Genomic DNA, 57,671 nt, shown 5'->3' on the forward strand with positions numbered 1-57,671 from the left:
CGAGCGCAAGGATCCGCTTCCGGATGCCGAGGAGTGGGCCAAGCGCACGGACAAACTCGACAAGCTCGAGAGATAGGCATCCCGGTCCGCGCGACGCTTTCGGAACCGTCGGATGAAGTTCGGACAGCGGCAAAGGGTGGGCTCGAACGACGGTCCGGAGCCTTTTCGCACTTACACCGATGCACTAACATGGCGCACACATGAATACAAGAAGGGGCGTGACATGCTGGTAAGCGAAATTCTCGCAATCAAGGGCAAGGTTCTCTACACGGTCGGGCCTGCCAAGAGTATGGGCGAAGCCGTTGCCATCATGACCGAGCAGGACGTCGGATCGCTGGTCGTGTTCTCGCAGGGGCAGATGATCGGCATGCTCACGTTCCGCGAGGTGCTGCGCGCAGTCCACAAGGGCGGGGCAGCGTGGTCGGAAATGACCGTGGAAGAAGCGATGTTGTCCGGACCGCTGTCCGCATCACCGAACATGGAAATGGACGAGTTGCGGCGGCAGATGGTCGATCATCACCAGCGCTATCTGCCAGTGATGGATGGACATACGCTGCTCGGCGTCGTGTCTTTTCATGACGTCGCGAAGGCCGTGCTCGAAGAGCAGAGTTTCGAGAACCGCATGCTGAAGAATTACATTCGCAACTGGCCCCTCGAGGCGGGCGAAACCGAAGAACAGTAAGCGACAGACCACGTTGTTCTTTCATTTTCCGCCACCGGCCGGGAAGAAAGCTCGGGAACAAGAGCGCCATCCGAATCGCCGGCGGAACGAGCAGGTTGGAAGCCGGCGGCTAGCTTCTGCCGTCGTGATGCACGAGGAGTCGTAGCCGGAGGCGCATCGGCGGCGTTTTCCAACGCGAGGACATCGTGGACAAGATCTGGCTTCAGAGCTATCCGCGCGGTATACCGGCCGACATCGATGTAAACGAATTCGGCTCGCTTGGCGACCTGTTCACGCGGAGCGTGAAGCGGTTCGGAGACCGGACGGCCTACATCAACATGGGCAAGGCGCTTACGTATTCGGACGTCGACCGCCTGTCCGCGGCGTTTGCCGGCTTCCTGCAGGGCGTACTCAAGCTCCCGAAAGGCGCCCGCGTCGCATTGATGATGCCGAACGTCCTGCAGTACCCGATCGCGATGTTCGGCGCGCTCAGGGTCGGCTACACCGTCGTCAACGTCAATCCGCTTTATACCGCGCGTGAACTCGAGCACCAGCTCCGGGATTCGGGCGCTAATACGGTCGTCGTCGTCGAAAACTTCGCCAGCACGCTCGAGCAGGTGTTGGCGAAGGTCGACGTTCGAAACGTGATCGTAACGAGCCTCGGCGAAATGCTCGGATTTCCGAAAAGCCTGCTCGTCGATTTCGTGGTTCGCCGGATCAGGAAGCTGGTGCCGAACTGGAAAATTCCCGGGTATATCGGTTTTTCGACCGCGCTGTCGCAAGGAGCGGCTGTCCCCCTCAAAGCGGTTGAGGTGACTCACGACGACATCGCTTATCTGCAATATACCGGCGGCACCACGGGCGTGGCCAAGGGTGCTGTCCTCACCCATCGCAATATCATCGCGAACCTTCAACAAGCGCATGCGTGGATCAAGCCCTTCCTGAAGGACGAGGAGCTCATCATCACCGCGTTGCCGCTCTATCACATCTTTTCGCTGACCGCTAATTGCCTGACGTTTTTCAAGATCGGCGCGACGAACGTTCTCATCACGAACCCCCGCGACATTCCGGGTTTCGTGAAAGAGCTGGGAAAGTACAGATTCACCGCGATTACGGGCGTCAATACGCTGTTCAATGCGCTATTGAACAACCCGGACTTCGCACGGCTCGATTTCTCACGGCTTCACATTACCCTCGGCGGAGGCATGGCCGTGCAGCAGGCGGTCGCGGAGCGGTGGCGCCAGGTTACCGGGAAGTCGCTCGTCGAAGCGTACGGCCTGACCGAAACTTCGCCCGCCGTGACGATCAACCCGCTCGATCTGCCGGCCTTCAATCACTCGATCGGCTTGCCGGTGCCGTCGACGGACATCAGCATCCGCGGCGACGGAAGCGAGGTCCTTCCGGGGCAGCCCGGCGAATTGTGCGTTCGTGGCCCCCAAGTGATGCGCGAATACTGGAACCGGCCGGACGACACCGCGAACGCATTCACGCCCGACGGCTTCCTGCGCACGGGCGACATCGCGACTATCGACGAGAAGGGTTATCTCAGAATCGTCGATCGCAAGAAGGACATGATCCTCGTCTCCGGCTTCAATGTATTCCCGAACGAAGTGGAGGACGTGATCGCGAGCCATCCGGGTGTGCTCGAGGTCGCGGCGATCGGGGTGCCCTACGAGCGTACGGGCGAGACGGTCAAGGTCTTCGTCGTGAGAAGAGACCCGTCGTTGACGAAGGAGCAGGTGATCGCTCATTGCCGGACGAATCTGTCGGCATACAAGGTGCCGCACTTCGTCGAATTTCGTGATGAATTGCCGAAGACGAACGTCGGCAAGATTCTTCGACGCGCGCTGCGGGACGGCCAGGCCTGATCGTGGAACCCGCTTGTCTTCCGTTCCGGGCCGTAGTTAGAATGCAGCACGTTACCTCGTGCGTGATGCAATGAAGCGTCTTCCCCTTTCCCTCGTCGTAGTGCTGTCGGTACGCGTAGTTGTAGGCGTAGGCAGGCGCGCGTCTTAGGGCAAGGACACAGGGCAACACCGAATCCAACCCCCGCCGGCGCGAGTCCGGCGGGGGTTTTGTTTTTTGTGCCGCCGGTTCTTGCTCCGAATGTGATCGAAAGGAGAAAGAAATGACGCAGATGACCGGCGCCGAACTGATTCTGCGCTTACTCGAACGACAAGGCGTGCGCACCGTCAGCGGCATCCCGGGCGGAGCGATCCTGCCGTTCTACGATGCGCTGGGCGCCCGCCCGCCGATCCGGCATGTGTCATGAGCCACATCTGCAATCTTTTCGCGCGGCGCGCGTTCAACGTCGAGGGGATCCTGTGCATGGCGATCCCCGATACGAGCCGCAGCCGGATCTGGCTGCTCGTGTTCGAGGATCAGCGCCTGGAACAAATGGTGCTGCAGCTCGAAAAGCTCGTCGATGTGCGGTCCGTTCGGCGTCATGGCGCTGAGCATGAGGTATTCGAACGCCTGGAGAAATTCTTCCGCTAATCGGGACGTGACGGGGGCATTGGCGGAAATGGCGCCGGAAGGAGCGGTTCCCCGCTGTGTTAGACTTCCGGCCTTCTCCTGTCTCCGTTTTCAGTCGAGATTCCGATGTCGGGCAATACGTTAGGCAAGCTCTTCTGCGTCTCCTCCTTCGGTGAATCTCACGGACCGGCGATCGGATGCGTCGTCGACGGGTGTCCGCCGGGGCTTGCGATTTCGGCTGCCGAAATCCAGGTCGAACTCGACCGGCGCAAGCCGGGCACGTCGCGGCATGTAACGCAGCGGCGCGAACCCGACGAAGTCGAGATCCTGTCCGGGGTTTTCGAAGGCGTGACGACGGGCACGCCGATCGCGCTGCTGATCCGCAACCAGGACCAGCGCTCGCGCGATTACGGAAACATCGCGGAAACCTTCCGCCCTGGCCATGCGGATTATGCGTACTGGCAGAAGTACGGCATCCGGGATCATCGTGGCGGGGGTCGCTCCTCGGCGCGCGAAACGGCGGTGCGGGTCGCAGCGGGCGCGATTGCACGGAAATGGCTGCACCGGCAGCACGGCATCGTCATTCGGGGTTTCATGTCGCAGCTCGGGCCGATCGAGATCCCCTTTGTCGACTGGGACGAGGTGGACCGCAATCCGTTCTTCGCGCCGAACGCCGGCATTGTTCCCGAGCTCGAGACCTACATGGACGAGCTGCGCAAGTCGGGCGATTCGGTCGGGGCCCGGGTGGACGTGGTTGCGACCGGGGTTCCGGTCGGCTGGGGCGAACCGGTGTACGACCGGCTGGACGCCGACATCGCCTACGCGATGATGGGTATCAACGCGGTGAAAGGCGTCGAGATCGGCGCCGGGTTCGAGAGCGTCGCGCAGCGCGGGACCGAACACTCGGACGAGATGACGCCAGCGGGATTTCTTTCGAACAATGCGGGCGGTGTGCTCGGCGGTATCTCGACCGGTCAGGACGTGCTCGTGAGTCTCGCAATCAAGCCGACGTCGAGCATCCGCCTTGACCGGCGTTCGATCGACAAGGAGGGCGAAGCGGCGGTGGTGAATACCCAAGGCCGCCATGACCCTTGCGTCGGCATCCGCGCGACCCCGATCGCGGAGGCGATGCTCGCGCTGATCCTGATGGATCATGCGTTGCGCCATCGCGCGCAGTGTGGCGACGTGGACTGTCCGACGCCGAAGATCGCGAGGCTTGCCCCGGAAGGCCTGCAGCGGGTTCCCGCGCCGAAACGCTCGGCGTCGTGAAGCTGCTTCGGCGTCCTTGCCGGCAGCGCGGCCCCGCGGGGCGCGCATAGGGCCCGGAATGTGCTCGGCTTCCCGTATTGGCGCCTGTCCGCCTATTACTTCTTCTATTTCGGCTTCGTCGGCGCGTTCTCGCCGTACTTCACCCTCTACCTTCAGGCGATTGACCTCACTGCCACCGACATCGCGATCCTGATGTCGCTGATGCAGGTCATGCGCGTCGTCGCGCCGAACATGTGGGGCTGGCTCGCGGAACATTTCGGACGCCGGCTCTTGATCATCCGTCTGTCGGCGATCGCGAGCCTCGCGGGCTTCGCGGTGTTCTTCGTCACGACCGAATTCGCCGGGCTGTTCGTCGCGATGGCGGCGATGGCGTTCTTCTGGAGCGCCGCGCTCCCGCTTGCCGAAAGCCTTACGTTCGCGCACCTCGATAGCGATGCGAGCCGCTACGGCAGCGTCCGCGTGTGGGGTTCGATCGGCTTCATCGTCGCGGTTCTCGCGATCGGCTACCTGCTCGATTTCATGCCGATCGACACGGTGCTGTGGATCAACATGCTGGTGTTCGTCGGTATCGCGATCTGCGCGTTCGCCTTGCCGGAGGCGGCGAGGCCGCCCCTGCATCGGGAGGGGGCGAGCATGCGGGAGACGCTGCGGCGTCCGGAAGTGCGGGCGCTCCTCGGCGCGTGCTTCTTCATGTCGGCGGCGCACGGCGCGCTTTACGTGTTCTATTCGATCTTTCTGGTCGATCACGGTTACGACAAGTCCTTCGTCGGCTGGATGTGGACGCTCGGCGTGCTCGCGGAAATCGCCGTGTTCATGCTGATGCCGCGTCTGATGCGGCGGTTTTCGATGCGCGGCATCCTGATTCTCGCGTTCGCCTGCGCGGCGTTGCGCTTCGCGCTGATCGGCTGGGGCGTCGACTCCCTGACGCTGCTCGTGATCGCTCAGCTGATGCACGGTGCGACTTTCGGCGCCTACCACGCCGCCGCGATCGCCGCGGTGAATCAGTGGTTCCCCGGCAAGCTCCAGTCGCGGGGACAGGCGCTTTACGGGAGTCTGTCGTTCGGCGCCGGCGGGATGTTGGGTGGGCTGTTGAGCGGATTCACGTGGGAGACGATCGGTCCGGCCTGGACCTATACTCTCGGCTCGGCTTTCGCGCTCGGCGGACTGGTCTGGCTGGTCCGCGGGTGGCGGCCGGAACTTGCAGCGAACGGGGGAAGGGCAGCGTGAGAAATCGTTGGAGACGAAATGCGGCCGCGCTGATCGTGGCGCTCGCCGTCGTCGGATGCCAGACCGTGCAGACCACGCGCGGCGGAGCGGTCGGTGTCGATCGTGGGCAGATGATGATGGTCTCGGCGGCGGAGATCGAGCAGGCCTCCAGCAAGCAGTACCACGAGGTGCTGGCCGACGCGCGCGCGAAGAATCGGCTCAATCTCGATCCGGCCCAGCTCGCGCGCGTTCGCGCGATCTCGAACCGGCTGATCCCGCAAGCGACGACGTTCCGCCCGGACGCCGGCGGCTGGCAATGGGAAGTCAACGTCCTCGAATCGGACGAGCTCAATGCGTGGTGCATGGCCGGGGGCAAGATGGCGATCTACTCGGGGCTGATCGAGCAACTGAAACTGACCGATGACGAGGTCGCCGCGGTGATGGGCCACGAGATCGCGCACGCGTTGCGGGAACATGTGCGCGAGCAGGTCTCGAAGTCGATGGCGACCGGGCTCGGCCTGTCGGTCGCCGGGGCCTTGCTCGGCGTGGGCCAGGCAGGGCAGGAGCTAATGAATATGGTCGGCAAGGTCACGTTCGAGTTGCCGAATTCCCGGCTGCATGAGGTCGAGGCCGACCGGATCGGCGTCGAACTGGCAGCGCGGGCGGGCTACGACCCGCGAGCCGCAGTCGGCCTGTGGGACAAGATGGCGGCACGGGCCGACGGCGCGCCGCCGCAGTGGCTGTCGACGCACCCCGCGCATGCGAATCGCCAGAAGGATCTCGCCGAATACGCCGCCCGCGTAATGCCGCTCTACGAAGCCGCCCGGCGCTGACGGATCCCGCGCCGCTCGTGCTATTCAGGCTGCGCCCCCTGTGAAATAATCGATCTCTTTTCTTTCCGCGGAATCTCTTGGATGGAAGCCAAAACGCTGTACGAAAAGCTCTGGTCCAGTCATGTCGTGCGCCAGGAGGCCGACGGCACGGCGCTCATCTACATCGATCGCCATCTGATCCATGAAGTGACCAGCCCGCAGGCGTTCGAGGGGCTGAAGCTGTCCGGACGCAAGCCGTGGCGGGTGAGTTCGATCGTCGCGACCGCCGATCACAATACGCCGACCGACCACTGGGAGCGCGGCATTCTCGATCCGGTTTCGCGCCAGCAGGTCGAGACGCTGGACACGAACATCCGCGAAGTCGGCGCGCTCGCGTACTTTCCGTTCAAGGATGCCCGCCAGGGCATCGTCCACGTGATCGGGCCGGAGAACGGCGCGACCTTGCCCGGAATGACTGTTGTCTGCGGCGACTCGCACACCTCGACGCACGGTGCGTTCGCGTGCCTCGCCCACGGGATCGGCACATCGGAAGTCGAGCACGTGCTCGCGACCCAATGCCTGCTGCAGAAGCCCTCGAAGACGATGCTCGTGAAAGTCGACGGCGACCTCGGCCGCGGCGTCTCGGCGAAGGACATCGCGCTCGCGATCATCGGCCGCATCGGCACCGCCGGCGGCACCGGTTATGCGATCGAGTTCGGCGGCAGCGCGATCCGCCCGCTGTCGATGGAAGGCCGCATGACGATCTGCAACATGGCGATCGAGGCGGGTGCCCGCGCGGGTCTGGTCGCCGTCGACGAAACTACGATCGAGTACCTGCGCGACAAGCCGCTCGCCCCGAAAGGCGACGCGTGGGAAAAGGCGGTCGCGTACTGGCGTACGCTGAAAACCGACGAAGGCGCGAAATTCGACAAGGTCGTCGAACTCGACGCCGCGGCGATCGAACCGCAGGTGACGTGGGGCACGTCGCCCGAGATGGTCGACACCATATCCGGGTGTGTCCCGGACCCCGCCGACATGGCCGACCCGGTGAGGCGCGAGGGCGTCGAGCGGGCGCTGAAGTACATGGGCCTCACGCCGAACACGCCGATCAACGAGATTCCGGTCGACCAGGTGTTCATCGGATCCTGTACGAATTCGCGCATCGAGGACCTGCGGGAAGCCGCGGCCATCGCGAAGGGGCGAAGGAAGGCCGCGAGCGTCAAGCGCGTGCTCGTCGTTCCCGGTTCGGGACTCGTCAAGCGCCAGGCCGAGGCCGAGGGGCTGCACGAGATCTTTCTGGCGGCGGGCTTCGAGTGGCGCGAGCCGGGCTGTTCGATGTGTCTCGCGATGAACGCCGACCGGCTCGAGCCGGGCGAGCACTGCGCGTCCACGTCGAATCGCAATTTCGAAGGGCGGCAAGGCGCTGGCGGGCGCACTCACCTCGTCAGTCCGGCGATGGCCGCGGCGGCCGCCGTGGCCGGGCACTTCGTCGACGTGCGCCAATTCGGCTGATCTGTGCCGGGGCGGCCCGAAGTGCCGCGCCGAGCGTGTGGATATTGAGAAAGGGTGGCGTCGTCGCCATCGGAGGTAGTGAAACGTGAATCCCTTTACCGTCCTCAACGGCCTGGTCGCTCCGCTCGACCGCGCGAACGTCGACACCGACGCAATCATCCCGAAGCAGTTCCTGAAGTCGATCAAGCGCAGCGGCTTCGGACCGAATCTGTTCGACGAGTGGCGCTACCTTGATCTGGGGGAGCCCGGGAAGGACAACACGAACCGGCCGCCGAACCCCGACTTCGTGCTCAACCGGCCGCGCTACGAAGGCGCGCAGATCCTGCTGACACGTGACAACTTCGGTTGCGGCAGCTCGCGCGAGCACGCACCGTGGGCGCTCGAGGACTACGGCTTCCGCGTCCTGATCGGGACGAGCTTTGCCGACATCTTCTTCAACAACTGCTTCAAGAACGGCCTGCTGCCGATCGTGCTCGGCGCCGAGCAGGTCGACGAACTCTTCCGGCAGTGCGTCGCGAACGACGGCTTCCGGCTGAAGGCGGACCTCGCGGCCCAGACGATCACGACGCCGGACGGAAAGACGATCGGATTTGACGTCGATCCGTTCCGCAAGGAATGCCTGCTGAACGGCTGGGACGACATCGGGCTGACCTTGCGGCACGCCGACGAGATCCGCGCGTTCGAAGCGAAGCGCCGCACCGAACACCCCTATTACTTCGCCTGAAGGCGAGGCTCCAACAGAGGATTGCTGATGAAGATTTGTGTTCTGCCGGGCGACGGCATCGGTCCGGAAATCATGGCCGAGGCCGTGCGCGTGCTCCGCGCGCTGGACCTGAAGTTCGAGATGGAAGAGGCGCTGCTCGGCGGTGCCGCGGTCGATGCCACCGGCGACCCTTACCCGGAAGCGACGCGCAAGCTCGCCCGCGAGGCGGACGCGGTGCTGCTCGGCGCGGTCGGTGGGCCGAAATGGGACGTACTGCCGCGCGAGCAGCGCCCGGAGCGCGGTCTTCTCGGCATCCGCAAGGACCTCGGCCTGTTCGCGAATCTGCGCCCCGCGATCCTGTACCCGGAACTCGCGAACGCCTCGACGCTGAAGCCCGAGATCGTCGCGGGGCTCGACATCCTGATCGTGCGTGAGCTTACCGGCGACATCTACTTCGGCCAGCCGCGCGGCATCGAAACGCGCAACGGCGAGCGCTTCGGCTTCAACACGATGCACTACACGGAGTCGGAAATCCGTCGCATCGGACGCGTCGCATTCGAGGCCGCGAGGAAGCGCGCCCAGCGCCTGTGCTCGGTCGACAAGATGAACGTGCTGGAGACGACGCAATTGTGGCGCGATGTGATGATCGAACTCGCGGGCGAGTACCCCGACGTCGAGTTGAGTCACATGCTGGTCGACAACGCCGCGATGCAGCTCGTGCGCGCGCCGAAGCAATTCGACGTGATGGTCACCGGCAACATGTTCGGCGACATCCTGTCCGACGAGGCCTCGATGCTGACGGGTTCGATCGGCATGCTGCCGTCCGCGTCGCTCGACGCCGACAACAAGGGTCTCTACGAGCCTTCGCACGGTTCGGCGCCCGACATCGCGGGCAAGGGCGTCGCGAATCCGCTTGCGACGATCCTCTCGGCGGCAATGATGTTGCGCTACACGTTCGGTCGCGAGGACGCCGCGACGCGTGTCGAGAACGCGGTCAAGACGGTACTCGCACAGGGCTTCCGCACCGGCGACATTTTCGAACCGGGTACGACGAAGGTCGGGACGAAGCAAATGGGCGATGCCGTGCTGGCAGCGCTCTGAGATTTTCGGTAATTCGAGGTAATCGCGATGAACAAGGTAGGTCTGGTCGGTTGGCGCGGGATGGTCGGTTCCGTGCTCATGCAGCGGATGGTCGAAGAGGGCGATTTCGCTCATATCGATCCGGTCTATTTCTCCACGTCGGCCGCCGGCGGCGCTGCGCCCGTATTCGGCGGCAAGGAAGCGTCGCTGCCGCTGCAGGACGCGATGAACATCGACATGCTGCGGCAAATGGACATCGTCATCACCTGCCAGGGCGGGGACTACACGAAGGCGGTGTATCCGAAGCTGCGCGCGACCGGGTGGACCGGCCACTGGATCGACGCCGCGAGCGCGCTGCGGATGGAAGACAACGCCGTGATCATTCTCGATCCGGTCAACATGCACGTCATCAAGGATGCGCTCGCGAAGGGCGGGCGCGACTGGATCGGCGGCAACTGCACGGTATCGCTGATGCTGATGGGCCTGGGCGGGCTCTTCAAGCACGGCCTGGTAGAGTGGATTTCGGCGATGACCTACCAGGCCGCGTCGGGGGCCGGTGCGCAGAACATGCGCGAATTGCTCTCGCAGATGGGCACGCTGCACGACGCGGTGAAGGCGGAACTCGCCGACCCGGCATCGGCGATTCTCGAAATTGACCGCAAGGTCGCCGAGACGATGCGGTCGGCCGCGTTCCCGACGAAGAACTTCCGCGGTGTGCCCCTCGCCGGCAGTCTGATCCCGTGGATCGACGTGCCGGTCGAGAACGGCCAGTCGAAGGAGGAATGGAAGGGCGGCGCCGAGTGCAACAAAATCCTCGGCAACGCGCCGTTCCGGACCGCGGGCAGCATCCCGATCGACGGACTGTGCGTCCGCATCGGCGCGATGCGCTGCCATTCTCAGGCGCTCACTATCAAGTTGCGCAAGGACGTGCCGTTAGACGAGGTCAGCGAGATCATCGGCACGGCGAACGACTGGGTCAAGGTCGTTCCGAACGAGCGTGAAATCACCGAGCGGGAGCTGACGCCGACGGCTGTGACCGGCACGCTGTCCGTTCCGGTCGGCCGCCTCCACAAGATGGCGATGGGCCCGGAATATCTCGGCGCCTTCACGGTCGGCGACCAGCTGCTGTGGGGCGCGGCCGAGCCGCTGAGGCGAATGCTGCGGATCTTGCTGTCGCAGTGATATCGGCCTTTGGGGAGCGTGTCGTCCGCTTCCCGCCGGGCGGTTTCGCACGGATTCGACTCGTCGGCTGCCGGCGGACGAGGAGTGCGGAACCGCTTCGGCGAAGAAAGAATTGCTGCGGGAATTGAAACAAGATGTTAGATTGCGGTGCCCGACGGATGCCCAGACAGCATCGGTTACGCCGTGTTCCACGCAGCCTGGCGCCCTCATCGAGGGGTGCGGATGATATGACAGCTATCAAGACCTCGCTCAAGGCTTCCCTGATCGCGACGGCGATCGCAACACTTCCCTTCAGTACCCATGCTGCGGGCCTCGGTGCCATTAGCGTTCTGAGCGGCCTCGGTCAGCCGCTCCGCGCCGAGATCGAACTGAACGCGACGCCCCAGGAACTGGAGTCGCTCAGTGCCCGGATTGCATCGACGGAAGCCTTTCGTCAGGCCAACCTTCCGTATTCACCCGTAATGGCTGCATTGCGGCTCGCCGTCGAAAAGCGCGGCGGCAGCGCTGTCGTGCGGATTTCCAGCGACCGTCCGCTGAACGATCCCTTCGTCGACCTGCTCCTCGAACTTGACTGGGCTTCGGGCCGCCTGATTCGCGAATATACGTTCCTGCTCGATCCGGTGCCGTTGAATGCACCGGTGCCCGTGGCTGCCCAGGTGGCGGCGCCTTCGGCGGCGCCCGCGGCATCAGGCCGCCCCAGGCCTTCGGTCGCGCCGTCGCCGCGGGCCGCGGCGCAATCGGCTCCCGATCGCTACGAGGTACGGCGTGGGGACACGCTGCACAGTGTCGCGGACGCACATCGGTCGCCGACCGCAAGCCTCGATCAGATGCTGATCGCGCTTTTCCGCGACAATCCGGATGCGTTCGACGGGGGCAATATCAACCGCCTGCGCGCGGGCGTGATCCTGAACGTCCCAGCCGAGCAGGAGGTCTTCGCGGTCGAGCCGGCGCAGGCGCGGCGCGAGGTCATCGCGCACTCGGCGGATTTCGAGGCGTATCGAAAACGCCTCGCAGGGGTCTCCGCCTCGCGGGCCGCAAGCGTCGACCCCGAATCCTCGCGAGCCGATGCCGGCACCATCGTTCCGAAGATCGACGAAGGCGCACGGTCGGGCGCGAATGGCGACAGGGTGGAGGTCTCGGCGGCGACAGACTCGCCGGCGCAGCCGACGACAGGCGACCGCGCCCGGCTGGCCCGTCTGCAGGCGTTGGAAGAGGAACTCGTCGCGCGCGACAAGGCGCTCGAGGAGGCGAATAACCGGCTCGCCGCACTCGAGGCGAGTATTCGCGAGATGCAGCAACTCCTCGAACTGCGCAATCAGGGGCTCGGACAGTTGCAGCAACAGGCCGCCCAAGCGACGGCCGCGGCGGGCGCGAATCCCCCCGCAAAGCCGGCGGAAGCGGGCGCGCCGAACGCAGAGGCCGAACGGCAGGCCGCGGGAACGCAGCCGGCCCCGAAAGCGGAAACTCCGACGGCGCCGACTCCTGCGCCGGTTCCGGTCGAGCAACCGGGTTTTTTCGACGAGTTGCTGCAGGATCCCAAGATGCTCGCCGGTGGAGGCGGGATTCTCGCCTTGCTCCTCGGCTACGTCGGGCTGAAGGCACGGGAGCGCCGCAAGGGCGCGATGGTCGCCGCGAACGGGCAGATGACGCGGGTGGACCTGCTGCCGGTCACGAATTCGGTGTTCGGCGCAACCGGTGGACAAAACGTCAATACCAGCGATACCAGCATCATCCACACCGATTTCAGCCAGTCGGGACTTTCGGCGATCGATGCTGACGAAGGCGTGGACCCGGTCGCCGAGGCCGACGTCTATATGGCGTACGGCCGCGACGCTCAGGCCGAGGAAATTCTCCTCGACGCGCTGAAGGCCGATTCGTCCCGTTCGGCGATCTTCCTCAAGTTGCTCGAGATTTACGCGCAGCGGAAGAACCTCAAGCAGTTCGAGGCGACGGCGTCGGATCTTTACGCGCGCACCGGCGGAGAGGGGAGCGACTGGCAAAAGGCCGCCGAAATGGGGCGCCGCATCGATCCCGCGAATCCCTTGTACGGGGCCTCGGTCGCGCGGGCGGCTGGCGCAGCGACTGAAACGGGCGCTTTGCGCCCGGAGCCCGGCAACCGTTCGCTTCAGGAAACTGTTGCCGGCCTGGCTGTGCTCGCGGCAGCGACTGCTGCGGACTCGGAAGCGGACGACACCAAGCTCGATAGCGTCCGTCCGGATCTGGATTTCACGTCCGCCGCCGATGCGTCCGCTGACGGGCAACCGAAGGACGGATTCGGCGCTCGCGAGGGCGGTTCTACCGCTTTGCAGATCGATTCGTTGGATATGCCGATGACGGACGGAACCGGGTTTTCGGATCCGGAGCCGGTCATCGAGGCTTTGCCGGAGATCGACGCGGCCGCGCTCGATTTCGACCTCGATGCAGGCCTCGGGCTCGACGTCGATTTCCCCGGCCTTGCGGACGCTCCGGACGCCACGTCCGAAACGGGCGCTCCGGTCCTGCAGGACGGCGTCGCGGATGGTCTCGAACTCGATCTCGACATCGCCGATGAGCCTGCTCCCGCGACGGTCGCATCGATGAATGAAACGATCATCGGAGACGGATCCGACTTTGTTCGTCCTGACCAAAGTCTGGAGTTCGATCTGAATGAGGAAATCTGCCAGGTGGAGTCTGAAAGCCCGCTCGCGGATTTCGATCTCGACGGCGCAGCTGCGACGGAAACGCTCGCGTCCGAGGAGCGCGACGGCGGCGTCGCCGATCTCGAGAAGACGACGTTCGACAGCAGCCTGCTCGATTTCGACTTCAATCTGGAAGACGCAACGCCGACGACCGCGGAGGAGCCAGCGGCGTTCGACCTCTCCCGCACCGCTCCCGACCTCGAGCCGGGCAGCGCCGACGAAGGCGGGCAAGCGGAGGCGCCGATCGAAGTCATGGATATCTCGACCGAGCTGCCGCGGGTTGCCGTCGAGGAGTTGAACGAGGACGCGCTGCAGGAAGTCGACACCAAACTCGAGCTCGCGCGTGCATACGATGAAATGGGTGACAAGGATGGGGCGCGCGAATTGATCGAGGAAGTGCTTCGGGAAGGCGCCCCGGATCAGCAAGCTGCCGGACGTCGGCTGCTGGAGCGCCTTGGCTAACGCTCGCGCCCGGTTTCACCGATCCGAAGGCCGCCCTGACAACGGGCGGCCTGTCGTTTTATGCACTCGGGATTTCTGATCCTCGCGTGGGGGATGTCGGTTCTCGGTCTGCAGGCGCTGTCCGGTCCGGCACTCGCGCTCGCGGTGCTCGGATGCGCGCTGGCGGCGCGTATTCTTGCGCCGTCGCGGACCCGGCGTCTGCTCAAGCGGGTGCGGTTCCTGCTGATTGCGATCGTGGTTTTCTTCGCTTGGTTCACCCCCGGCGAAGCGCTTCTGGTCGCTATCCCGGTGATCAGCCCGAGTAGCGAGGGGGTGATGTTCGCGATGCAGCACGCGGGTCGTTTGCTTGGTGTCGTATGTTGTGTCGCGATATTGCTCGAACGGCTGTCGGTGAGCCGTCTTGTGACGGGGCTGTACGCGCTGTTGCGGCCGTTCGAGGCCGTGGGGCTGCCTGCGCGGGGGCTCGCGGTGCGCCTGTTGCTCGTCATGCAGTACGTGGAGTCGGCGTCGCCTCGCGGCTGGCGCGACTGGCTCGACGATGAAAGCGACTCCGAACTGCAGACGATCCAGCTCGGACGAGAACGGCTGGGAATGATGGAGGCGGGGATCACGGTCGTCGGGATCGCTGTGCTGGTCGTACTGGGATTCGTGCGATGAGGATCGTTCTGGGGATCGAGTATGCCGGCAACGCGTTCGAGGGTTGGCAGAGCCAGGCGCACGGGCGCACGGTGCAGGATCATCTCGAAGCGGGCATCGCCCGGATCGCCGATCACCCGGTGCGCCTTCATTGCGCCGGCCGCACTGACACGGGCGTTCACGCGACCGCGCAGGTCGTTCATTTCGACACCGATTCGTGCAGGCCTCTGTCCGGCTGGGTGCGCGGGGTCAACAGCCGGCTGACGGTGCCCGTCGTCGTCCGCTGGGCACTCGAGGCGAACGACGGTTTCCACGCGAGGTTCTGTGCGGTTTCACGACGTTATCGCTACATCCTTCATAACGTGCCGGTCAAGCCGGCGCTGCTCGCCGGGCGCGTGGGCTGGTTTCATCCTCCTCTCGACGAGGTCGCAATGGCCGAGGCGGCGCGATGCCTTGAAGGGTGGCACGATTTTTCCGCCTTCCGTGCGGCCGGTTGCCAAGCGAAATCCCCGCTCAAGTTGATGCACGAGGCGCGCGTTCAGCGCGACGGGGACTACGTGGTCTTCGATTTCCACGCGAACGCGTTTCTTCACCATATGGTGCGCAACCTCGTCGGTGCCCTCGTCTACGTCGGAAAGGGCCGTTACCCTGTGGAATGGCTGGCCGAAGTGCTCGCAGCGCGCAATCGCAGCCTCGCGGGCCTAACCTTCCCCGCCGACGGGTTGTATCTGTGTGGCGTCGAGTACGGCCGGCACTGGTCGCTGCCGAGCGAAGGGCGTATCATTGCCGTTCCGCGTATTCCTTTCGTCTAGTGTCCCGCACTCGTGTCAAGATCTGCGGCCTGACGCGCCATGAGGACGTCGAGGCTGCGGTCGAGGCCGGCGCCGATGCCATCGGCCTCGTCTTCTATCCGCCCAGTCCCCGTTTCGTGTCATTCGAACTCGCCGCCGAGCTGGCTTCGCGGGTACCGCCGTTCGTCTCGACGGTCGGATTGTTCGTCAATCCGGATCCGGCGTTCGTATCCGAGGCGCTCGCGCGCGTCCCCCTCCAGTTTCTCCAGTTCCACGGCGACGAGAGCGAAGCGGATTGCGCCCGCTTCGGCCGCAACTGGATCAAGGCCGTGCGGATGCGGACGGGAATCGATCTGCTAGAATTCGCGGCTTGTCATCGCGCCGCCTCCGGGCTGCTGCTCGACGCCTTCGTCGAAGGCTATGGCGGTGGTGGCAAGCAGTTCGATTGGTCCCTGATTCCCGAGGGCGGGCTCGACACACCCCTGATCCTCTCCGGCGGACTCGACCCGGACAACGTTGCCGAGGCGGTACGCCGCGTGAGGCCGTGGGCGGTCGACGTGTCCAGTGGTGTGGAGTCGGGCAAGGGCATCAAGGACGCGGCGCGCATCGCCGCGTTCATCGCTGGAGTTCGACATGCAGATGGCTGAATCCCCTTACCATTTTCCCGACTCGAGCGGACATTTCGGTCCCTACGGGGGTGTTTTCGTTGCCGAGACGCTGATTCCGGCGCTCGCGGAGTTGCGTGCGGCCTACGAGGAATGCCGCAACGACGCGGCTTTCCGGGCCGAGTTCGAGTACGAGCTCAAGCATTACGTCGGGCGCCCCAGTCCGATCTATCACGCCCGGCGCTGGTCGGAACTTCTCGGCGGGGCGCAGATTTTCCTCAAGCGCGAAGATCTGAACCATACCGGCGCGCACAAGGTGAACAACTGCATCGGCCAGGCGCTCGTTGCCCGCCGAATGGGCAAGCCGCGCGTCATCGCCGAAACCGGCGCCGGCCAGCACGGTGTCGCCACGGCGACGGTCGCGGCGCGCTACGGCATGGAATGTGTCGTGTATATGGGGTCCGAGGACGTGCGGCGGCAGGCCGCCAACGTGTATCGGATGAAGCTGCTCGGCGCAACCGTCGTTCCCGTCGAATCCGGGTCGAAAACCCTGAAAGACGCGCTCAACGAGGCGATGCGCGACTGGGTCACGAACGTCCATGACACCTTCTACATCATCGGCACCGTGGCCGGCCCGCATCCATATCCGGTGATGGTGCGCGACTTCCAGGCCGTCATCGGGCAGGAATCCCTCATCCAGATGCCGGAGATGACCGGCCGCCAGCCGGATTACGTGATCGCCTGCGTGGGCGGCGGCTCCAACGCGATGGGCATTTTCCATCCCTACCTCGACGTGCCGGACGTCCGTCTCGTCGGAGTCGAGGCGGCGGGGTCGGGTCTCGAGACGGGGATGCATGCGGCCAGCCTCACCGCGGGCAGACCGGGTGTGCTGCATGGCAACCGGACTTATCTCCTGCAGGACGAGGACGGCCAGATTATCGAGACGCATTCGATCTCGGCGGGTCTCGACTATCCCGGTGTCGGGCCCGAGCATGCGTGGCTGAAGGATAGCGGCAAGGCGGAGTATGTCTGCGTCACCGACCTCGAGGCGTTGAAGGCGTTCCACGACCTGTGCCGGCTCGAAGGCATCATTCCGGCGCTCGAATCGTCCCATGCGCTCGCGCACGCGGCGCGGCTCGCGCCGACGTTGCCGAAAGACAAGATCCTGCTCGTCAATCTTTCCGGGCGCGGCGACAAGGACATGCACACCGTCGCCGAAAAGTCCGGCATCCAGTTCTGAGAGCCCAGCGGAACGAGCCCGTTCCGCGTTCCCTTACGGCGAATATGTCAAAAATCCAGTCTACTTTTCAGCGCCTGCAGGCTTCCGGGCGGCGGGCCCTGATTCCCTTCATCACTGCGGGCGATCCGTCGCCCGATCTGACGTTGCCATTGATGAACGCACTAGTCGAAGGCGGCGCCGACATCATCGAACTGGGTGTGCCGTTCTCCGACCCGATGGCCGATGGCCCGACGATCCAGCGCGCATCCGAGCGGGCGCTCGCGAACGGCATGAGCCTGCGCAAGGTGCTGCAGATCGTGCGCGAGTTCCGCGCCGGCAATGCCGACACGCCGGTCGTTCTGATGGGGTACGCGAATCCGGTCGAGGCGATGGGCGTTTCCGCTTTCATCGCGGCCGCGCGGGAAGCGGGCGTCGACGGCGTGTTGATCGTCGATTACCCGCCCGAGGAATGCGAGCAGTTCGCGGCGGTCGCGAAGAGCGCCGGTCTCGATCCCATCTTTCTGCTTGCGCCGACGTCAACCGAACAGCGGTTCGACGACGTCGCGGCGATCGGCAGCGGTTATATCTATTACGTCTCACTGAAGGGCGTCACCGGTGCCGCGACCCTCGATTTCGACGAGGTCGCGGCCCGCATTCCCCGGATCCGCGCGAAGGTCGGCATGCCGGTCGGCGTCGGTTTCGGCATTCGTGATGCGGCTTCGGCGCGGCGCATCGGCGAGGTTGCCGACGCGGTCGTGATCGGTAGCCGCATCATCGAGGAGATCGAGCGAAGCCCGCGCGATCGGGTGGCCGAAAATGTCAGAGCCTTCGTCGCGCAGGTCCGTTCGGCGCTCGACGAACTGCAGGGAGCGGTCAAATGAGCTGGCTTCAGAAACTGCTGCCGCCGAAGATCAAGCGCGCCGAGTCGGCGGCGAGGAAATCCATTCCCGAAGGGCTCTGGAGCAAGTGCGCTGCGTGCGAAGCGGTCCTCTATCGGTCGGACCTCGAAAGCAACCAGATGGTCTGCCCGAAGTGCGGCCATCATCAGCGCGTGCGAGCCCGTACGCGGCTGGACCTGCTGCTCGACGCCGAAGGTCGTTTCGAAATCGGCGCCGAGGTCGTGCCGGTCGATCCGTTGAAATTCAAGGACTCGCGCCGCTACACCGAGCGGCTGTCGGCGGCGAACGACGATACCGCGGAAGCGGACGCAATGGTGGTCATGCAGGGGGCGATCCTGACGGTCCCGGTCGTCGTCGCGTGTTTCGAGTTCGACTTTCTCGGCGGTTCGATGGGGTCGGTCGTCGGCGAGCGTTTCGTGCGCGGGGCGAAGGCGGCGCTCGATCAGCGTCTGCCGTTCATCTGCATCACCGCGACGGGCGGCGCGCGGATGCAGGAAGGCTTGTTTTCGCTGATGCAGATGGCGAAGACCACGGCTTCGATCACCCAGCTGTCGCAACGCAAGCTGCCGTTCATCACGCTGCTGACCGATCCGACAATGGGCGGCGTGTCCGCGAGCTTCGCGTTCATGGGTGACGTCGTCATCGCCGAGCCGGGCGCGCTGATCGGCTTCGCCGGGCCGCGCGTCATCGAGCAGACGGTGCGCGAGACGCTCCCCGAAGGCTTCCAGCGCTCGGAGTTCCTGCTCGAAAAGGGCGCGATCGACATGATCGTTGACCGGCGTGAGCTGCGCACCAAGCTCGCCGAGCTGCTCACTCTGCTGACTCGTCAGCCGGCGATCGGCGTCTGACCGGCTGCCGTGATGAGCTATCCGGAGACGCTGGACGGTTGGCTGGACCTGCTGGAGAGCCGAGGGGGGGCATCGATCCGCCTCGGTCTCGAGCGCGTCGCCGCCGTTCGGCAGGCACTGAATGCGTCCAGCGACGCGCTGATCATCACGGTGGGTGGAACCAACGGCAAAGGATCCACTTGCGCGATGCTCGAGGCGGTCCTGATTGCCGCGGGTTATCGGGTGGGCTGCTACACGTCGCCGCACCTGTTGCGCTACAACGAGCGGGTGCGGGTCGACGGCCGAGAACTCGACGATGCGGCCCTCGTCGCGGCGTTCTTCGCAGTCGAGCAAGCGCGCGGCGACGCCCCGCTGACGTACTTCGAACAGGGGACGCTCGCTGCCTGGCACGCGTTCTGTCGGCAGCCGCTCGATGTGATCATCCTCGAAGTCGGGCTCGGCGGACGTCTCGACGCGGTCAATGTCTTCGATGCCGACTGCGCGATCGTGACCAGCGTCGCGATGGATCACATGGATTATCTGGGCGGGACGCGCGAAGAAATCGCGTTCGAGAAGGCCGGAATCTTCCGCCCCGGCCGTCCGGCAATCTGCTCCGATCCGCTGGCGCCCCAGTCGCTCGTTGCGCACGCGCGGGAAATCGGTGCCGATCTCAAGCTCGTCGGCGAGGATTTCGGGTTTTCCGGCGACCGAACGCAGTGGGTGTGGTGGCATCGCAACGGAACGCGGCGCGGTGGCCTCGCCTATCCCGCGCTTCGCGGCGCGAATCAGCTGCTCAATGCTGCGGCGGTGCTGATGGCGCTCGAGTGCGTCCGCGATCGGCTTCCGGTGTCGATGCAGGCGGTACGCGAAGGAATGCTGCTCGTCGAATTGCCCGGCCGGTTCCAGGTCTTGCCGGGGCGGCCTTCCGTGGTTCTGGACGTCGCCCACAATCCCCAGGCGGCGGGTGTCCTTGCCGAGAACCTGTCGAACATGGGCTATTTCCCGGAGACCTGGGCGGTCCTCGGAATGCTGGCCGACAAGGAGGTGGAAGAGGTCTTCCGCCTGATTGCAGGCCGCGTCGACCACTGGTTCCTCGCCGGACTTCCCGGACCACGCGGGCTGTCCGCGCCTGCGCTCGCCGAGCGTCTGCGGAGCGCAGGCATGACCGGTGACGTGCAGTGTTTCGACGGTCCGACGGAGGCGTTCGCCGCGGCGCAAAAAAGCGCGGGCGAGGGTGATAGAATCGTCGCCTTCGGTTCATTCCTCACAGTGGCGGAAGTACTCCGCGCGGTTCGCTCCGCCCGCCGCTGAGGTTTTCGCGTGACGGAAAACGACAATCTCGAACTCAAGAAGCGGTCCCGGCGCAGGCTGGTCGGCGCCGCCGCGCTCGCGTTGCTCGCCGCGATCATTCTGCCGATGGTGATGGATCAGGAACCGGGCACGCCGGCTCAGGACATCCAGATCACGATTCCCGACCGGGAAGCCGACACTGCGCTCGCGCGACCGATCGCCAACCGCACGGCACCGGTATCCGCCCCGCAGATCGCTGCGCTGCCCGACGAGCAACCGGCATTGGCTGCGCCCGAAGCGGAAGTGCCGATTCCGCCGAGCGAAGACGATGTTCCGCCCCCCGCGCCGCGCGCCGCGGTGACATCGAAAGCTCCCGCAACCCCCGCAGCGGCGCCTGAACGCGCTCCGGTGCCCCCGACTCCCGTCGTCAAGGACGACGGCGGCCGCGCGATCGCACTGCTCGAGGGAAAAAGCCCGGGGGCCGCCAACGAATCCTTCGTCGTGCAGGTCGGCGCTTTCAGCGAGGCGAGCAAGGCGAACGCGATCGGCTCGGATCTGAAGAAGCGCGGATTTACGGCATACACCGAGAAGACTGGCACCGTCACACGTGTTCGCGTCGGCCCGTTCGCGAGCCGCGAGGACGCGGAAAAGATTGCGATCCGGTTGCGCGACAGTGGCATGAAGGGTGTCGTGGTACCGCGGTGAAGCAACACGTCCGGCATATTCGTGACCGCATTTGACTACGTTTTCCTCGGCGTGCTCGCGCTTTCCGCCGCCGTCGGCATGTGGCGGGGGTTGGTCAGCGAGGTGATCGCGATGCTGGCGTGGGTGCTGGCGGCGTTCGCGGCTTGGCGCTACTCGGGCGAGGTCGCTGATTTGCTCTCGGGCGTTATTTCGGAGCCGGCCTGGCGCCCGGTGGCCGGGTTCGCACTGATTTTCGTTGCAGTACTGTTGCTGGCGGCGCTGCTGCGCTTCCTGCTGCGGGAACTGTTGAAGGCTGTGGGACTCGGAGCAGCAGACCGCGTGTTCGGCGCCGTTTTCGGGCTCGCCCGCGGACTCGCGATCGCGTTCGCGGTTGTGCTCCTCGGAGGACTGGTGGGGCTGGCGCGCGAGCCGTGGTGGGCAAACGCGATCTTCTCGCCCCCATTGGAAACGGCGGTCATTTCCGCCAAACCCTGGCTCCCTGATGCGGTAGCCGCCCGGATTCGTTACAGATAGGTGCCATTCAATGTGCGGAATTCTTGGGGTCGTCGCGACCTCGCCGGTCAATCAGTTGCTCTATGACGGTCTTCAGGTGCTGCAGCACCGCGGGCAGGATGCTGCAGGGATCGCCACTTCGGAAGGTGGGCGATTTTTCATGCACAAGGGACCGGGACTCGTTCGCGATGTTTTCCGCACCCGCAACATGCGCAATCTGGTCGGCAACTGGGGCATCGGCCATGTGCGTTACCCGACCGCCGGGTCGGCGTGCAATCCGGCCGAAGCGCAGCCGTTTTACGTGAATTCCCCGTTCGGGCTGCTGCTCGCGCATAACGGCAATCTGACGAACTCGGACGAGCTCAAGCGCGAGATGTTCCTGTCCGATCTCCGCCACATCAACACCGGCTCGGATTCGGAAGTGCTCCTGAACGTGCTTGCCCACGAACTGCAGGCCGCAGCCAACGGGTTCAAGCTCGACGAGGAGGCGGTCTTTCGCGCCGTCGCGGGCGTTCATCGTCGCTGCAGGGGCGCATACGCGGCAGTGGTGATGATTGCGGGCTACGGCCTGCTCGCCTTCCGCGACCCCTTCGGTATCCGGCCGCTCGTGATCGGGCGCAACGACGGCGGCGAAGCGCAGGAGTGGCTCGTCGCGTCCGAGTCGGTGGCGATGGACGTGCTCGGATACCGCATGATGCGCGATGTCGCCCCCGGCGAGGCGATTCTGATCAAGATCGACGGAACGTTCCACAGCCGTCAGTGCGCGGAGACGACCGTCGAAGCGCCTTGCATGTTCGAGTTCGTCTATCTCGCCCGGCCGGATTCGATCATCGACGGCGTGTCGGTCTACGAGTCCCGCGTGAAGATGGGCGAATTTCTCGCGGACAAGCTCAGGCGCCTGCATCCACACGTGGAAGTGGACGTCGTGATCCCGATTCCGGACTCCAGCCGGCCTTCCGCGATGGAAATGGCGCACCGGCTCGGGCTGCCCTACCGCGAGGGTTTCGTGAAGAACCGGTATATCGGCCGGACTTTCATCATGCCTGGGCAGGCCGTGCGCCGTAAGTCGGTGCGGCAGAAACTTAACACGATTCCGCAGGAATTCAGGGGCAAGAAGGTCCTGCTCGTGGATGATTCGATCGTCCGTGGCACGACGAGCCGTGAGATCGTGACGATGGCTCGCGAGGCCGGGGCCGAGAAGGTTTATCTGGCGTCCGCCGCGCCGCCGGTACGCTACGCGAACGTCTACGGCATCGACATGCCGACGCGTGGCGAGCTGATCGCCGCGAACCGCGAGGAGGAAGAAATCTGCCGCGAGATCGGCGCCGACGGCTTGATCTACCAGGATCTCGCCGATCTGAAGGCCGCTGTCCGGGCGGTGAATCCGGCGATCAACTTCTTCGAAACCTCGTGCTTCGACGGTTGCTACGTGACCGGCGACATCACCGCGGAGTATCTCAGCGGCGTCGAAAACCAGCGCGGAGTGAGCAAGGGCTCGGGTGAGGACAGTGACGCGGGCCAACTCGATCTGAACCTGGTGGCGAGCCATGACAATTGAGCCGACGACGAATCCCACCGACGCTGCCCAGTTCGACACGCTCGCGGTCCGCGCGGGCACTGCGCGCAGCCAGTTCAACGAGCACAGCGAGGCGCTGTACCTGACCTCGAGCTTCGTGTTCGGGAGCGCGGCGCAAGCCGCAGCGCGATTCTCCGGCGAGGAGCCGGGGAACGTCTATTCGCGTTTCTCGAATCCGACGGTGACCGCGATGCAGGAACGGCTCGCGGCGCTCGAAGGCGCCGAAAGCTGCGTGGCGACCGCTTCGGGGATGTCGGCGATTCTGGCGCTCGCGATGTCGCTGCTGCAGGCGGGCGATCACGTGGTCGCGTCGATGGGCCTTTTCGGCGCGACCCAGCAGCTGTTCGGCAACATCCTGTCGAAATTCGGAATCGAAACCACCTTCGTGCCGGCGACGGATCCTGCGGCGTGGCGCAACGCGGTGAACGCGCGCACCCGCCTGTTCTTCGTGGAAACGCCTTCGAATCCGTTGATGGAAGTCATCGACATTGCGGCGGTCGCCGACATCGCGCACGCCGCCGGCGCGCTGCTCGCGGTCGACAACTGCTTCTGCACCCCCGTTTTGCAACGCCCGCTCGAACTCGGAGCGGACGTAATCGTGCATTCAGCGACGAAATACCTGGACGGCCAGGGTCGGGTGCTCGGCGGTGCGGTCGCCGGCAAAAAGGCGATCCTCGACGAGGTCTTCAAGTTCCTTCGCACCGCGGGACCGAGCATTTCGCCGTTCAACGCCTGGGTGATCCTGAAGGGACTCGAGACCTTGCGGATCCGCATGGAAGCGCAGTCGGCGAGCGCGCTGGAACTCGCGCGCTGGCTCGAACAGCAGCCGGGGGTCGAACGTGTGTATTACCCCGGGTTGGCGTCCCATCCGCAGCACGAGTTGGCAATGCGCCAACAGCGAGCCGGAGGCGCAATCGTCAGCTTCGCTGTGACTGGAGGGCGGGAAGCCGCGTGGAAGGTCGTCGACGCGACGCGGATGATCTCGATCACCGCGAACCTGGGGGATACGAAGACGACGATCACGCACCCGGCCTCGACAACGCACGGTCGCATCTCCGCGGAAGCCCGCGCCGCGGCCGGAATCGGGGAGGGGCTGCTGCGGGTCGCAGTGGGTCTGGAGGCGCTTTCGGATATCCGGGACGACCTCGCGCGCGGCTTCCTATAGTTGAGCGCGGCGGGACGGGCCAGTCAGTCCCCGTCGGGCGACGCGTAGCGGAGCATTTTTGTGCCGGACGCGTCCCAGCGGATGTAGGGCGCGTCGTTGTGCCAGTCTTCGAGGACCCAGCGTTCGCAATGGCGTCCATCGATGCGCAGCACGTGGTGTGCGGGACGGTGGGTATGCCCGTGCAGCAAGGCCGGGTAAGCGTGCTTGCGCAGGAGCGCTTCGACCGCCGACGGATTCACATCCATGATCTCGGTCGCTTTCACCTGCTTGGCGGCTTCGCTTTGCTGGCGAAGCTCTTCGATGATCTGCTTGCGTTCGGCAAGCGGCCGGTTCAGGAAGGCCGATTGCCAGGCGGGATCGCGGACTTGCTTCCGGTAGGCCTGATACGCCTGGTCGTCAGTGCACAGCGCGTCGCCGTGAGTCAGCAGAACACGTTGTCCGGCGATCTCGATCAGCGTCGGATCGGGGAGGAGTTCGATCTGTGCCGCGCGCGCAAACGCCTCCCCGAGCAGAAAGTCGCGGTTGCCCGCGAGAAAATAGACCGGTACTCCAGCCGCGGCAAGGTCCGCGAGCGCGTCCCGGACGGTCCGGTTGAGCGGCGCGTCGAGGTCGTCGTCGCCCGCCCAGTATTCGAACAGGTCACCGAGGATGTAGAGCGCCTCCGCAGACCGTGCGGGTCCCCGAAGGAAACTCAGAAAAACGCGCAGCGCCTGGGGCTGCGCCTCGCTCAAGTGCAGGTCGGAGATGAACAGGGCCGACGCCGGCCGATGTTTCCGCATTCGCGCCGGTCTGCGCTGCTCAGACGATCTCGGCGCGCTGGATAATGACGTCCTCGACCGGGACGTCCTGATGGAAGCCGCTCGAACCGGTCTTTACGGAACGGATCGTATTCACGATCTCCATTCCGTCAGTCACGCGGCCGAATACGCAGTAACCCCAGCCTTGGGTGTCGGGCGAGCGAAAATCGAGGAAATCGTTGTCGGCGACGTTGATGAAGAACTGAGCTGTCGCCGAGTGGGGCGCCTGGGTGCGCGCCATCGCGATCGTCCCGGTGACGTTCTTGAGCCCGTTGTCGGCTTCGTTCTGGATCGGATCCAGCGTCGGTTTTTGCCCCATGCCCGGCTCGAAGCCGCCGCCCTGGATCATGAAGCCCTTGATCACGCGATGAAAAAGCGTGTTGTCGTAGTGTCCCGAAGCGACGTACGCGAGAAAGTTCTTTACCGTTTCCGGAGCCTTCTCGGAATCCAGTTCGAGAGTGATCGTGCCGTGATTGGTGTGAAGCTTGACTGCCATGAGAGGCTCCTGTGGGTTATTTCCTGGCTTTTTCGTCTGCCGCCGCTTCGATGACCCGGACCGACTCGATCGTCACCGGTTGCTGGGGGACGTCGGGCATGCCCTTCGATACTCCGGTCTTGACGCGCCCGATCTTCTGGACGACGTCGAACCCCTGCTTGACCTTGCCGAAGACCGCATAACCCCATCCGTCGCGGGACGGATAGTCGAGGAAGCGGTTGTCGACGAGGTTGATGTAGAACTGCGAACTCGCCGAGTGCGGATCCGCGGTGCGCGCCATCGCGATCGCTCCGGCTTCGTTGCGCAACCCGTTGCGCGCTTCGTTCTCGATCGGTGCGCGCGTCGGCTTCTCGTTCATCGCACTGTCGAAACCGCCGCCCTGGATCATGAAACCGTCGATGACGCGATGGAACACGGTGCCGTCGTAGTGCCCGCTCTTTACGTATTCGAGGAAATTGGCGACCGACTTCGGTGCCTTGTCGGCGAACAGTTCGAGGACGACCGTTCCCTGGTTGGTGCGCATTTCAACGACCGGGTTTGCCGCTCCGGCCAACGTCGCCCACGCAAACAGGAACAGAGAGACGATAAGACGCTTCATGGTTCGGGTGTCCATTGTGACGAAAAGAAGAGGGGGTCAGGCCTTGCCTTCGTAAGCGATCTTCCAGCGGCCGCCTTCCTTGACCCAGTACTGGCGCTTGCGCATCTGATCCGAATGACCGTCGCTACGATAGTCCTGTTCGAACGTGACGACCACCAGATCGTCGCGGCCCGGGTTTCGGAACAGGCTCAATTTTTTGAGGCCGACCTTGATCCATTGCCGGTTCGCGCCGATGCGGCGCTTCTGCTCCGTCCACGCAGCGTAATCCTGACGGTCGCTGCGGAAATCCCGCGAATAGTGGGCGAGGTAACGTTCGACGTCGGTGCTCTCCCAGTCTCGGCGCCAGCGCTCGATCGCTTCCTTCAGCCCCTTGCGCTCGGCCTGCCAGTCGTCGAGCGACAGCCATTCGATCTCGTTGCTGATGATCACCGGCGTCAGCCCTGGCACAACGAAGGCCGCAAGCTGGTTGAAATCCTGGTTTGCAAGCGTCACGCACCCCTCGGACGACAAGGGTGGACGGGCATAGGTGTTGCTCGGCGTGCCGTGAAGCCAGATGCCGTGTCCGGTCCTGCCGAGTCGCTGGTCCCATTCGTTGGGGTAATTGATCGGAAACGCGCCGCTGCCGTACAGGTCGGGGAGCTTTGCCTTGTCGATATACGAGGTGACTTCGTACACCCCGAGAGGTGTGCGGTTGTCGCCTTCGACCTGCTTGTCGGCGCCTGCCTTGCCGTGGCTCACGTAATAGTCCGCAATGAAGCGCGGTTTACCGGCCTCGTTCTCGTACACGTAAAGCCGGGCGCGCTTCGTGTCGACGACGACGGCGTAACGCTGCTCGGGTCCCATCTGCAGCAGATAGCGCGGGATGTACCGTGTCGTCGTCGGGCGCTCGCGATAGGCGCGCAAGCGCGCGATCGCCTCGTCTCGCAGTTCGCGCACCTGATCCTTTGCGGCAGGGGCTCCGCCGAACTCGGGAAGCGGCCTTCCGCGTGCGAGGAGGAGGTCGCCCTGAATCAGGTGGGCGAGCCGGAAATTCGGATAGGCGCGCAGCAGCGCTTCAGTTCGTTCGAGGGCGGAATCGAGGCGGTTCGCCTCGATCTCGTCGAAGACGTATTCAAGCGACGCATCGGGACCCGCGTCCGAAATGCCACGATTGCCCGCCGGCATCCCGGTCGCAAATGAATGCGCGACCGCCGAAGCGGCGAGGCACAGGAGGACGAAAAATTTTCGTCCGGCACGCGGCCGGCTCATCCTCCAATCCGCTCCTCGCGAATCCGCCATTTGCCGTTCCGCTTCACGAGTTCGAGCGTCTTCATCGTCGAAGAATCGAAGCCTGCCGACTTGTAATGCTGGCGGAAGCGAACCGTCGCGACATCTCCTTCAACTTCCGTCTCCGGCTTCTCGATGTCCACCGAAATCTCGCCCGGCTTGCCGACGCGCTGCTGGCGCTCCTGCTCCCATTTCTTGCGGGAAACGCCGCCCGGCGTCTTGAAATCCTTGTCGTAGTACGACAGGTACGTCTGGATGTCCTTGCGCGACCAAGCCGCCGCCCACGCTTCGACCGCGTTCAATGCTTCACGTTGCCCCGCATCGCCGGCACGCGCGGCCGCTGCAGATTCAGAGGGCTGAGCGGCAGCGCTCGCCGCCTTGACAGCGGGTGCGCTTGCCGCGGTCGCCGCCGAGGACGATGCCGACGGGGGGGGCGCAGGTGAGGCCGTAGTCGGGACAGCTGCAGTCAAGGCCGCTGCAGCCGGCGCGGCAGGAGCCGATGCGGTCGCGCCCGTTTTCGGCGGGGTGGAAGCGGCCGCGGAAGGTCCCGGCGCGGTCGAGGACGCGGTCGGGGCGTTATCGCGCGGGACGCTGACCGACCGAGTCGTCGCGACTTGGGTACGAGCGCTCCCCTGGTAGGTGCCGGACATCATCTCGCGAATCAGTGCTAGCTTGGACTGCGCTCCCGCGTTCGCCGAATCGAGTTGCAACGCCTTGTCGTACGCCTGGCTCGCGAGCCGTGCATAGACGTCGCCGAGATTCTCGTGCGCCGTCGCGTAGCTGGGATGGGTCCGGATCGCCATTTCCAGTGCCGAACGGGCCTTGTCGTACTGCCGCTGCTGCGCGTACAGCACAGCGAGATTGTTATAGGGCTCAGGAAGTTCCGGGAAATCTTCGGTGAGCTTCTGGAACACGGCGATCGCCTCGTTCGCGCGGTTCAGCTCGGTGAGCGCGATACCCTTGAGGAATCTTGCCTGGGGATCCTTCGCATTGCCCGCGAGGAGACGGTCGGCCATTGCGAGCGCCTGCGGATGCTGCCCCTTGTTGACGAGCGCCTGGACTTCCGCGAGCGTGTCGGCCGCCAGAGCGAGAGGGCTCGCGAACCCGAGGATGAGGGCCATCGCGGCCAGTGCAGAATTGGGGCGGATCTTCATTGTGCTAAAATCACTCGGTTTTTCCGTCGAATCCATGCGGATCAACGCGTCATTCTACCAAATAACCCGAGTCGGATCGCAATCGGGCGCCGGGCGGAAACGAGAGCGGGAAGGTACTCCGCGCGGCGTTTTCGAACTCCCGTTTCGCCGCTGCCCGAACACTCCGGCCGCGGTAACGGTCTTGCGGAAGACAAGATGCTTCATATTCACAACTCCCTGACGCGAAAGAAAGAAGCCTTCGTTGCGATCGAGCCCGGCAACGTCCGGATGTACGTCTGCGGAATGACGGTCTACGACTTTTGTCACCTCGGACACGCCCGGGTGATGGTCGTCTTCGACATGGTCGCCCGCTGGCTTCGCGCGAGCGGGTACGCGCTGACCTACGTCCGCAACATCACCGATATCGATGACAAGATCATCAGGCGCGCGGGCGAGAACGGCGAGTCGATCCGGGCGCTGACCGATCGCTTCATCGCTGCGATGCACGAGGATGCGGACGCGCTCGGGGTGTTGCGGCCCGATCACGAGCCGCGAGCTACGGAATACGTGCCGCAAATGCAGTCGCTGATCGACCGTCTGCGCGAGAAGGGTCTCGCGTACGTCGCCGAGAATCGCGACGTCTGCTATTCGGTGCGGAAGTTCGACGGCTACGGCAAGCTGTCGGGAAAATCGATCGACGAGTTGCGCGCGGGCGAGCGAGTCGAAGTCGCCGGCGACAAGCAGGATCCGCTCGATTTCGTGCTGTGGAAGCACGCCCGCACCGAGGAACCCGACGAGGTCAAGTGGAATTCCCCGTGGGGAGCGGGGCGGCCCGGCTGGCACATCGAATGCTCCGCGATGAGTTCCGACCTGCTCGGCGAGCATTTCGACATCCATGGCGGCGGTCAGGATCTGCAGTTTCCGCATCACGAAAACGAGATCGCGCAGTCCGAAGGCGCTCACGGTCACGCGTTCGTGAACTACTGGATGCACAACGGCTTCGTCCGGGTCGCCGACGAGAAAATGTCGAAGTCGCTCGGCAATTTCTTCACGATCCGCGACGTGCTCGCTCGATACGATGCCGAGGTCGTCCGTTTCTTCATGCTGCGCGCGCACTATCGCAGTCCGTTGAACTACTCCGACGCGCACCTCGAAGACGCGCGCCAGTCGCTCACGCGGCTCTACACCGCGCTGCGCAATGTGCCCCCGCAGACCGTCGAAGTCGATTGGGACGGGCCGCATGCGGCGCGTTTCCGCGCGGCGATGGACGACGACTTCAATACGGCCGAAGCGGTCGCAGTGCTGTTCGATCTCGCGAACGAGGCCAATCGTGACGGCTCCTCGACGGCTGCCGGGCTGCTGCGGGCCTTGGGAAAAGTGCTGGGCCTGCTCGAACGCGACCCGGCGGCGTTCCTGCAGGCAGGCTCAGCGGACGACGCATCAAGGATCGAGGCGCTGATCGAGCAGCGTGCGGCCGCGAAGAAGTCGAAAGACTACGCCGAGGCCGACCGCATTCGTGCGGAATTGCTCGCGTCGGGCGTGGTGCTCGAAGACACGCCGCAGGGGACGGTCTGGCGGCGGGCCTGATCCGGCTGCAAGGATCGACGAAAAGGCCGCGTTTCCCGCGGGTTCGAGCTTCCCGAAGCGGCCGCCTCAGGCGGCCGTTTCGCCCGTCATGCGTTGAAGAAGTCCCGCACCTTGTCCATCCAGGACTTGGCTTTCGGATTGTGCCGGTCGACGTTGCTGCTCGACACTTCCTCGAATTCCCGCAGCAGTTCCTTCTGCCGCTCGGTGAGGTGCACCGGCGTCTCGACGACCACGTGACAGAGCAGGTCGCCGTGGGCCTGTGAACGGACGTTGCGGATTCCCTTCCCGCGCAGCCGGAATTGCTTGCCGCTCTGCGTTTCGGCCGGAATCTTGAGTCGGGCCATCCCTTCCAGCGTCGGGATCTCGATCTCGCCGCCCAGTGCGGCGGTGGTGAAGCTGATCGGCATCTCGCAATGCAGATCGTCGTGATCGCGCTGGAACACCGGATGGGGGCGGATGTGGATCTCGACATAGAGATCGCCCGCCGGGCCCCCATTGACCCCCGGCTCTCCGTGGCCGGCGTGGCGCAGGCGCATGCCTTCGTCGATGCCGGCCGGGATCTTCACCTCCAGCGTTTTCTGCTTCTTCACGCGCCCTGCGCCGCCGCAGTCGCGGCAGGGGTCCGGGACGATGCGCCCGGTGCCGTGGCACTTCGGGCAGACCTGCTGGATCGAGAAAAAACCTTGCTGGATGCGCACTTGGCCGGCGCCCCCGCAAGTCGGACATGACTTCGGCTGCGTGCCCGGCTTCGCGCCGCTGCCGTGACAGGTGTCGCACTCTTCGACGGTTGGGATGCGGATCGTCTTGTCCGCGCCGCGCGCCGCCTCTTCGAGCGAGATCTCGAGGTTATAGCGAAGATCGGCGCCGCGATAGACGTTCGAGCGTCCGCGTGCGCCCCCGCCGCCAAAAAGGTCGCCGAAGATGTCGGAGAATGCATCGGCGAAACCGTCGAAGCCTTGTCCACCGGGTCCGCCGGCCGACTGGTCGACGCCGGCGTGACCGTAGCGATCGTACGCGGCGCGCTTTTGCGCGTCCGACAGGATCTCGTAGGCCAGCTTCGCTTCCTTGAACTTCTCTTCGGCATCCTTGTTGTCCGGATTGCGATCCGGGTGATGCTTCATGGCAAGCTTGCGATAGGCCTTCTTGATGTCGTCGTCCGAGGCGTCGCGATTGACTCCCAGTACCTCGTAATAATCTCTTTTTGCCATCTTGATCCGCTCAGAACTGGTCAATAAATCTGCGGTAGGCGTCGACTGCCGCTTTGTTCATTCATCCGCTCCTTCCGCATCCGGCTCACGCCCGGCCTTGTGCGGCGCTCCATGGTCGGGGCGACGTCCTGGGATCGCAGCTTCGTCGTCGCGACGCGTCGCGCGAGCCCGCGCGTGACGCACTGTTTCGCCACTGGCCTCGACCTCGGAGCGCTCGGTTCCAGCTCATGCAAAAGGCCGAGCCGGCCGATGCGCAAGCACCGGCAGCAGCTCGGCCGACATCTCGCCGCTTGGCGAGCGATTATTTCTTGTCTTTGACTTCGGTGAACTCGGCGTCGACGACATCGGCGTCGGCCGCCTTCGATCCGCCCGCCGACGCGTCGCCCGCGCCCGCCGACGCACCGTCAGCCGCTCCCTGGCTCTGTGCGTACATCTGCTCACCGAGCTTCTGGCTGGCCGCTGCAAGCGCCTGCGTTTTCGCCTCGATCGTGTCCTTGTCGTTGCCCTTCAGCGCTTCCTCGGCGTCGGTGAGCGCCTGCTCGATCTTCGCCTTTTCGTCGGCGCCAATCTTGTCGCCGTATTCGGTCAGCGACTTCCTGACCGAATGCACCAGCGCGTCGCACTGGTTGCGCGCGTCGACGAGTTCGTGCGCCTTCTTGTCTTCCTCGGCGTGCGCCGCGGCGTCCTGCACCATGCGCTGGATTTCGTCCTCGGACAGACCCGAATTCGCCTGGATCTTGATCTTGTTTTCCTTGCCGGTCGCCTTGTCCTTCGCCGACACGTGCAGGATGCCGTTCGCGTCGATGTCGAACGTGACTTCGATCTGCGGCATGCCGCGCGGGGCCGGCGGAATGTCGGACAGGTTGAACTGGCCGAGGCTCTTGTTGCCGGACGCCATCTCGCGCTCGCCCTGCAGCACGTGGATCGTCACTGCGCTCTGGTTGTCGTCCGCGGTGGAGAAGACCTGGCTCGCCTTCGTCGGGACCGTCGTGTTCTTCTGGATCAGCTTCGTCATCACGCCGCCGAGCGTCTCGATGCCGAGCGACAGCGGGGTCACGTCGAGCAGCAGCACGTCCTTGACTTCGCCTTGCAGCACGCCGCCCTGAATCGACGCACCGACCGCGACCGCCTCGTCCGGGTTTACGTCACGACGGGCTTCCTTGCCGAAGAATTCCTTGACCTTCTCCTGCACCTTCGGCATCCGGGTCTGGCCGCCGACGAGGATCACGTCGTCGATGTCGGTGATCTTCAATCCGGCGTCCTTTAGCGCGACGCGACACGGCTCGATCGTGCGCTGGACGAGTTCTTCGACGAGCGATTCGAACTTCGCGCGCGTGATCTTCACCGCAAGGTGCTTCGGACCCGATGCGTCGGCGGTGATGTACGGCAGGTTCACTTCGGTCTGCTGGCTCGACGACAGCTCGATTTTCGCCTTCTCCGCCGCTTCCTTCAGGCGCTGCAGCGCGAGCACGTCCTTCTTGAGGTCGACGCCCTGTTCCTTCTTGAACTCGGTGACGATGTAGTCGATCAGGCGCTGGTCGAAGTCCTCGCCGCCGAGGAAGGTATCGCCGTTGGTCGCGAGCACTTCGAACTGGTGCTCGCCGTCGATGTCGGCGATCTCGATGATCGAGATGTCGAACGTGCCGCCACCGAGGTCATACACCGCGATCTTCGAGTCGCCCGGCTTCTTGTCCATGCCGAACGCGAGTGCCGCAGCGGTCGGTTCGTTGATGATGCGTTTGACCTCGAGGCCCGCGATGCGCCCCGCGTCCTTCGTCGCCTGGCGCTGGCTGTCGTTGAAGTACGCCGGCACGGTGATGACCGCTTCGGTGACTTCCTCGCCGAGGTAGTCCTCGGCGGTCTTCTTCATCTTGCGCAGCACTTCCGCCGATACCTGCGGCGGCGCGATCTTCTTGCCGCGGACTTCGACCCAGGCGTCGCTGTTGTCGGCCTTGACGATGCTGTAGGGCATCAGGTCGATGTCCTTCTGCACTTCCTTCTCTTCGAAGCGGCGGCCGATCAGGCGCTTGACCGCGAACAGCGTGTTCTTCGCGTTCGTGACCGCCTGGCGCTTCGCCGGTGCGCCGGTCAGGATCTCGCCGTCCTCGGCGTAGGCGACGACCGACGGGGTCGTGCGTGCGCCTTCGGAGTTCTCGATGACTTTCGGCTTGCCGCCTTCCATGACCGCGACGCAGCTATTCGTCGTGCCGAGGTCGATACCGATGATCTTGCCCATGTCAGTTCCTTTTCAAGTGCGGTGACGGGAGCGGGGGACGCTTCGCGCCGCCACCTTGCCCAAGTCTCACCATTGCGTTGTTCGATAAATGGGGTCGCGAGGCCCGGTTTCAAGTCTTGTCCGAGGACTCAGCTTTCCTTCGCCTTCGACACCATCACCATCGCAGGACGTATGACGCGTTCGTGCAGCAAGTAACCCTTCTGCAGCACGTTCACCACGTGGTTTGGTTCGCCTTCGGCCTCGATCGCGCCGATGGCCTGATGCTTGTTCGGATCGAATTTCCGGCCCGCGGGGTCTTCCTCGACGACGCCGGCGCTCTGGAAGGCGGAGGCGAGCTGCTTGAGCGTGAGTTCGACGCCTTCGCGCAAGCTTTCGATCGTCTGGTTCTGACTGGTGAGTGCGGCTTCGAGGCTGTCCTTGACCGGAAGCATCGCGCTGGCGAATTTCTCGGCTGCGAACTTGGTCGCCTTCGCGATATCTTCCTGGGCGCGGCGGCGGACATTTTCGGTATCGGCGCGCGCTCGCAGCCATGCGTCGTGATGTTCGGCAGCTTTCAATTCGGCCTGACGCAGGTTTTCCTCGAGTCCGGGGATCCGGTCCGCTTCCGCGCGGATCGGCTCGTCTTCGCGTTGCGGCTCGGCCGAGGTCGCGACCGACGGATTTTCGGGCAATTCGCCCCGAACTTCCGGGGACTGCTTGTTTTCCTGCATGGGTTGAAACTCCCGTTGTTCTTCGACGCACCCGAGATGGGGGCGCCGAAAGTGATTTCAAGGCCGGCCGGCGATTTTTTCCGGATTGCGGATTGGTCGAGCGCTGTGTCACGATCTGTCCGGAGCGACGGCTCGAAGCCAGCGGTGTTCCCGGCGGGAACGCAAATCGAGGATGAACGATATTCCACAGCGGATTGGCCAGTACGAGCTCGTAAGGGAAGTGGGACGGGGGGCCACGGCTGTCGTGTATCTGGCGCAGTCGCCCGATCGTGTGGAGCCGGTCGCAGTCAAGCTCGTCCGCTTCCACGACCGCGCGCGGGACGAGGCGAAGTGGAACCGTCGGCTGCTGAAGCTGCTGAAGGCCGAGAAGGCGGTCGCCGGGCGCCTCGATCATCCGAACATCATCCGCATTTTCGACGTGGGCGTGGAGCCGGAACAGGCTTACGTCGTGATGGAATATTTCCCCGGCGAGTCGCTCGAGCGCTTCTGCAGCTTCGAGCGGCTGCTGCCGATCCACCGCACGATAGGCATCGTCTTCAAGTGCTGCATGGCGCTCGATCATGCGTACCGCCAGGGGGTCGTCCACCGCGACATCAAGCCGGCGAACATCCTCGTCGACGAACACGACAACGTCCGGATCACCGACTTCGGGCTCGCACTGAACATCGACAAGCGCGTCGATACCGACTCGACCTTCATCATGGGCGTCGGATCGCCGGCTTACATGAGTCCCGAACAGATCAAGGGATATCCGCTCAACCAGAAGACGGATCTGTACTCGCTCGGAGTCGTGCTCTTCCACCTGTTGACCGGGCGGCTGCCGTTCCGCGCGGGCAATCCGGCGCAGCTGATCTACAAGATCATCAACGCCGATCCGCCGCTGGTTTCGCAACTGAATCCAGATGTCCCCGAGTCGATGGACGCCGTGATCCGCCGGGCGCTGGAGAAGGATCTTTACTCGCGCTACCGCAACGGCGCGGAGTTCGCGCAGGACTTGTCCGCGGTGCGCTACCGCATCGTCGACGACCGCTTCGTCCCCGCGGATACAACGCGTTTCACGACCCTGCGCAAGCTCGCGTTCTTCACCGAATTCGACGATATCGAGCTCTGGGAAGTGCTGCGGATCTCGAACTGGCGCAAGGTTGGCGAGCGCGTCGCGTTGATGCGCGAGCGCGATGCCGATCAGCGTTTCGGCGTCGTCATCGACGGGGAAGTCGAGGTCTCGGTCGACGGGCGGCGGGTGAGCCGCTTGGGCACCGGTGAGGTCTTCGGTGAGCTCGCGTGGCTCGACAGCGCGGACCACCGCCATCTGACGACCGTGATTTCAGTCTCGCCGACGACCTACCTCGAGATCAATCCGGCGGCCCTGGCGCTGGCGACCGACGAAGTGAGGGAACGATTCCGCAGCCTGATTGCGACGATCGTCGTGAAGCGGCTCGGGACGGCGACACGGGAAATCGCGAGAACCGGCGAGCCCGCTCTGGTTCCCGACTTCACGGCGACCAGCGGTCTGGATCTTCAGCTCGTCGAGGAGTGACCGGCCTGCGTACTTTTTCTCGGCAATGGCGTCACCGCCGGAGGTGATGCCTCAGTTCCTGCGCCGACCGGCGACAACGTGGATCTGCCGCTCGTCGCCTCCGGACAGTGCGATGCTGACGAACCACGTGAGCACGCTGTAGAGGAGCGCGCTCCAGAACGCCGTCCAGAAATCCGGAACATGAACACCGCTGACCAGCGCCGAGACGCCCCAGAACAGCAGAGCGTTGATCACGAGCGTGAATAGCCCGAGCGTGAGCAGCGTGATCGGGAGCGTGACGAAAATCAGGATCGGCCGGATCAGCGTGTTGATCAGCGCAAGCAGCAATGCGGTCACGAGCGCGGCGGCGTAGCTGTCCACGCGCAAGTCCGTGATCACTTCGGGGAGCAGCAGCAGCGCGACCGCATTCAGGAACCACTGCAGCGCGAGTTTGATCCGTGCGCTCATCTCAGTACCCCGCCCCGGTTGCCCGGCCTCGTTGCCCGACTGCTTCAAGTTTTTGTACCCCGGCCGGCGGAAACTCGAGCCAGTCCGGAATTCGGCTGCGCACGATCGCGGCGAGCGCGGAAATCCAGTCGTGGCGCTCGTTGAGGCAGGGAATGTAGCGGAAGGTCTTCCCCCCGGCTTCGATGAACGCCGCGCGGCATTCCATCGCGATCTCCTCCAGCGTCTCCAGGCAGTCCGCAGGAAAGCCGGGGCAAACGACATCGACGCGTTCCGTGCGGGACCGGCCGAGCGCTTCGAGCGTCGCCTGCGTGTAAGGCTTGAGCCACTCGGCCTTGCCGAAGCGGGACTGGAAGGTCAGTTGCCAGCGCTCCGGCGGCAGGTGCAGCCTTTCGGCGAGGAGGCGCGCGGTGGTCCGGCACTCGTCGTGATACGGGTCTCCGAGCCCCACGGAGCGGCTCGGGATGCCGTGGAAACTCATCACGAGCTTGTCCGGTTCGCCCGCCGCGATCCAGTGATCGCGAACGCTTTGCGCCAGCGCGTCGATGTACGCGGGGTGATCGTGGAAATCGCGGATGAAACGAATCTCCGGCAGATTGCGCCAATGCGTCAGGCAGGCGGCGACTTCGTCGATGACGCTCGCCGTCGTGCTCGCCGCGTATTGCGGATAAAGCGGTACGACGAGGATGCGCGAGCAAGCGTCCGCCTTCATCCGCCCGAGCACCCGCGGGATCGAGGGCGACCCGTAGCGCATCGCCCAGTCCACCTGCACGTCCCTCGCGCCGTCGTGACCGAGGCAGCCCGCGAGCAGCTTCGCCTGCCGCTCGGTGTGAACCTGCAGCGGCGAGCCGTCATCCATCCAGATGCTCGCGTATTTCTCGGCGGATTTCTTCGGCCGGATGTTCAGGATGATGCCATTGAGGATCGGCCACCAGGCGAGTTTCGGAATCTCGACGACGCGCGGGTCGGAAAGGAATTCCTTGAGGTAAGGTCGTACCGCGGCTGCGGTCGGTGCGGCCGGCGTGCCGAGGTTGACCAACAGGACGCCAGTGCGAGGCGCACCAGTCTCGCCGCGGGCAGGTTCGGGCCAATAACGGGCCATGCGGGTCCTTTGTGGGGCGGTGACGCGGTCAGTGGTTGCTCGACAGCGCGTTCGAAAGCAGGCGGGCGGTGATGTCGACGATCGGAATGACTCTGTCGTAGGCCATCCGCGTCGGTCCGATCACGCCGACGGAGCCGACGACCCTGCCGTTGACCTCGTAACCCGCAGTGATCACGCTGCAGCCGTCGAGCTGCGCGAGGCCGGATTCGTCGCCGATGAAGATCTGCACGCCTTGCGCGCGATTCGAAAGATCGAGCAACTGCATCAGCCCGGTCTTCTGTTCGAAGAGTTTGAACAGCTCCCGCAGTCGGGCCATGTTCGACGACAGATCCTCGACGTCGAGAAGGTTCGTTTCGCCGGACATCACGTAGCGGCTGCTGTCGTCCTGTTCCGCGGCATTGCCTGCCTCGACTGCGGCCGCCATCAGCTCGCTCATGTCGGTGCGCAGCTGCTTCAGCTCGGCCTGGATGCGCACGCGGATGTCGTCGAACCCGAGCCCCGCGAAGTGCTCGGTGAGGTAGCTAGCGGCTTCCGAGAGTTCGGTCGAAGTATAGGCGCGGCGCGTCGTGAGGATGCGGTTCTGCACGTCGCCGGCGGTCGTCACGATGATCAGCAGGATGCGATTCTCGGCCAGGCCGATGAATTCGATCTGGCGGATCTTTATGCTGTCCCGCCGCGGCGAAACGACGACGCCTGCGAACTGGGTGAGCTCGGAAAGCAGGTGCGACGCAGAGTTGAGAAGGCGCTGCGGCTGGTCGGCCTGGAGGTGCCCCTTCAGTTCGCGGACCCGAGCCTGTTCGAGCGGCTGCACCGTCAGCAGCGAGTCGACGAAGAAACGGTAGCCCAGTGCGGTCGGAATTCGTCCGGCCGACGTGTGCGGACTGGTGATGAATCCCATCTCCTCGAGATCGCTCATCACGTTGCGCACCGTCGCGGGCGATAGTTCGAGACCCGAATAGCGCGACAGCGCGCGGGAGCCGACCGGTTGACCCTCCACGATGTAACGTTCGATCAGGGTCTTGAGCAGAATCTGGGAGCGGGGGTCGAGCTGTTTCATGATCGGAGCGGACGGGAGACCCTATTCTAGCGTGTCAGCCAAGCTCTTAGGCGAATGTGGTTTAATCGCCGCCATGAGCAAGAGCTTTCGCACGATTGCGTTGATCGGCAAGTACCAGAGCCCCGACATGGCCGAGGCTGTGCTGCGCATTGCCGGCTTCCTCCGTGAGCATGGTCTCGTTGTGTGGATCGAGCAGGGGACGGCGAGTTCCATCGGAACTGCGGGTGATTTCGCCGTCGCGGGCTACGAGGAGATCGGCGTGGGCGCCGACCTCGCGGTCGTGCTCGGCGGTGACGGGACGATGCTGAACACGGCGCGACGCTTGTCGCAACACGAGGTGCCGCTCGTTGGTATCAACCAGGGGCGGCTCGGTTTTCTGACCGACATCTCGCGCAACGACGCCATCGCGAAGCTCGGCGAAATTCTCGACGGGCGCTACACTGAGGAGTCGCGCGCGATGCTCGACGCGGAAGTGCTGCGCGCCGGTCAAAGAGTTTTCCAGACGCTTGCGCTCAACGATGTCGTCGTCAACAAGGGCGACCTCGGACGCATGATCGAATTCGATCTGTCGATCGACGGCGAATACGTGTATACGCAGCGTTCCGATGGCATGATCCTCGCGACCCCGACCGGATCGACGGCCTACGCATTATCGGCGAACGGACCGATTCTGCATCCAACCGTCGGTGGCGTCGCACTGGTCCCGCTGTGCCCGCATGCGCTGACCGCCCGGCCGGTGACGCTTCCCGACACCTGCCGGATCGAGATCGTGCTGCTGCCGCCTCATGACGCGACGATCCATTTCGACGGCCAGACGCGCTTCGACGCACGCGCGGGCGACAGGGTCGTCGTGACGCGGTCCCCGAATGTCGTCCGGCTACTCCATCCAGAGGGCTACAGCTATTTCGCTATGCTGCGCCAGAAGATGCACTGGAGCGCGATTCCGCGTCTTCCCTGATCAACGTCCATTCAGATCCGCGACGCCATGATACGCCGCCTGACCATTCGGGATTTTGTGATCGTCGACCGCCTGGAACTCGAATTCGAAGGCGGGTTCGGCGCCCTGACCGGCGAGACCGGCGCCGGTAAATCGATCCTGCTCGACGCACTCGGCCTCGCGCTCGGCGGCCGCGCGGATTCGGGCGCTGTTCGCGCCGGGCGCGACAAGGCCGACATCGTCGCCGAGTTCGATCTTCCGGCAGCCGGGCCGCTCGAAGCCTGGCTTCTCGAGCACGAGTTGCCGGCCGACGAGGGCGTCGTGATCCTGCGCCGCGTCGTCGAGGCCGGCGGACGGTCCCGCGCCTGGCTCAATGGGGTACCGGTGACGCAGGCGCAGTTGCGCGAAGCCGGCGAGTGGCTCGCGGACATCCACGGACAGCATGCGCATCACGCGCTGCTGAGAGGCGACGCGCAGCGCGCGCTGGTGGACTTGCACGCGGGCGCTGGCGCGCTCGCCGCCGAAGTCGCCGCGCATTACCGACAGTGGCAGCATCTCGCGGACCTTCGGCGTGCCGCCGAGACCGATTCGGCGGCTTCCGAGCGCGAGCGGGAGTTGCTTGCGTGGCAGCTCCGCGAACTCGAGGAGCTGGCGTTCGCGCCGCAGGACTGGGTCGAACTCAACGTCGAGCATAGCCGACTTGCGCATGCGGCCGGCTTGATCGAAGGCGCGGACGAGGCGCTTGTCGCGCTCGGCGAAGCGGATCTTTCTGTCGGTTCGCAGCTGCGGCACATCAACGCCCGGATCGGCGAAATGACGCGGATAGACAGCACCGTCGGCGACGTCGGAGAGCTGCTTGCCGCCGCGGAAATCCAGGTGGACGAGGCGCTGCACGAGTTGCGGCGCTATCGCGAACGGCTCGACCTCGATCCGGGGCGCCTCGCGGAGATAGAACAGCGCATCGAGGCGGTGACGAGCCTCGCACGCAAGCATCGTGTCGCCGCGGAAGCCTTGCCCGACCTGCAAGCCGAGTGGGCGCAGAAACTCGACGATCTCGCGGCGCGCGCGGACCCCGCGCGTCTCGCGGAGCAGGAAAAGCGCGCGCGCGACGAATACGAGGCCACCGCTCGACGGCTGTCGGCAGCGCGAAAACCCGCTGCGAGCAAGCTGTCAGCGGAAGTCACCGGGGCTATGCAGACACTCGCGATGGCCGGAGGCAAGTTCGAAGTCGGCCTCGAGCCGGACGCGTCCGGGGGCATCCACGGCTTCGAGGTGGTCGAATTCCGCGTTGCCGCGAACCCCGACCAGCCGCTGCGCCCGCTGGCGAAGGTCGCCTCCGGGGGCGAGCTTTCCCGGATCGGGCTGGCGATCCAGGTTATGACAAGCCGGGACGCCGCGACGCCGACGCTGATCTTCGACGAAGTCGACGTGGGCATCGGCGGAGGCGTCGCCGAGATCGTCGGCAAGCTGCTGCACCGGCTGGGGTACGAGCGGCAGGTCCTGTGTGTCACCCACCTCCCGCAGGTCGCCGCATGCGCGGACTGGCAGTGGAATATCGCGAAGACGCAGCGCGGCGGACAAACGGTAAGCGAGGTCGTCGCGCTGGACGGGGACGCGCGGGTCGAGGAGATTGCGCGCATGCTGGGCGGCGTGAACATCACCGAGACGACACGTCGGCACGCGGCTGAAATGCTGGGAACCTGACGCCTCGGCGTGGAGCGTCCTGCCCCGGAAACGTGCGAAGGGGCAGGCGCACAGTGTGTAGCGGCGAGCCTATTCAGTCGTCAGTCGTCTTCTTCCAGCTTGCGGTTCGGGCAGTCCTTTCTCAGACAGTCCGCGTAGAGATAAAGGGCGTGTTCGCGGACGGCGAAGCCGCGCTCCTCGGCGATCCGGTTTTGGCGGCGCTCGATCTCGGCATCGAAGAACTCTTCGACCTGACCGCACTGGATGCAGACGAGGTGGTCATGATGGCCGCCCTTCTTGAGTTCGAAGACCGCTTTCCCCGACTCGAAATAGTGCCGCTCGAGCAGCCCCGCCTGCTCGAACTGGGTCAGCACGCGATAGACGGTCGCCAGCCCGATGTCCATTCCTTCGGCCATCAACAGGCGATAGACGTCCTCGGCCGTAAGGTGCCGCAGATCCGAGGTCTGAAAGAGGTCAAGTATTTTCAGGCGAGGATAGGTCGCCTTCAGACCGATATTTTTTAGGTTTTCGGAATTCTCTGACATGGTTGCCCCGCTGGGTGGCTCGGCGCCGCAACGCATTGCCGAGCCTGCCTATGATATATTTTTTCGCCTTGCCCGAGAGCGATTCGCTCTATGGCCTTACCGACCAAGAAACCCATTCATGCGTTCAATCATCCTCCCGGCGCTTGCCGTCGTCGTCGGCCTGCTGAGCGGCTGTTCGATCAATTCACTGACCGATCGCATCAATCCGTATCGAATCGATGTGCGCCAGGGCAACTACGTGGATCAGGAAATGGTTGCGCGCCTGAAAAAGGGCATGACAAGGGAGCAGGTTCGGTTCGCGCTCGGCACGCCTTTGATTGTCGACGCGTTCCACTCGGACCGCTGGGATTACGTCTACCGCTTTCACCCGGGGCGCGGCGAAATCGAGCAGCGGGTGCTGAGCGTGTTTTTCAACGGCGACCGGCTCGATCGGGTCGAAGGGGATGTCCAGGCCGGCGACGCCCAGGCGGCCACCTCGCAGGTCGAACGCAGTCGCGTCGTCGAAATCGCTGCGCCGCCGAAGGCCGACTGACGGGACCGGAGGCTGAGCGCTTAGACGCTCGTTGTTCGAACATGGAAACGACTCAATGACACCACTGCGTATCGCAATCGCCGGCGCCTCCGGGCGCATGGGCCGAATGCTCATCGAAGCGAGCCTGAAGGACCCCGGCGTGACGCTGGCAGCCGCGTTCGATCACCCGGGGACGCCGTTCATCGGGCGCGACGCGGGCGAGCTCGTCGGCGCGTCCTGCGGTGTAGCGATCGGTGACGACGCGCGCGCCGCGATTGCCGCCGCGGATTGCGTGATCGATTTCACGCGCCCCGAAGGAACGCTGGCGCACCTCGCGCTGGCGCGCGACCTGGGAAAATCGATAGTCATCGGCACCACCGGGTTCGCCGCGGCCGAGAAGGAGGCGATTGCTGCCGCCGCGAAGTCGATTCCCGTCGTGTTCGCGCCGAACATGGCGGTCGGCGTGAATGCGGTGTTCAAGTTGCTCGAGGTCGCGGCGCGCATACTCGATGAAGGTTACGACGTCGAGGTGATCGAGGCGCATCACCGGTTCAAGGTCGACGCGCCGTCGGGCACCGCGTTGCGCATGGGCGAAGTCGTCGCCCGCGAACTCGGGCGCGACCTCGATGACTGCGCGATTTACGGCCGGCAAGGCGTGACGGGCGAGCGCAAGCCCGAAACGATCGGCTTCTCGACGATCCGCGGGGGTGACGTCGTCGGCGACCACACGGTGCTTTTTGCGGGCATCGGCGAGCGTATCGAGATCACGCACAAGTCGGGCAGCCGCATGCCCTATGCCTCCGGCTCGTTGCGGGCGGCCCGTTTCCTGGCCGGCAAATCCAGCGGACTCTTCGACATGCAGGACGTGCTGGGACTGCGCTGACTACCCGTTTCCGGGGAGCGTCGTTGCCTCGAGGGGCGTGCGACGCTATAATCAGTGGCTTCTTGAAAGCGGGATTGGCCGGTCGGCTTGTCCCGTTTTTTTCACATTCGGGGAGGCATAAAAGCCTTTCCCCTGTCTTTCGGCTGAACTCAGGAGTTTGTCGTGACTGCTTCCCCGCCCGCCCTACTAGCACTTGCCGACGGGACGGTATTTTTCGGCAAGGGTGTCGGTGCGGCCGGCAGCACGGTCGGCGAGGTGGTGTTCAACACTTCGATGTCCGGATATCAGGAAATCCTTACCGACCCGAGCTACTGCCGCCAGATCGTAACGCTGACTTATCCGCACATCGGCAACACCGGCGTCAACCGCGAGGATGTCGAGGCGGGCCGGGTGCATGCCGCCGGACTCGTGATCCGCGACTTGCCGATCCTGCCGTCGAACTTCCGCATGGACCAGACGCTCGACGCGTATCTGAAGGCCGAGAACGTCGTCGCAATCGCGGGCCTCGATACGCGCAAACTCACCCGGGTGCTGCGCGAGAAGGGCGCGCAGGCCGGATGCGTCGTCACCGCGGCCGACGGCGCCGCGCTCGACGCGGAGTCCGCGATCGCCCGCGCACGCGAATTTTCCGGCCTTTCCGGAATGGATCTGGCGAAAGTTGTCAGCGTCGAGAAGCCTTACGAGTGGACTGAGGGCGAGTGGGCGCTCGGAAAGGGCTCCGCGACGCAGGCGGAGGCCAGGTTCCATGTCGTCGCCTACGACTACGGCGTCAAGCGCAACATCCTGCGCATGCTCGCGAGCCGCGGCTGCCGCCTGACGGTCGTCCCGGCGCAGACATCCGCGTCGGAGGCGCTAGCACTGAATCCGGACGGGATATTCCTGTCGAACGGCCCCGGCGACCCGGACGCCTGCGACTACGCGATCGCCGCGACGCGCGAGTTCCTAGCGCGCAAGATCCCGACGTTCGGCATTTGCCTCGGTCATCAACTGATGGCGCTCGCCGCCGGCGCGAAGACGATAAAGATGAAGTTCGGCCATCACGGCGCGAATCACCCGGTCAAGGACGTCGAATCCGGGCAGGTCCTGATCACCAGCCAGAACCACGGTTTCGCCGTCGATCCGGCGACGCTGCCGGCGAACGTCCGCACGACGCACGTGTCGCTGTTCGACGGCAGCCTGCAGGGCCTCGCATGGAATGATGCGCCGGCGTATTGCTTCCAGGGGCACCCGGAAGCGAGCCCGGGGCCGCACGACGTGTCCTACCTGTTCGATCGCTTCATCCGCTTGCTCGAAACGCGCACAAAGTAATTCGAGGCGGCAGCCCGCCCTGCCGCTCATCAACGCAATACCGAGGTTAGGCAATGCCTAAGCGCACAGACATACAGACCATACTCATCATCGGCGCCGGCCCGATCATCATCGGGCAGGCGTGCGAGTTCGACTACTCCGGCGCACAGGCTTGCAAGGCGCTGCGGGAGGAGGGCTACAAGGTCGTCCTCGTCAATTCGAACCCGGCGACGATCATGACGGACCCCGAAACGGCAGACGTCACGTATATCGAGCCCATCACGTGGCAGGTCGTCGAGAGCATCATCGAGAAGGAGCGGCCCGACGCGCTGCTGCCGACGATGGGCGGCCAGACTGCGTTGAACTGCGCGCTCGACCTCGCGAAGAACGGCGTGCTCGAGAAGTATGGCGTCGAGCTGATCGGCGCCTCGCGCGACGCGATCGACAAGGCCGAGGACCGCCTGAAGTTCAAGGACGCGATGACCAGGATCGGCCTCGGCTCGGCCCGTTCCGGCATCGCGCACAGCATGGAAGAAGCGCTGCAGGTGCAGGGTGGAATCGGCTTCCCGGTCATCATCCGCCCGTCCTTCACGCTGGGCGGCACCGGCGGCGGCATCGCGTACAACATGGAAGAGTTCGACGAGATCTGCAAGCGCGGTCTCGAGGCGAGCCCGACCAACGAGCTGCTCATCGAAGAATCGCTGATCGGCTGGAAGGAATACGAGATGGAAGTCGTCCGCGACCGCGCGGACAACTGCATCATCGTCTGCTCGATCGAAAACCTCGACCCGATGGGCGTGCATACCGGCGACTCGATCACCGTCGCGCCGGCGCAGACGCTCACCGACAAGGAATACCAGATCCTGCGCAACGCCTCGATCGCGGTCCTGCGCGAGATCGGCGTCGACACCGGCGGCTCGAACGTGCAGTTCGCGATCAACCCGAAGGACGGTCGCATGATCGTCATCGAGATGAACCCGCGCGTGTCGCGTTCGTCCGCGCTCGCGTCGAAGGCGACCGGCTTCCCGATCGCGAAGGTCGCCGCGAAGCTCGCGATCGGCTACACGCTCGACGAACTCAAGAACGATATCACCGGCGGCGCGACCCCGGCGTCGTTCGAGCCGTCGATCGACTACGTCGTCACGAAGATCCCGCGCTTCGCGTTCGAGAAGTTCCCGCAGGCGAATGACCGCCTGACGACGCAGATGAAGTCGGTCGGCGAAGTCATGGCGATGGGCCGCACGTTCCAGGAGTCGTTCCAGAAGGCGCTGCGCGGTCTCGAAGTCGGGGCGTATGGGCTCGACGAAGTCGAAGCCGACCGGGAGGACCTCGAACACGAACTCGCGAACCCGGGCGCGCAGCGGATCTGGCATGTCGGTCAGGCGTTCCGCGAGGGCTACACGCAGGAGCAGGTCTTCAACCTGACGAAGATCGACCCGTGGTTCCTCGCCCAGATCGAAGACATCGTGCTGACCGAGAAGGCGCTCGGCGGGCGCTCGCTGAAGGCGATCCCGGCCGGCGAGCTGCGCGAGTTGAAGCGCAAGGGTTTCTCCGACCGCCGGCTCGCGAAGCTGCTCGGCGTCGACGAAACGGCTGTCCGTCTGCACCGTCACGCGAACGGCGTGCGCCCCGTTTATAAGCGGGTCGATACCTGCGCGGCCGAGTTCTCGACCTCGACCGCATACATGTACTCATCATACGAAGACGAGTGCGAGGCGCAGCCGACGGACAAGAAGAAGATCATGGTGCTCGGCGGCGGGCCGAACCGGATCGGGCAGGGGATCGAGTTCGACTACTGCTGTGTCCATGCCGCGCTTGCGCTGCGTGAGGATGGCTATGAGACGATCATGGTCAACTGCAACCCCGAGACCGTCTCGACTGACTACGACACGTCCGATCGCCTGTACTTCGAGCCGATCACGCTCGAGGACATTCTCGAGATCGTGCACGTAGAGAAGCCGGTCGGCGTGATAGTGCAGTTCGGCGGACAGACGCCGCTCAAGCGCGCTCAGGCGCTCGAGGAGAACGGCGTGCCGATCATCGGCACGAGCCCCGACATGATCGACGCGGCCGAAGATCGCGAGCGCTTCCAGAAGCTGCTGAACGACCTCGGCCTGAAGCAGCCGCCGAACCGCACCGCGCGCACGCCGGAAGCGGCCGTTCGCCTCGCGGCCGAGATCGGCTATCCGCTCGTCGTGCGGCCGAGTTACGTGCTCGGTGGTCGCGCGATGGAGATCGTCCACGAGCAGAAGGATCTCGAGCGCTACATGCGCGAAGCGGTGAAGGTTTCGAACGAATCGCCGGTGCTGCTCGACCGTTTCCTCAACGACGCGACCGAAGTCGACGTCGATGCGCTGTCCGACGGCAAGCAGGTGATCATCGGCGGCATCATGGAGCACATCGAGCAGGCGGGTGTTCACTCCGGCGACTCCGCATGCTCGCTGCCGCCCTACACGCTGTCCGCGAAACTGCAGGACGAACTCCGCCGGCAAACCGAGGCGATGGCGCGCGCGCTCAACGTATGCGGCCTGATGAACGTCCAGTTCGCGATCCAGGGCGATGGCGACGAGGCCGCGGTGTACGTGCTCGAAGTGAATCCGCGCGCGTCGCGCACCGTGCCCTTCGTGTCGAAGGCCTGCGGGCTGCAGCTCGCGAAGATCGCGGCGCGCTGCATGGCGGGCCAGAGTCTCGTGAGCCAGGGCGTTACCGGGGAGGTCGTTCCGCCGTACTACTCGGTCAAGGAAGCGGTATTTCCGTTCGTGAAATTCCCGGGCGTCGATACGATTCTCGGGCCGGAAATGAAGTCGACGGGCGAAGTGATGGGCGTCGGCCGCAGCTTTGCGGAAGCCTTCGTCAAGTCGCAGCTCGCGGCCGGGGTGCGGCTGCCGCAGTCGGGGACGGCGTTCGTCAGCGTCAAGCCGTCCGACAAGGGCGTCGCGGTCGAGGTCGCGCGCGAATTGCATGAACTCGGTTTCGGTCTCGTCGCGACGCGCGGCACGGCGTCGGCGATTGACGCAGCGGGCCTTCCCGTGACCGTCGTCAACAAGGTCAATGAGGGCCGCCCGCACGTCGTCGACATGATCAAGAACAACGAAATCAGCCTCGTGATCAACACCGTCGAAGAAAAGCGCCAGGCGATCGTCGACTCGCGGTCGATCCGCACCAGCGCGCTCGCAGCGAAGCTCACGGTGTTCACGACGATCGAGGGCGCGCGCGCCGCGTGCATGGGCATGCGCCACCTCGAAGGGCTCCAAGTCTATGGGCTGCAATCGCTGCACGCCGAAGTGAAAAAACAATCATGAGCAAGACGCCTGTCACCGTTACCGGAGCGGAAAAGCTCCGCCAGGAACTGCACCGGCTCAAGACCGTCGACCGTCCGAACGTCATCGCCGCCATCGCGGAGGCGCGTTCGCACGGCGATCTTTCGGAAAATGCGGAATACGACGCGGCAAAGGAGCGCCAGGGCTTCATCGAGGGCCGGATCAAGGAGCTCGAGGGGAAGATCTCGAACGCCCAGGTCATCGATCCGAAGCTGCTCGACGCGGACGGCCGGTGTGTGTTCGGCGCGACCGTCGAACTCGAGGACATGGAATCGGGATTGACGGTGACGTACCAGATCGTCGGCGACGACGAGGCCGACGTGAAGGAAAACAAGATTTCGATCAGCTCCCCGATCGCCCGGGCGCTGATCGGCAAGTTCGCCGGCGACATCGCGGAAGTTCAGGCGCCGGGCGGGTTGAGGGAGTACGAGATCATCGACGTCCGTTACGTGTGAGTCCCATCGTTCCGAATTCCGTGGCGCTTTCCAATCGGGGCTGGTCGGCACCGTGAGTCGTCTTTCCGAGCAGTTCTTGCTCGTGCTGACGACGTTATGGATCGGGGCGATGTGGTCGATCGGCTACATCGTCGCGCCGACACTGTTCAGCATGCTCGGCGATCGGATGCTTGCCGGCAACGTCGCCGGACGCCTGTTTGCGATCGTCGGCTGGATCGGAATCGGCGCGTCCGTGTACGTCCTCGGTTTCCTCCTCATGCGCCAAGGTTGGCGGGCTTTTCGAAGCTGGATCTTCTGGCTCGTCGTGGTGATGCTGCTGACGACCCTCGCGAGCCAGTTCGGTATCCAGCCGCTGATGGCGCAGATGAAGGCGGACGCGTGGCCCCGTGAAGTGATGGACACCGTGATGCGGGGCCGCTTCGCGACGTGGCATGGCATTTCGAGCGTGCTCTATCTCGTCCAGAGCGCGCTCGGGTTACTTCTGATCCTCGGCACGCGGAAGTTGCTGGGCCGCTGACGAACCGTCCGTCAGCGGCGGTCAGTTTCCGCGAGCCGGTCCGGCTTTTTTCGTGGCGGCGCGCGTCCGCTTTGCCGCGAGACGCTTCTTGTCCGAGGCCGCCTTGATGAGCGCGGTACGACGCGCTGCGGCGGCGAAGGCCCGGGCGGATTTCGCTTTCGCGAGGCCCGTGGTGTTCGCGGCCGGGTTGGCCGATTTCGCCGGGGCCGTCTTTTCGGCTTCTTCGCGTCGCTCGCGCCACACGACGAGGATCGTGCCGATATGCTGAACCGGGGAGGCGCCGACGGCGTCGCAGAGGGCTTTCATCAGTTCTTCGCGGGCGTCGCGCTCCGCGCCATGGACTTTTATCTTGATCAGCTCGTGCGCCTGCAGGGAGCGGTCGATCTCGCCCATGACCGCCGGTGTCAGACCGTTTCCGGCGATGCTGACGACGGGATTCAGATGGTGGGCGCTCGCCCGCAATTCGCGCCGCCGGGCGGGGGTAAGCTCGCTCATTATTTTCTCAAATCTTTCAGGGGCATGGATTCTACTCCGATGAAGCGAACCAAGACCAGCAAGGCGTGGATGCAGGAGCACGTGAACGATCCCTACGTCCAGCGCGCGAAGAGCGAGGGCTATCGCTCGCGGGCCGCGTTCAAGCTCATGGAGATCGACGATCGCGACCGTCTGTTGCGGGCCGGGATGGTCGTCGTTGATCTCGGCGCGGCGCCGGGTTCGTGGTCGCAGGTCGCATTGCGGCGCGTAGGCGCGGCAGGCCGCGTGTTCGCGCTCGATCTTCTCGCGTTCGAGGCGCTGCCGGGGGTCGAATTCCTGCAAGGGGATTTTCAGGACGAAGCGGTGCTCAGGGAACTCGAGACACGGCTCGGCGACTTGCGCGCCGACGTCGTACTCTCGGACATGGCGCCGAACATGTCCGGGATCGATACGGTGGACCAGGCACGATCGATTTACCTCGGCGAACTCGCACTCGACTTTGCCGCACGGCATCTGAAGCCGGGCGGTTCGTTCCTCGTGAAGGTTTTCCAGGGCGACGGGTTCATGCAGTACCGGGGCGAAATCCAGAGGCATTTCAACTCGCTGCAGGTGCGCAAGCCGAAGGCCTCGCGCGATCGCAGCCCGGAAGTTTATCTGCTCGGATTAGGAAAGCGGGGGGACTGAGCGGACTCGAACGCCGGTTCGGCCTGCCTGAAACGGGAGATTCTTCCCGACGGACTTGAATAATCCACGGACGCCCCCAACTCCGCGGGGAGAACGAGCAGATCGGCCGCCGGCACCACGCCGTCGCCATTGCCCGGGACCATCGGGACGATTGGTTTACGCCGCGGAACGTTCGCCACTAGAATGGGTCAATCTGTCGCTGCCCCAGTTGGGCTTTCAAGGAAAGAAGTTGAATAATCTCTTCAAGAATCTCGCGATCTGGATGGTTATCGGCGTCGTGCTGATGACGGTATTCAACCAGTTCAACACGCGGCAGGTGTCGACCAACACGATGGAGTACTCCCAGTTTCTCGAGGAGGCCCGTGCCGGTCGCATCGCGAAGGCGACGATCGATGGGCGTCTCGTGCGTGCCACGACGCAGGAAGGGCGGCAGATCACCGTCTACACCCCCGGCGTGCAGGACATCTGGATGGTGTCTGACCTGATGCGCTCGGGTGTGGCGGTCAACGCGAGCAAGCCCGAGGAGGAGCAGTCCTTCCTGATGAGCATCTTCGTGTCGTGGTTCCCGATGCTGCTGCTGATCGGCGTCTGGGTGTTTTTCATGCGGCAGATGCAGGGCGGCGGCAGGGGCGGAGCGTTCTCGTTCGGCAAGTCGAAGGCGAGGATGCTCGACGAAAGTGCGAACTCGCTGTCGTTCGCCGACGTCGCCGGGTGCGACGAGGCGAAAGAGGAAGTTTCGGAGCTTGTCGACTTCCTGCGCGACCCGTCCAAGTTCCAGAAGCTCGGCGGACACATCCCGAAGGGCGTGTTGATGGTTGGTTCGCCGGGTACCGGCAAGACGTTGCTTGCAAAGGCGATAGCGGGCGAAGCGAAAGTACCGTTCTTCTCGATCTCCGGTTCGGACTTCGTCGAGATGTTCGTCGGTGTCGGTGCGGCCCGGGTCCGCGACATGTTCGAGCAGGCGAAGAAGCACGCGCCGTGCATCATTTTTATCGATGAGATCGATGCCGTGGGCCGCCAGCGCGGTGCCGGCATGGGCGGTGGTAACGACGAGCGGGAGCAGACGCTGAACCAGTTGCTCGTCGAGATGGATGGCTTCGAAGGTCAGACAGGCGTGATCGTCATCGCGGCGACGAACCGCCCGGACGTTCTCGATCCGGCGTTGCTGCGCCCGGGCCGCTTCGACCGTCAGGTGGTTGTCCCCTTGCCCGACATTCGGGGGCGCGAACAGATCCTGAAGGTGCATATGCGCAAGGTGCCGATTGCGCCCGACGTCGAGCCCGTCATCCTTGCACGCGGGACCCCGGGTTTTTCCGGCGCCGATCTCGCGAACCTCGTGAACGAGGCGGCGCTCTTTGCGGCCCGCGGTGGCAAGCGCCTGGTCGACATGGAAGACTTCGAGCGCGCCAAGGACAAGATCATGATGGGTTCCGAGCGGCGCTCGATGGTGATGCCTGAAGAGGAACGGCGGAACACCGCGTTCCACGAGTCGGGCCACGCGGTCGTCGCGAAGCTGCTCGATAAGACCGATCCGGTCCACAAGGTCACGATCATTCCGCGCGGGCGGGCGCTCGGCGTGACGATGCAGTTGCCCGAAACGGACCGCTACAGCCAGGATCGCGAACGTCTGCTGCAGACGATCGCGGTGCTCTTTGGCGGCCGGATCTGCGAAGAGTTGTTCATGGACCAGATGACGACCGGCGCGTCGAACGACTTCCAGCGGGCCACGGATCTTGCCCGCCGGATGGTGACGCAGTGGGGGATGTCGGATACGCTCGGCCCGATGGTGTATGGGGAAGAGGAAGGCGAGATCTTCCTCGGCCGCCAGGTGACCACCCATCGCAACGTGTCGGAGGCGACGATGCAGAAGGTTGACGCCGAGATTCGCCGCATCATCGATCAACAGTACGCGCTGGCGCGGCGGCTGATCGAGGAGAACCGCGACAAGATCGAGGCGATGACGAGTGCGCTGCTCGAGTGGGAAACGCTCGATGCGGAGCAGATCGACGACATCATGGCCGGCCGTCCTCCGCGTCCGCCGAAGCCGAGTTCGCAGCCGGCGCGCCGCGCGCCGAAGGACGACGCGCCGGGCGCAGCGCCTACGGCTCCGGCTCCCGCGGCCTGATCGAGGCCTATTGATCCGAGCTACGAAGGCCGGCGCAAGCCGGCCGTTTCTTTTCGGGGGTCGTATGCAGATGCTCAAGTGCGGTCGTTTCGAAATCGATCTCGCGCGTCCGCGGATCATGGCAATCATCAACGTGACGCCGGACTCCTTCTCCGGCGACGGGCTCGGACGCGACGTCGACGGCGCGCTGCGCCGCTGCGAGGCAGCCGTCGAAGCCGGTGCCGATTTCCTCGATCTCGGCGGAGAATCGACGCGTCCGGGTTCGCAATCCGTTTCCGAGGAGGAGGAACTCGACCGGGTCGTGCCGCTCGTCGAGCGGCTTGCCGATTGGCCGGTTCCGGTTTCGATCGACACGGTGAAGCCGGCCGTCATGCGCGCATCGCTCGCGGCCGGCGCGAGCCTGATCAACGACATCAACGGTTTCCGCGCGGCCGGCGCGGCCGACGCGCTTCGCGGCAGCGACGCGGCCGTGTGCGTGATGCACATGCAGGGTGAGCCGCGAAGCATGCAATCGAGCCCGCACTACGACGATGTCGTCGGCGAAGTACTCGATTTTCTGGCACAGAGAGTTCGCGAACTCGAAGAGCAGGGCATCGACAAAAGCCGCATCACGATCGACCCGGGGTTCGGGTTCGGCAAGACGCTCGAGCACAACCTCGCGATGTTTCGCGCGCTCGATCGTTTCGCCGCCACCGGGTGGCCGGTCCTCATCGGCGTTTCGCGCAAATCGATGTTGGGGGCGATCACCGGACGAGCGGTCGCCGAGCGGACACCCGCGAGCGTTGCCGCTGCATTGATGGCGGTCGAACGGGGCGCACGCATCGTACGCGTGCATGACGTCGCAGCGACGCGCGACGCTCTTTCGGTCTGGGAGGCCGTCGAGAACGTAACAGTGTCGAGCTGAAGGCCCGGAGGTCGAGCGCGGTAATGCCATAATTCGCCCATTTCGATTTTCGGGGAGAAAAATGGGACGGAAGTATTTCGGCACCGATGGCGTCCGGGGCAGGGTGGGCGACTCGACAATCACGCCGGATTTCGTCATGCGGCTCGGATTTGCCGCGGGCGTGACGCTCGTGTCACGCGGACAGTTGCCGCACGGCGACCGCCCGGCCGTGCTGATCGGCAAGGACACGCGCATTTCCGGGTACATGCTGGAAGCGGCGCTCGAAGCGGGTTTCGCCGCTGCAGGTGTCGACGTAATGCTCGCCGGTCCCGTTCCGACGCCGGCGGTCGCGTACCTTACCCGCGCGCTTCGTCTGCAGGCAGGCGTCGTGATCTCCGCCTCCCATAACCCTTATTACGACAACGGGATCAAGTTTTTCTCGGCAAGCGGTGCGAAGCTGCCCGACGCGATCGAGGAAGAGATCGAGACGCTCGTCGATCGCCCGATGACATGCGCCGAATCCGCTTCGCTCGGCAAGGCACGCCGCATCAACGACGCCGCGGGTCGGTACGTCGAGTTCTGCAAGAGCACGTTCCCGAACGACCTGGATTTGCGCGGCCTGCGAATTGCGCTGGACTGTGCGCATGGGGCGGCCTACCACATCGCTCCCAGCGTTTTCCATGAACTCGGCGCAGAAGTGGTGACGGTCGGCGTGGATCCGAACGGCCTGAACATCAATGACGAGGTCGGCGCCACTTGTCCGGAAACCCTGCGGGCGGCGGTCCTCGCCAACGGGACCGATCTAGGGATCGCGCTCGACGGCGACGGTGACCGGCTGATCATGGTCGACCGCGACGGGAGTATCTACGACGGCGACAAGCTGCTGTACGTCATTGCACGTGCGAGGAAGGCGGCCGGCCGTCTCGAGGGGGTCGTCGGCACGCAGATGAGCAACCTCGGCTTCGAGCATGCGATCGCGCGGCTCGGTGTTCCGTTCGCCCGCGCGAAGGTCGGCGACCGTTACGTGCTGGAAATGCTTCACGAGCGCGGGTGGAAACTCGGCGGCGAGAATTCCGGCCATATCATTTGCCTTGACCGGCACACGACCGGCGACGGCATCGTGTCAGCGCTGCAGGTTCTGGCTGCCCTGATCGAAAGCGGACAGACCCTTGCCGAGGCCTGCGCGGACCTCGTTTTTTATCCGCAAAAACTTGTCAATGTGCGTCTGCCGTCCGGTTTCGACTGGCAGGCGGACAAGCGTATCGATCGGGCCCGCGCGCAGGCGGAGTCCGAGCTGGGCGACCGCGGCCGGGTACTCTTGCGACCCTCGGGCACCGAACCGCTCCTGCGCGTCATGGTTGAAGGCCAGGATGCGGTCGAGGTGGAGCGACTCGCCGGAAGAATTGCCGACTGCATCACGCGCTGCACTCTCTGAGCTGCGACGGGCCGGATTCGGCCAGGTTGGGGTGCGACGAGCTTGATGCCGAGGAGGGTCGAAACCGGCCCGCGGATTGTGACATGTCACATTCCTGAAATCTGCGATCTCTACACTGCGCGTGCTCGTACCGGTCCAGGGCTCGGCGCAGCGGCGCTTCAGCAGGTGCCGAGGCGAAACGCGAGGCGGCGGCGTCTATGCCCTGAGGTCCGTTTCGGGCGTGTTTCTGCTGTGTCGCGCGCCGCCGCGCGACGTCCTGCATTCCGATGACGTCGATTTCGAATCGACATGGTTCGCCAACAGGAGATTTTGCATGTCTCGTATGAAGCAGATCGCTTTCGCCGCCGCAGTCGTCGCCTTCGGTCCGCAGTTCGCGCAGGCCCAATCCGTCGTCAAGGTGGACGGCTCGAGTACGGTGTTTCCCGTCACCGAAGCGGTCGCTGAGGATTTCCAGAAATCCGTGAAGGGGAAAGTGAAGGTGACGGTCGGGATTTCCGGCACCGGCGGGGGCTTCAAGAAGTTCTGCCGCGGCGAGATCGACGTAGCCGGCGCGTCGCGTCCGATCCTGAAGAAGGAGATGGAGGCTTGCGGCCAGGCCGGCATCAAGTACTACGAGATTCCGGTTGCGTTCGATGCGCTGACTGTCGTCGTCAATCCGAAGAACGAATTCGTCAAGCGATTGAGCGTCGAGCAGCTCAAGAAGATGTGGGAGCCGGCTTCGCAGGGAACGGTCACGACCTGGAAGCAGGTCGACGCCTCTTTCCCCGACGCCCCGCTCAAGCTCTTCGGCGCAGGTTCCGATTCGGGGACCTTCGATTACTTCACCGAAGCCGTCGTCGGCAAGGCGAAATCCTCGCGTGGCGACTACACTGCGTCGGAAGACGACAACGTGCTGGTCCAGGGCGTGTCGCGCGACGTGAATGCGATCGGCTATTTCGGCTACGCGTACTACGCCGAGAACAAGGGCAAGTTGAAGGCGGTGCCGATCGTGAATGCGTCGGGCAAGGCCGTGGAACCGTCGCCGCAGACCGTTGCGGACGGCTCATATAACCCGCTGTCGCGGCCGATCTTCATCTATCTCAGCGAGAAATCGCTGGAGCGGCCGGAAGTGCGCGATTTCGTGACTTTTTACTTAAAGAACGCAGGCGAACTCGCCGCGGAAGTCAAGTACGTTCCGCTCCCCGCGAAGGCTTATGAAACGGCCCTGGATCATATCGCCAAGAAAAAGGTCGGCACGGTCTTCGGCGGTGAGCCCGAAATCGGCGTGACGATCGATTCGCTGCTGAGCCGCGAAGCGAAACTCTAATTGACGAAGCGCACGGCGTGGGCCGTGCGCAAGTTTTTTCGTTGCCGTTGAAGAATGAAAGATACCGACACTGTCAGCGCTGTGGGGAGTGCCCAATTTCCGCCGACGGTCGTGAGCGACCGGTTGGCGAAGAAAGGGCTGCGCAATTTCAGGGAGCGCGTTATCGAGTTGCTCCTGTTCGGGGCCGCGGGCGTGTCCGTTCTCACGACGATCGGCATCATCTGGGTGCTCGTCAGCGAATCGTTTCACTTTTTCGAGACCGTCCCGCTGCTGGATTTTCTTACGGATACGATGTGGACGCCTCTTTTCGCCGATCCGCATTACGGGATCCTGCCGCTGCTCGCCGGGACGCTGACAACTTCGCTGGTGGCCCTCGTCGTGGCGATCCCGCTCGGGACGACGATCGCGATTTACCTGTCCGAGTTCGCACCCGCAGCCGTTCGTGAAGTGGTGAAGCCCTTTCTGGAGCTTCTCGGCGGAATCCCGACGATCGTCTATGGCTATTTCGCGCTCGCGGTCGTCATCCCGCTGCTGCAAGTCTTCATTCCGAGCCTGCCCGGGTTCAACATGCTCGGCGCCGGCATCGTCATGGGCATCGCGATCATTCCCTACGTCAGCTCGCTCGCGGAGGATGCGATGCGGGCCGTGCCGATGAGCATGCGCGAGGGCGCCTACGCGATGGGCAGCACGAAGTTCCAGACCGCCGTCCGGGTCGTCTTTCCCGCAGCGCTTTCGGGAATCCTTTCTGCATATGTATTGGGGATTTCTCGGGCGGTCGGTGAGACGATGATTGTCGCCGTGGCAGCGGGGATGCAGCCGAATTTCACGGTGAACCCGATGGAGCAGGCGCAGACGATCTCGGCGTATATCGTGCAGGTGGCCCTGGGCGACTTGCCCCACGGTTCGATCGGCTACCAGTCGATCTTCGCGGCCGGATTGAGTCTGATGTTGATGACGCTGCTGCTCAACATCGCGGGTCAGATCATTCGCCGCCGCTTCCGCGAAGCTTACTGAGAGGGCGAGCATGAAATCTTCCGAACTCTCGATCATCCACGGCATCGTCCGGCGCAACAAGCGCTGGGACATCATCTTTGCCGTGGCAGGCGTCATTGCGCTGATGGTCGGTGTGCTGACCTTTCTCGCGCTATTCCTGCAAATGGCTTACTCCGGCTGGGAGCGGCTGACCCCTGAATTCTTCACGAATTTCCCGTCACGGCGTGCCGGGCAGGCCGGCATCCTCTCGGCCTGGGTGGGTTCGCTGCTCGTGATGCTTGTCACCGCGTTGTCCGCGGTGCCCTTGGGTGTCGCCGCGGGCGTCTATTTGGAAGAGTACGCGCCGAAGAACCTCATCACCGAGATCATCGAGATCAATGTTACGAATCTCGCCGGCGTTCCGTCGATCGTGTACGGCCTGCTGGCCCTGGGCGTCTTCGTATACACGTTCGGCTTCGGTCAGAGCATCCTTTCGGCGGGCCTGACCCTCGGGCTCCTGATCCTGCCGGTCGTCATCGTCGCCACGCGCGAAGCGATCCGTTCGATACCTCAGCACATCAGAGAGGGGGCCTACGCCGTTGGCGCCACGCGATGGCAGGTCACGCGCGACCACATCGTCCCGTATTCGATGCCGGGAATTCTCACCGGCGTCATCATCGGGATGTCGCGCGCGATCGGAGAAACGGCGCCGATCATAACGATCGGCGCGCTGACCTTCATCGCTTTCCTTCCCGAGTCACCGATCGGCCCGGAATTTCCGTGGATCAATTTCGATTGGCTCAAATCGGGTTTCACCGTGATGCCGATCCAGATGTTCAATTGGACCTCGCGCCCGGAGGAGGCTTTCCAGCAGAACGCAGCTGCAGCCGGCTTCATCCTGGTTCTTATGACCCTGGCCATGAATGCGGTGTCGATCTGGATTCGTTATCACTTGCGCAAGGACATCAAATGGTAGGAAGCGCCCCGATGCGTTCCAGCAATCTTTCGGACAACGATTCGGTCGCAGCACCCGCGGCGGGCAGCGTCGCGACCGCCCTCAGGGAGCGGGGCGCGGATGAGCGGCCCCAGTCAAACACTCCCGCCGTCAAAGCCGCCGCAGAGGATTTCAGTTTCTACTACGGCAACTTCAAAGCGTTGAAGTCAATAACGCTGCCGATTCACGAGAAACAGGTGACTGCCCTGATCGGCCCGTCCGGTTGCGGGAAATCGACCCTCCT

At 64.3% G+C, this 57,671-nt stretch carries 53 protein-coding genes and 2 pseudogenes (1 of these 55 running past the window's edge); 42 read left to right on the plus strand and 13 right to left on the minus strand.

What is annotated here, in order from left to right; all coding sequences use genetic code 11:
* From V6M37_RS18725 to V6M37_RS08785, 24 genes and pseudogenes are all read left to right on the plus strand, one after another.
* On the plus strand, positions 1–76 hold a 76-nt coding region (locus tag V6M37_RS18725), incomplete at its 5' end, for a DUF3470 domain-containing protein (protein WP_442881002.1).
* A 147-nt stretch (positions 77–223) separates the two neighbouring features.
* On the plus strand, positions 224–682 hold the full coding sequence (locus V6M37_RS08675) for a CBS domain-containing protein (RefSeq protein WP_332672542.1): 459 nt from the start codon (positions 224–226) through the stop codon (positions 680–682).
* Positions 683–867: 185 nt separating this feature from the next.
* Positions 868–2,529 (plus strand): AMP-binding protein, encoded by a 1,662-nt coding sequence (locus V6M37_RS08680; RefSeq protein WP_332672358.1) that lies wholly within the window; start codon positions 868–870, stop codon positions 2,527–2,529.
* A 260-nt stretch (positions 2,530–2,789) separates the two neighbouring features.
* Positions 2,790–2,927, plus strand: a pseudogene (locus V6M37_RS08685) (thiamine pyrophosphate-binding protein); the annotation flags it as partial.
* Positions 2,927–3,157 (plus strand): annotated as a pseudogene (locus tag V6M37_RS08690) (ACT domain-containing protein); the annotation flags it as partial. The pseudogenes V6M37_RS08685 and V6M37_RS08690, both read left to right, overlap by 1 nt.
* Before the next feature lie 105 nt (positions 3,158–3,262).
* Positions 3,263–4,405, plus strand: coding sequence for a chorismate synthase (gene aroC / locus V6M37_RS08695; protein ID WP_332672360.1), 1,143 nt, complete (start codon positions 3,263–3,265; stop codon positions 4,403–4,405).
* A 60-nt stretch (positions 4,406–4,465) separates the two neighbouring features.
* Complete coding sequence (locus tag V6M37_RS08700) at positions 4,466–5,632, plus strand: MFS transporter (RefSeq protein WP_332672361.1); 1,167 nt, start codon at positions 4,466–4,468, stop codon at positions 5,630–5,632.
* The gene (locus V6M37_RS08705; RefSeq protein WP_332672363.1) at positions 5,629–6,444 is read left to right on the plus strand and encodes a M48 family metallopeptidase; all 816 of its coding nucleotides are present in this window, start codon (positions 5,629–5,631) and stop codon (positions 6,442–6,444) included. Before V6M37_RS08700 ends, V6M37_RS08705 begins: the two co-directional genes overlap by 4 nt.
* Positions 6,445–6,525: 81 nt before the next feature.
* Positions 6,526–7,935, plus strand: a complete 1,410-nt coding sequence (leuC, locus tag V6M37_RS08710) for a 3-isopropylmalate dehydratase large subunit (RefSeq protein ID WP_332672366.1) — start codon at positions 6,526–6,528, stop codon at positions 7,933–7,935.
* Positions 7,936–8,020: 85 nt separating this feature from the next.
* Positions 8,021–8,659 (plus strand): 3-isopropylmalate dehydratase small subunit, encoded by a 639-nt coding sequence (gene leuD / locus V6M37_RS08715; RefSeq protein WP_332672367.1) that lies wholly within the window; start codon positions 8,021–8,023, stop codon positions 8,657–8,659.
* Between the two features lie 27 nt (positions 8,660–8,686).
* A complete protein-coding gene (leuB, locus tag V6M37_RS08720) occupies positions 8,687–9,739 on the plus strand; it encodes a 3-isopropylmalate dehydrogenase (RefSeq protein ID WP_332672369.1) in 1,053 nt (350 codons plus the stop codon).
* Positions 9,740–9,766: 27 nt separating this feature from the next.
* A complete protein-coding gene (gene asd, locus V6M37_RS08725; RefSeq protein WP_332672371.1) occupies positions 9,767–10,900 on the plus strand; it encodes an aspartate-semialdehyde dehydrogenase in 1,134 nt (377 codons plus the stop codon).
* A 158-nt stretch (positions 10,901–11,058) separates the two neighbouring features.
* Complete coding sequence (locus V6M37_RS08730) at positions 11,059–14,040, plus strand: FimV/HubP family polar landmark protein (RefSeq protein WP_332672373.1); 2,982 nt, start codon at positions 11,059–11,061, stop codon at positions 14,038–14,040.
* A gap of 93 nt (positions 14,041–14,133) precedes the next feature.
* Positions 14,134–14,697 (plus strand): CbiQ family ECF transporter T component, encoded by a 564-nt coding sequence (locus V6M37_RS08735; RefSeq protein ID WP_332672374.1) that lies wholly within the window; start codon positions 14,134–14,136, stop codon positions 14,695–14,697.
* Positions 14,694–15,488, plus strand: coding sequence for a tRNA pseudouridine(38-40) synthase TruA (gene truA / locus V6M37_RS08740; protein ID WP_332672376.1), 795 nt, complete (start codon positions 14,694–14,696; stop codon positions 15,486–15,488). The genes V6M37_RS08735 and truA overlap by 4 nt, the downstream gene beginning before the upstream one ends.
* Positions 15,488–16,114, plus strand: a complete 627-nt coding sequence (locus V6M37_RS08745; RefSeq protein WP_332672377.1) for a phosphoribosylanthranilate isomerase — start codon at positions 15,488–15,490, stop codon at positions 16,112–16,114. The genes truA and V6M37_RS08745 overlap by 1 nt, the downstream gene beginning before the upstream one ends.
* Positions 16,101–17,312, plus strand: a complete 1,212-nt coding sequence (trpB, locus tag V6M37_RS08750) for a tryptophan synthase subunit beta (RefSeq protein WP_332672378.1) — start codon at positions 16,101–16,103, stop codon at positions 17,310–17,312. The genes V6M37_RS08745 and trpB overlap by 14 nt, the downstream gene beginning before the upstream one ends.
* Before the next feature lie 44 nt (positions 17,313–17,356).
* Positions 17,357–18,172, plus strand: a complete 816-nt coding sequence (gene trpA / locus V6M37_RS08755) for a tryptophan synthase subunit alpha (protein WP_332672380.1) — start codon at positions 17,357–17,359, stop codon at positions 18,170–18,172.
* A complete protein-coding gene (gene accD, locus V6M37_RS08760; RefSeq protein ID WP_332672382.1) occupies positions 18,169–19,038 on the plus strand; it encodes an acetyl-CoA carboxylase, carboxyltransferase subunit beta in 870 nt (289 codons plus the stop codon). Before trpA ends, accD begins: the two co-directional genes overlap by 4 nt.
* Positions 19,039–19,050: 12 nt before the next feature.
* Complete coding sequence (gene folC, locus V6M37_RS08765; protein WP_332672383.1) at positions 19,051–20,328, plus strand: bifunctional tetrahydrofolate synthase/dihydrofolate synthase; 1,278 nt, start codon at positions 19,051–19,053, stop codon at positions 20,326–20,328.
* A gap of 9 nt (positions 20,329–20,337) precedes the next feature.
* Positions 20,338–21,012, plus strand: a complete 675-nt coding sequence (locus V6M37_RS08770) for an SPOR domain-containing protein (protein ID WP_332672384.1) — start codon at positions 20,338–20,340, stop codon at positions 21,010–21,012.
* Between the two features lie 21 nt (positions 21,013–21,033).
* Positions 21,034–21,525 (plus strand): CvpA family protein, encoded by a 492-nt coding sequence (locus V6M37_RS08775; RefSeq protein ID WP_332672387.1) that lies wholly within the window; start codon positions 21,034–21,036, stop codon positions 21,523–21,525.
* A 10-nt stretch (positions 21,526–21,535) separates the two neighbouring features.
* Entirely contained in the window at positions 21,536–23,062 is a 1,527-nt protein-coding gene (purF, locus tag V6M37_RS08780) for an amidophosphoribosyltransferase (RefSeq protein ID WP_332672388.1), read from the plus strand.
* A complete protein-coding gene (locus V6M37_RS08785; protein ID WP_332672389.1) occupies positions 23,052–24,245 on the plus strand; it encodes an O-succinylhomoserine sulfhydrylase in 1,194 nt (397 codons plus the stop codon). The genes purF and V6M37_RS08785 overlap by 11 nt, the downstream gene beginning before the upstream one ends.
* Before the next feature lie 23 nt (positions 24,246–24,268).
* Here V6M37_RS08785 and V6M37_RS08790 read toward each other — a convergent pair whose 3' ends face one another.
* The 5 genes from V6M37_RS08790 to V6M37_RS08810 are packed head-to-tail and all read right to left on the minus strand — an operon-like array spanning position 24,269 to position 28,556.
* A complete protein-coding gene (locus V6M37_RS08790; protein WP_332672390.1) occupies positions 24,269–25,024 on the minus strand; it encodes a UDP-2,3-diacylglucosamine diphosphatase in 756 nt (251 codons plus the stop codon).
* 19 nt (positions 25,025–25,043) lie between these two features.
* Positions 25,044–25,538, minus strand: coding sequence for a peptidylprolyl isomerase (locus V6M37_RS08795; RefSeq protein ID WP_332672391.1), 495 nt, complete (start codon positions 25,536–25,538; stop codon positions 25,044–25,046).
* 16 nt (positions 25,539–25,554) lie between these two features.
* Positions 25,555–26,136, minus strand: coding sequence for a peptidylprolyl isomerase (locus V6M37_RS08800; RefSeq protein ID WP_332672393.1), 582 nt, complete (start codon positions 26,134–26,136; stop codon positions 25,555–25,557).
* Between the two features lie 36 nt (positions 26,137–26,172).
* Positions 26,173–27,384, minus strand: a complete 1,212-nt coding sequence (locus tag V6M37_RS08805) for a L,D-transpeptidase family protein (protein WP_332672395.1) — start codon at positions 27,382–27,384, stop codon at positions 26,173–26,175.
* Entirely contained in the window at positions 27,381–28,556 is a 1,176-nt protein-coding gene (locus V6M37_RS08810; protein ID WP_332672397.1) for a nuclear transport factor 2 family protein, read from the minus strand. The genes V6M37_RS08805 and V6M37_RS08810 overlap by 4 nt, the downstream gene beginning before the upstream one ends.
* A gap of 195 nt (positions 28,557–28,751) precedes the next feature.
* On the opposite strand from V6M37_RS08810, the gene cysS reads away from it, so the two are divergent.
* Positions 28,752–30,122: a cysteine--tRNA ligase gene (gene cysS, locus V6M37_RS08815; RefSeq protein WP_332672399.1), complete on the plus strand. Its 1,371-nt coding sequence runs from the start codon at positions 28,752–28,754 to the stop codon at positions 30,120–30,122.
* 86 nt (positions 30,123–30,208) lie between these two features.
* On the opposite strand, the gene dnaJ is transcribed toward cysS, so the two are convergent.
* From dnaJ to grpE, 3 genes are all read right to left on the minus strand, one after another.
* Complete coding sequence (gene dnaJ / locus V6M37_RS08820) at positions 30,209–31,330, minus strand: molecular chaperone DnaJ (RefSeq protein WP_332672401.1); 1,122 nt, start codon at positions 31,328–31,330, stop codon at positions 30,209–30,211.
* Between the two features lie 301 nt (positions 31,331–31,631).
* Positions 31,632–33,566 carry a molecular chaperone DnaK gene (gene dnaK / locus V6M37_RS08825; protein ID WP_332672403.1) on the minus strand — a complete coding sequence of 645 codons (1,935 nt, stop codon included), beginning with the start codon at positions 33,564–33,566 and terminating at the stop codon, positions 31,632–31,634.
* 128 nt (positions 33,567–33,694) lie between these two features.
* Positions 33,695–34,276, minus strand: coding sequence for a nucleotide exchange factor GrpE (gene grpE / locus V6M37_RS08830; protein ID WP_332672405.1), 582 nt, complete (start codon positions 34,274–34,276; stop codon positions 33,695–33,697).
* 172 nt (positions 34,277–34,448) lie between these two features.
* Between grpE and V6M37_RS08835 the strand changes: the two genes are divergently transcribed.
* Positions 34,449–35,813 (plus strand): serine/threonine-protein kinase, encoded by a 1,365-nt coding sequence (locus V6M37_RS08835; protein ID WP_332672407.1) that lies wholly within the window; start codon positions 34,449–34,451, stop codon positions 35,811–35,813.
* A gap of 51 nt (positions 35,814–35,864) precedes the next feature.
* Here the strand turns inward: V6M37_RS08835 and V6M37_RS08840 are convergent, their stop codons facing one another.
* Genes V6M37_RS08840 through hrcA form a run of 3 tightly spaced genes read right to left on the minus strand, consistent with a single transcriptional unit; the run spans position 35,865 to position 38,416 of the window.
* Positions 35,865–36,260 carry a phage holin family protein gene (locus tag V6M37_RS08840; protein WP_332672408.1) on the minus strand — a complete coding sequence of 132 codons (396 nt, stop codon included), beginning with the start codon at positions 36,258–36,260 and terminating at the stop codon, positions 35,865–35,867.
* Position 36,261: 1 nt separating this feature from the next.
* Positions 36,262–37,359: a ferrochelatase gene (gene hemH / locus V6M37_RS08845; protein ID WP_332672411.1), complete on the minus strand. Its 1,098-nt coding sequence runs from the start codon at positions 37,357–37,359 to the stop codon at positions 36,262–36,264.
* Positions 37,360–37,387: 28 nt separating this feature from the next.
* Positions 37,388–38,416: a heat-inducible transcriptional repressor HrcA gene (hrcA, locus tag V6M37_RS08850; RefSeq protein ID WP_332672413.1), complete on the minus strand. Its 1,029-nt coding sequence runs from the start codon at positions 38,414–38,416 to the stop codon at positions 37,388–37,390.
* Positions 38,417–38,489: 73 nt separating this feature from the next.
* On the opposite strand from hrcA, the gene V6M37_RS08855 reads away from it, so the two are divergent.
* Together V6M37_RS08855 and recN are read left to right on the plus strand one after the other, a co-directional pair.
* On the plus strand, positions 38,490–39,374 hold the full coding sequence (locus V6M37_RS08855; RefSeq protein WP_332672415.1) for an NAD kinase: 885 nt from the start codon (positions 38,490–38,492) through the stop codon (positions 39,372–39,374).
* Positions 39,375–39,401: 27 nt separating this feature from the next.
* Complete coding sequence (gene recN, locus V6M37_RS08860) at positions 39,402–41,057, plus strand: DNA repair protein RecN (RefSeq protein ID WP_332672416.1); 1,656 nt, start codon at positions 39,402–39,404, stop codon at positions 41,055–41,057.
* 80 nt (positions 41,058–41,137) lie between these two features.
* On the opposite strand, the gene fur is transcribed toward recN, so the two are convergent.
* Positions 41,138–41,581 (minus strand): ferric iron uptake transcriptional regulator, encoded by a 444-nt coding sequence (fur, locus tag V6M37_RS08865; RefSeq protein WP_332672417.1) that lies wholly within the window; start codon positions 41,579–41,581, stop codon positions 41,138–41,140.
* On the opposite strand from fur, the gene V6M37_RS08870 reads away from it, so the two are divergent.
* The 6 genes from V6M37_RS08870 to V6M37_RS08895 all read left to right on the plus strand — a co-directional run bounded on the left by V6M37_RS08870 (position 41,580) and on the right by V6M37_RS08895 (position 48,554).
* Positions 41,580–42,113: an outer membrane protein assembly factor BamE gene (locus V6M37_RS08870; RefSeq protein ID WP_332672419.1), complete on the plus strand. Its 534-nt coding sequence runs from the start codon at positions 41,580–41,582 to the stop codon at positions 42,111–42,113. The genes fur and V6M37_RS08870 overlap by 2 nt on opposite strands.
* Before the next feature lie 55 nt (positions 42,114–42,168).
* Positions 42,169–42,975 carry a 4-hydroxy-tetrahydrodipicolinate reductase gene (dapB, locus tag V6M37_RS08875; protein WP_332672421.1) on the plus strand — a complete coding sequence of 269 codons (807 nt, stop codon included), beginning with the start codon at positions 42,169–42,171 and terminating at the stop codon, positions 42,973–42,975.
* Positions 42,976–43,137: 162 nt separating this feature from the next.
* Positions 43,138–44,283 (plus strand): glutamine-hydrolyzing carbamoyl-phosphate synthase small subunit, encoded by a 1,146-nt coding sequence (gene carA, locus V6M37_RS08880; RefSeq protein ID WP_332672423.1) that lies wholly within the window; start codon positions 43,138–43,140, stop codon positions 44,281–44,283.
* A 53-nt stretch (positions 44,284–44,336) separates the two neighbouring features.
* Entirely contained in the window at positions 44,337–47,564 is a 3,228-nt protein-coding gene (gene carB, locus V6M37_RS08885) for a carbamoyl-phosphate synthase large subunit (protein WP_332672425.1), read from the plus strand.
* Positions 47,561–48,037, plus strand: a complete 477-nt coding sequence (greA, locus tag V6M37_RS08890) for a transcription elongation factor GreA (RefSeq protein ID WP_332672427.1) — start codon at positions 47,561–47,563, stop codon at positions 48,035–48,037. Before carB ends, greA begins: the two co-directional genes overlap by 4 nt.
* A 52-nt stretch (positions 48,038–48,089) precedes the next feature.
* Positions 48,090–48,554: a DUF4149 domain-containing protein gene (locus V6M37_RS08895; RefSeq protein ID WP_332672429.1), complete on the plus strand. Its 465-nt coding sequence runs from the start codon at positions 48,090–48,092 to the stop codon at positions 48,552–48,554.
* A gap of 21 nt (positions 48,555–48,575) precedes the next feature.
* On the opposite strand, the gene V6M37_RS08900 is transcribed toward V6M37_RS08895, so the two are convergent.
* Positions 48,576–49,049, minus strand: a complete 474-nt coding sequence (locus V6M37_RS08900) for a YhbY family RNA-binding protein (RefSeq protein WP_332672544.1) — start codon at positions 49,047–49,049, stop codon at positions 48,576–48,578.
* 39 nt (positions 49,050–49,088) lie between these two features.
* On the opposite strand from V6M37_RS08900, the gene rlmE reads away from it, so the two are divergent.
* The 8 genes from rlmE to pstB all read left to right on the plus strand — a co-directional run.
* Complete coding sequence (gene rlmE / locus V6M37_RS08905; RefSeq protein ID WP_332672431.1) at positions 49,089–49,712, plus strand: 23S rRNA (uridine(2552)-2'-O)-methyltransferase RlmE; 624 nt, start codon at positions 49,089–49,091, stop codon at positions 49,710–49,712.
* 229 nt (positions 49,713–49,941) lie between these two features.
* Entirely contained in the window at positions 49,942–51,837 is a 1,896-nt protein-coding gene (gene ftsH / locus V6M37_RS08910) for an ATP-dependent zinc metalloprotease FtsH (RefSeq protein WP_332672433.1), read from the plus strand.
* 64 nt (positions 51,838–51,901) lie between these two features.
* Complete coding sequence (folP, locus tag V6M37_RS08915; protein WP_332672434.1) at positions 51,902–52,741, plus strand: dihydropteroate synthase; 840 nt, start codon at positions 51,902–51,904, stop codon at positions 52,739–52,741.
* A 61-nt stretch (positions 52,742–52,802) separates the two neighbouring features.
* Positions 52,803–54,155: a phosphoglucosamine mutase gene (glmM, locus tag V6M37_RS08920; protein ID WP_332672436.1), complete on the plus strand. Its 1,353-nt coding sequence runs from the start codon at positions 52,803–52,805 to the stop codon at positions 54,153–54,155.
* A 313-nt stretch (positions 54,156–54,468) separates the two neighbouring features.
* Entirely contained in the window at positions 54,469–55,461 is a 993-nt protein-coding gene (locus V6M37_RS08925; RefSeq protein ID WP_332672437.1) for a PstS family phosphate ABC transporter substrate-binding protein, read from the plus strand.
* 54 nt (positions 55,462–55,515) lie between these two features.
* A complete protein-coding gene (gene pstC, locus V6M37_RS08930; RefSeq protein ID WP_332672439.1) occupies positions 55,516–56,475 on the plus strand; it encodes a phosphate ABC transporter permease subunit PstC in 960 nt (319 codons plus the stop codon).
* A gap of 10 nt (positions 56,476–56,485) precedes the next feature.
* On the plus strand, positions 56,486–57,409 hold the full coding sequence (gene pstA / locus V6M37_RS08935; protein WP_332672441.1) for a phosphate ABC transporter permease PstA: 924 nt from the start codon (positions 56,486–56,488) through the stop codon (positions 57,407–57,409).
* Positions 57,410–57,420: 11 nt separating this feature from the next.
* A protein-coding gene (gene pstB / locus V6M37_RS08940; RefSeq protein ID WP_442881003.1) for a phosphate ABC transporter ATP-binding protein PstB crosses the window boundary here: on the plus strand, positions 57,421–57,671 show its start. 622 nt of this gene lie beyond the right edge of the window; the window shows 251 of its 873 coding nt (coding positions 1–251); it begins with the start codon at positions 57,421–57,423; its stop codon lies off the right edge, out of view.

The sequence above is a fragment of the Aromatoleum sp. genome, assembly GCF_036675785.1.
Classification (GTDB): domain Bacteria; phylum Pseudomonadota; class Gammaproteobacteria; order Burkholderiales; family Rhodocyclaceae; genus Aromatoleum.

Coding starts and splice junctions, on each gene's coding strand:
- carB (WP_332672425.1), top strand. CDS start 44,337: ATGCCTAAGCGCACAGACATACAGACCATACTCATCATCGGCGCCGGC.
- dnaJ (WP_332672401.1), bottom strand. CDS start 31,330: ATGGCAAAAAGAGATTATTACGAGGTACTGGGAGTCAATCGCGACGCC.
- V6M37_RS08785 (WP_332672389.1), top strand. CDS start 23,052: ATGACAATTGAGCCGACGACGAATCCCACCGACGCTGCCCAGTTCGAC.
- recN (WP_332672416.1), top strand. CDS start 39,402: ATGATACGCCGCCTGACCATTCGGGATTTTGTGATCGTCGACCGCCTG.
- truA (WP_332672376.1), top strand. CDS start 14,694: ATGAGGATCGTTCTGGGGATCGAGTATGCCGGCAACGCGTTCGAGGGT.
- V6M37_RS08735 (WP_332672374.1), top strand. CDS start 14,134: ATGTCGGTTCTCGGTCTGCAGGCGCTGTCCGGTCCGGCACTCGCGCTC.
- asd (WP_332672371.1), top strand. CDS start 9,767: ATGAACAAGGTAGGTCTGGTCGGTTGGCGCGGGATGGTCGGTTCCGTG.
- V6M37_RS08925 (WP_332672437.1), top strand. CDS start 54,469: ATGTCTCGTATGAAGCAGATCGCTTTCGCCGCCGCAGTCGTCGCCTTC.
- V6M37_RS08840 (WP_332672408.1), bottom strand. CDS start 36,260: ATGAGCGCACGGATCAAACTCGCGCTGCAGTGGTTCCTGAATGCGGTC.
- purF (WP_332672388.1), top strand. CDS start 21,536: ATGTGCGGAATTCTTGGGGTCGTCGCGACCTCGCCGGTCAATCAGTTG.
- hemH (WP_332672411.1), bottom strand. CDS start 37,359: ATGGCCCGTTATTGGCCCGAACCTGCCCGCGGCGAGACTGGTGCGCCT.
- pstC (WP_332672439.1), top strand. CDS start 55,516: ATGAAAGATACCGACACTGTCAGCGCTGTGGGGAGTGCCCAATTTCCG.
- V6M37_RS08810 (WP_332672397.1), bottom strand. CDS start 28,556: ATGAAGATCCGCCCCAATTCTGCACTGGCCGCGATGGCCCTCATCCTC.
- V6M37_RS08900 (WP_332672544.1), bottom strand. CDS start 49,049: ATGAGCGAGCTTACCCCCGCCCGGCGGCGCGAATTGCGGGCGAGCGCC.
- V6M37_RS08730 (WP_332672373.1), top strand. CDS start 11,059: ATGCCCAGACAGCATCGGTTACGCCGTGTTCCACGCAGCCTGGCGCCC.
- folC (WP_332672383.1), top strand. CDS start 19,051: ATGAGCTATCCGGAGACGCTGGACGGTTGGCTGGACCTGCTGGAGAGC.
- pstA (WP_332672441.1), top strand. CDS start 56,486: ATGAAATCTTCCGAACTCTCGATCATCCACGGCATCGTCCGGCGCAAC.
- aroC (WP_332672360.1), top strand. CDS start 3,263: ATGTCGGGCAATACGTTAGGCAAGCTCTTCTGCGTCTCCTCCTTCGGT.
- trpB (WP_332672378.1), top strand. CDS start 16,101: ATGCAGATGGCTGAATCCCCTTACCATTTTCCCGACTCGAGCGGACAT.
- leuC (WP_332672366.1), top strand. CDS start 6,526: ATGGAAGCCAAAACGCTGTACGAAAAGCTCTGGTCCAGTCATGTCGTG.
- V6M37_RS08870 (WP_332672419.1), top strand. CDS start 41,580: ATGGTTGCCCCGCTGGGTGGCTCGGCGCCGCAACGCATTGCCGAGCCT.
- V6M37_RS08675 (WP_332672542.1), top strand. CDS start 224: ATGCTGGTAAGCGAAATTCTCGCAATCAAGGGCAAGGTTCTCTACACG.
- dnaK (WP_332672403.1), bottom strand. CDS start 33,566: ATGGGCAAGATCATCGGTATCGACCTCGGCACGACGAATAGCTGCGTC.
- leuB (WP_332672369.1), top strand. CDS start 8,687: ATGAAGATTTGTGTTCTGCCGGGCGACGGCATCGGTCCGGAAATCATG.
- V6M37_RS08800 (WP_332672393.1), bottom strand. CDS start 26,136: ATGAAGCGTCTTATCGTCTCTCTGTTCCTGTTTGCGTGGGCGACGTTG.
- V6M37_RS08795 (WP_332672391.1), bottom strand. CDS start 25,538: ATGGCAGTCAAGCTTCACACCAATCACGGCACGATCACTCTCGAACTG.
- accD (WP_332672382.1), top strand. CDS start 18,169: ATGAGCTGGCTTCAGAAACTGCTGCCGCCGAAGATCAAGCGCGCCGAG.
- glmM (WP_332672436.1), top strand. CDS start 52,803: ATGGGACGGAAGTATTTCGGCACCGATGGCGTCCGGGGCAGGGTGGGC.
- hrcA (WP_332672413.1), bottom strand. CDS start 38,416: ATGAAACAGCTCGACCCCCGCTCCCAGATTCTGCTCAAGACCCTGATC.
- fur (WP_332672417.1), bottom strand. CDS start 41,581: ATGTCAGAGAATTCCGAAAACCTAAAAAATATCGGTCTGAAGGCGACC.
- grpE (WP_332672405.1), bottom strand. CDS start 34,276: ATGCAGGAAAACAAGCAGTCCCCGGAAGTTCGGGGCGAATTGCCCGAA.
- cysS (WP_332672399.1), top strand. CDS start 28,752: ATGCTTCATATTCACAACTCCCTGACGCGAAAGAAAGAAGCCTTCGTT.
- trpA (WP_332672380.1), top strand. CDS start 17,357: ATGTCAAAAATCCAGTCTACTTTTCAGCGCCTGCAGGCTTCCGGGCGG.
- folP (WP_332672434.1), top strand. CDS start 51,902: ATGCAGATGCTCAAGTGCGGTCGTTTCGAAATCGATCTCGCGCGTCCG.
- V6M37_RS08790 (WP_332672390.1), bottom strand. CDS start 25,024: ATGCGGAAACATCGGCCGGCGTCGGCCCTGTTCATCTCCGACCTGCAC.
- V6M37_RS08835 (WP_332672407.1), top strand. CDS start 34,449: ATGAACGATATTCCACAGCGGATTGGCCAGTACGAGCTCGTAAGGGAA.
- V6M37_RS08805 (WP_332672395.1), bottom strand. CDS start 27,384: ATGAGCCGGCCGCGTGCCGGACGAAAATTTTTCGTCCTCCTGTGCCTC.
- rlmE (WP_332672431.1), top strand. CDS start 49,089: ATGAAGCGAACCAAGACCAGCAAGGCGTGGATGCAGGAGCACGTGAAC.
- dapB (WP_332672421.1), top strand. CDS start 42,169: ATGACACCACTGCGTATCGCAATCGCCGGCGCCTCCGGGCGCATGGGC.
- V6M37_RS08855 (WP_332672415.1), top strand. CDS start 38,490: ATGAGCAAGAGCTTTCGCACGATTGCGTTGATCGGCAAGTACCAGAGC.
- greA (WP_332672427.1), top strand. CDS start 47,561: ATGAGCAAGACGCCTGTCACCGTTACCGGAGCGGAAAAGCTCCGCCAG.